Source organism: Amycolatopsis sp. NPDC039088 (assembly GCF_055598845.1).
In genome coordinates, this window is record NZ_JBVKAE010000032.1 from 1 (window position 1) to 56,643 (window position 56,643).

The following is a 56,643-nucleotide window of genomic DNA, read 5'->3' on the forward strand; positions in this document are numbered from 1 at the left end:
GGCAAGGAAGCCTTCACCACCAGGGAAACGCGTAGGCAGCAGCGACCACAGCCCGCGACACGACACGTTTGACTTACCCCTCAATAACCCGAATCCCCACTCACGACCAACTTGACCCAGCCCTCACCGCCTCCTCCTTCCCCCGTACCTGACGAAAGTAAGGGCCGCGCCTTCCCTTGGTGCGATGTCCGGGCAGCCGTGATTTCCTAACGTTCGCGGTATGAATCAGAGGCTGCTCTGGTGGCTGGGCACCGCGTTGCTCCTGCTCGCCGTCCACACCGACTGGAACGTTCCCCTCGCCGCCTGGGTGTTCCCGATCTTCTTGCTCAACTACGCCCGTCGGGCGCCCCTCCGGCGCGCGGTCCTGATGGTCGGACTGTCCCTGCTGATCGGGCAGGTCTTCTGGCTCGGTGTCACCGGACTGCTGTTCGTCCTGTCGGCGCTGCTCGCCTTCACCCTGCTCGTCCTGCTGCAGACGGCGGCGTTCGTGGCCGACCGCCTGTTCGCCGAACGCGCCGGAGCGCTGCGGACCTTGGTGTTCCCGGCGACCCTCGTGGCAGGCGAATACCTCTTCACGCTGATCACCGGGTTCGGGGACTTCGGCGCGCTCGGCAGCACCCAGTCCGGGAATCTGCCGCTGCTCCAGGTCGCGTCCGTGACCGGCGTGTACGGCCTGACCTTCGTCCTCGCGTGGTTCGCCTCGGTGGTGAACACCGGTTGGGTGGAAGGGTGGCCGCGCGTGAAGCGCACGGTCCTCGTCCACGTCTGCCTGCTCGGCCTGGTGTTCGCCGCGGGCGGCGCGCGGTTGCTGTTCGACGCTCCCACGACCCATACGGTGCGGATCGCGGGGATCAGCCCGGCCGCGGAGGCCGACAGAACGAGTTCCGACGCGCTGGAGCGGATCGGCGTGAAGTATTGGCGTGCCCAGGAAGTGAGCGCGGCCGACCCCGCCGCCGTCGGCGCCGCTTTCGCCCCGGTCACCGAAGATCTCGTCGGCAGGACGCGGCAGCAGGCGTCGGCGGGCGCGAAGATCGTGGTCTGGCCGGAAACCCATGCCCGCGTACTGGAACGTGATCAGGCCGCGCTGCTGGACCAGGTCGGCGCCGAAGCGAAGCGTGCGGGTATCCACGTCGCACTCGCCTACGCGCTCTACACGGCGCAGGCTCCCTACATCCGGAACGTGGCGGTGCTCGTCGGCCCCTCCGGCGAAGTGCTGTGGACCTACGACAAGACGCATCCGACGCCGATGGAGCCGATGACGCCCGGCCCCGGTGTCGTGCCGACCGCGGCTTCGCCGTACGGACGACTCGCGACGGTCATCTGCTACGACGCGGACTTCCCCGGCTTGGCGCGTCAGGCCGCCGACAAGGATACGGCGTTGCTGCTCGTCCCCGCGAACGACTGGGAGGGCTTCGCGTCCCTGCACGCGGAAAAGGTGACGTTCCGCGCGGTGGAAAACGGTTTCCCGGTGTTTCGTCAGTCCACCCACGGAATCTCCACGGCTGTGGACAGCCAAGGACGAGTGCTCGGGAAGGCGGACTATTTCCGCACCGACCAGCAGACCCTAGTCGCGGATCTACCGGTACAGCCGCGAACACACACCGTGTACAGCACGATCGGGGACGTGTTCGCCTGGCTGTGCCTCGCCGCGGCCGCACTCTGTCCTTTATGGACATATCGACGGAACCGTTAGCGCCCTGTTACAGAACGGGTGGCCTTCATAACGTCTTACCCGAAAAGAACAGTGTTCAACGGTTAAGCTCCGACGCATGCCGAAGCTGCTGGTGGTGGAAGACGACGACGCGATCGGCGGCGTCCTCGAATCGACCCTGCGCCTGCACGGTTACGAGGTTTCCTGGCAGCGTGACGGACGTACCGCGCTCGCGGCCGCGGCGGCCGGGGACATCGACTTCGTCCTGCTCGATCTGGGTCTGCCGGATCTGGACGGGGTGGAGGTCTGCCGACGGCTGCGCGCCGAACTCCCCGGCGCCGTCCTGGTGATCCTCACCGCCCGGCAGGAGGAGATGGACGTCGTCGTCGGCCTGGAGGCCGGCGCCGACGACTACCTCACCAAACCCATCCGCCTCGGCGAACTGCTCGCCAGGGTCCGGGCGCATCTGCGGCGCGGGACGGCGCCGCCGGAGAGCAGGCCCGCGATCGCCGTCGGTCATCTGCGGGTGGACACCGCCGGACGGCGGGTCAGCGTCGGGGGACGGGAGATCCCGTTGCGGGCCAAGGAGTTCGATCTGCTCGCCCGGCTGGCCGAACAGCCGGGGGTCGCGGTCAGCCGGGACACCCTGATGTCGGAGGTGTGGGACGCGCACTGGTACGGGTCCACGAAGACCCTCGACGTCCACATCGCCGCGCTTCGGCGGAAGCTGACCGAATCGGCGCCCACCCCCGAGCAGGCGCCGCGGATTTCGACGCTGCGCGGCCACGGCTACCGGCTCGAACAGCCCTTCGAAAGCTGAGCGGCGAAGGCGTCAGTAGTCGCGGAGGTCGGAGACCTCGTCGCGGGCGGCGAGTTGTGCGATCCGCGCCGACGCGGCCACGCACGACGCGATCACCACCGCAGCCAGCAACCCGAAATAGCCGTGGGGCGAAGGCGCCTCCTCCACTTGTGCGAAGAGGACGAACAGCACGCCGAGCAGATGCCCGGCGATCAGTCCTCCGCCGCCGACGATCAGCGCGTCGCCCGCGATGAAGGCGGCCACCTGACGGCGTTTCCCGCCGAGCGTGCTCACGATCAGCAGGTCGCGACGCCGTTCGTTGAGCGCCAGCCCGAACGACGGCCCCGCCGCGGCGGCCGCGAGCACGAGTGACGCCACCATGTCCACAGTGGCCGCTTTGCAGCCGTCCTTGGTGAAGATGGTGGAGATCGCGAACGCCACCGCCAGGGCGACCAGCACCACCGATCGCGCCAGCAACGCGCTGCGCCACGAAATGGACAAGGCGAGCACGCCCGCGAGTCCCGAGACGAGCGGCCTGAGCGCCCCGCCGATCGCCCGCTTTCCCTTGCGCAGTCCCAGCTCCACCAGCCGCCACAGCAGCATCGTGCCGCCTGCCCAGCCGAGCAGCGGCCAGAAGAACGCGAGCGCGAGCAGAAGGACGTCGAGCCCGTAGGGCGCCCACCAGGGCGGTCCGTCGTCGGCGGGGACGAAATACCACTCACGAAGCGCCGGGGGCAGGATGGCGAGTGCCGCGACGAGCGGCCCGGCGAGCAGCAGGAGAACGATTTCCCAGACAAGCGTCGTCCCGGATCCGGTATGGAGACCGCACGCCAGTGACAGCACCAGCCCGGCCACGCCACCGGCCAGCCCGGCGGCCACGGCTTCCGCCGACGCGAGTGCGAGTACCTGTCCGCCGGTCGCGCCACGGGCGCGCAGCAGGTCCTGATCCGAGCGCAGTGAACGCTCCGAAGGGGTGGCCAGCAGCACCACGAGCACCGTCGCGGGCATCCAGACCGGAGCCCCGGTCCAGCCGTGCACCGCGAGCAACGTGATCACGATCGCGACCCCGGCCGCGGACACGCCGAGCCTGGCGGGACGCACTCGCGCGATCCCGCCGACCCACAACGCCATCGCGGCGATCACAGGTCACGCACCAGCTTCCCGTCGACCATCGTCCAGGACTCGCCGAACAGCCCGGCCGGGGCGGGCTCGGCCGTGGCCACCAGCAGTCCGGCCGCCAGCCGGTCCGCCGCGCGCACGAGCCTGCCCAGCAGCCGCTCCCGAGCCTGCCGGTCCAGCCAGCCTGCCGGGTCGTCGGCGAGGATCAGTTTCGGCGCGGGCGCGAGTGCCCTGGCGAGCATCGCCAGCCGGATCTGCTCGCCGGTCAGGTCACGGGGCGCCTTCTTGGCGAATCCGGCCAGGCCGACCAGGTCGAGGGCACCGTCGACGGCGTCGCGGACCGCGGTGCCGGTGCGGCCCGCGAGGACCAGCGGCAAAGCGACGTTGAGCCGGACGTCGAGATCGCGGAGCAGGCCGCCGTCCTGCAGGACCAGCCCGATCAGGTCGGGACCCGGCGGGACCGGCTCGAACGACGGCCACTCGATCGTGCCGGCCGTCGGTTTCTTCATCCCGGCGAGCAGATGCAGCAGCGTGGTCTTCCCGGATCCCGCCCGGCCGGTCACCACGGCGCGGGTCTCCGCGCCGATCACGCAGCTGACGCCGTGCACGGCCACCACCGCGGTCAGCCCGGTGCCATAGGTGTGCGCCAGCTCGTCGGTGCGGACCAGCGGTGTCGTCACGCCACTCTCACGATCCGGTGCGCGGCCGCCGCGATGTCGGGATCGCGGGTCGCCACGACGACGGCCGTCCCGCGCCGCGCGACGGCGCACAGCAGGTCCATGAGTTCGAGCGCGGCAAGCCTGTCGAGTTCGCCCGCCGGTTCGTCGGCGAAGAGGACTTCGGGCCCGCCCGCCAAGGCGACGGCCACTCCGGCTCGCGCGCCTTCCAGCGCCGACAGCGCGCCAGGGTAGGCGTCACCTCGTCCGGCCATTCCGGCCAGTTCGAGCAGGACGGCGGCGTTCTCCGGAGCATGCCGGGCGACGAGCCTGCCGGCCAGCACGACGTTCTGCTCGACGGTGAGGTGGCCGAAGAGGTTCCCGCGCCTGAGCAGCACACCGACGCCGCGGCCACCGACGGGCGCTTCGCCTCCTCCGGCGGGCAGCACTGCCACACAATCGCCCGGGACGGCGAACCGGACGAGGGGGACGGATCCGGGCCCCGGGCCTGCCATGACGGCGGCACGTCGGCGCATGGCCCCAAGGTAAGGCGCGAGGGGTCAACATCGCCTTGATCTCAGGTCAACGGACGGCAAAATATCGCATCCGGCGGGTGATCCTCGCGAGCGTCGGCCACACTCTGTCCGTGCGCCGCCGGATCGTGACCCTCACCGTGCTGGCCGCGGTGCTGGCGATCACCCTGTTCGGAGTGCCGCTGGCCCTCGCGGTCGCCGAATTCCACGAGAGCATGTCCACGCACGATCTCGAACGCGCCGCCGACACCGTCGCCCTCGAAGTGACCGGCGACCTCGCCAACGGCCGGATCCCGGAGCTCAAACCCGTCGAACCCGAGCACGAAGCGGAAGCGGAAGACGAGGACCGGATCCAGGGCATCGAGATCGCGGTCTACAGCCCGACCGGCAGGCTCCTCGCCGGGAACGGCCCGGCGACCGCCGACGAGTTCGTCCGCGGCGCGCACCGCACCGACATGGTGCACGGAATACGCGGCGACGAAGTGGTCCTGGCCGTCCCCGCGCACAGCGGCTCGGCGCTGGTCGGGGTGATCCGCGCCGCCCATCCCCGGTCCGAACTGGACCAGATGATCCGGGTGACCTGGCTGAAGATGGCCGGACTCGGCGGTATCGCGATCGGGGCCAGCTGGCTGATCGGGCTCCGGATCTCCGCCCGGCTGGCCCGGCCACTGGAGGAGCTGGCCGTCACCGCCGAACGTCTCGGCGAAGGCGACTTCACCGTACGCGCCGACCGTACCGGGGTCCGCGAGATCGATCAGGTCGCCGAAGCACTCGACGTCACCTCGATGCGGATCGGCGAGACGCTGGAGCGGGAGCGGACGTTCTCCTCGGACGCCTCTCATCAGCTGCGGACCCCGCTGACCGGGCTGCGCCTGCAACTGGAGGCGGCGCTGGAAAGTCCCGATCGCGACCCCTACGCGACGATCCGCGACGGCATCGCGTCGGCCGACCGGCTGGAACGCACCATCGACGACCTGCTGGCACTGGCCAAACAGACCAGGGCTCCCCGCGCGCTGCTCGATCTGGGCAAACTGTTCGAAGAGGTCCGGCAGACCTGGCACGGCCTGCTCGCCGGACGCGGCAGGGCGCTCCGGATCAGCGGCCGCGAGGCACTGCCGGCGCGGGCGGCGGACGCGGCCGTGCGGCAGGTGCTCGCCGTGCTGCTGGACAACGCGGCGACGCACGGCACCGGCACGGTCACCGTCCTCGCCCGCGACGCCGGGGACGCGCTGGCCATCGACGTGAGCGACGAGGGCGCCATCCCGGACGGGAACGATCCGTTCGTGACCAGGGAAGAAACCGAGGAGCGGGAAGGCAACGGGATCGGGCTGCGGCTGGCGCGGAGCCTCGCCGAGGCGGAAGGCGGGCGGCTGCGGCTGACCAGCCCGTCGCCGACGACGTTCACGCTGCTCCTGCCCGCCGAACGCCCCGCACCGCGTGAAGAAGGCCCGGGCCTGGCGAGCTAGGGGGGGTTACTCGCCAGGCCGGGCCGGTAGGAGGCAAACGCGCCCCGACAGCGCGCACGGCATGCCACCTGAAAGAAGACGGTAAAGACCAACGGGCCAACAGACGGTACACGCCGGATTAACTGACACTTTGCTTTCCAATGTCACAGGTCAGAGGGTCGGCGCGCCCGTTATTCGCGCTGAATGAGCACCAGGTCGGCGTCAGTCATGGTGCCGGGAATCCGGCGACCGACCGGCCAGGCTGAATCGATCGTGGGAAGATATGACGTATGACCACGGAGCCGGCGCCGAGATGGCGGAGACTGGAACCGGACGAACGCAAGGAACAGATCTTCGTCTGCGCGGCCCGGCTTTTCGGTGATCGGCCCTACTCCGAAGTGTCCACTTCGGACATCGCGGCCGAGGCGGGGGTGGCGAGGGGTCTGATCAACCACTACTTCGGCACCAAACGCGAGCTGTACCTGGAGATCATCCGGCGGGCACTGACCGTGCCGCGGCTCGCGATCGAGATCCTGCCGGAAGGCCCGCTCGAACTACGCGCCGACGTCGCCATCGACTGGTTCCTGGACATGGTCACCAGGCAGGAGAAGATGTGGCTGGCCGCGATCGCGCCGGAGGGCATCGGCCGGGACCTCGAAGTCGAGCGGATCCTCGAAGAGGCCGATCGCGAATCGGCGGACCGGGTGCTCGAAGCGGTCGGCCTGTCCCGCGAAAGCAGGCACGGGCAGGAGCTGAACGCGCTGGTCCGCGCGTTCGGCGGAATGGTCAAGGCGGCCGGCCGGGAATGGCTCGTCCGCGGCGCGCTCAGCCGCGAGCAGGTGCACACGCTGCTCAGCAAGTCGCTGGTCACCCTGGTCGGCGAAGTCTTCCCCGAGATCCAGCGCGCCGCACCACGGAGCTGATCGAGCTGACGGGGAGAAGCCCCCGGCACCTCGAGGGGGAGGTTGGTGCCAGGGGCTTCGGGACCGGTGACGAGCACCGGTATTCCTCCACATTACGCCGATTTACTGTCAGGGCTCTGTCAAACTTTCGAGAGCCCGGAGCTGACTGAGCCGGTGTTCCAGCCCGTCGAGACAGCGCTCGACCGCGTAGGCGTAGAGACGGCCGTAGTAGCCCGCCGCGAGATCGGGGTCGGCGACCAGCGCCGCGATCGACTCGCCCAGCGCCGCCATCCCCGGCAGATCCTCCCGGTCGCGATACGCCGCGTAGCCCTCGGACCGGTCGAGCTGCAGCGCCATCGCGCTCTCGCGGTCGTCCTCCATCGCGACGAACTGACAGGCGGTGGCGAGCAGCAGGTTGTAGGCGAACGGCGCCTCGGCGCCGAACCCCGCCGCGAGCAGACGGCCGATGCCGGTGTCCATGGTCGGCACCGCGGCGGCGACCGACGGCCCGAACAGGGCCAGCCGCCGCGCCGACCCGGGATAGCGGCGCAGCACCGTCCGCACGGTCGGCAGGAATTCGTCGAACCAGGCCCGCCACGGCAGGGTCTTGTCGGGCAAGGTCAGTTCGCCGACCACACGGTCCAGTACCGCGACGACGACGGCGTCCCGGTCGCCGACGTGGTGGTAGACCACCGCGGGGTAGGCGTCGACCGCGGCCGCGAGCTGCCGCAACGTCCAGTTCTCCAGGCCTGACTCCGCCGAAAGCTCCAGCGCGGCGTCCACGATCCGGTCCCTGGTGACCGCCGGCCGCCCGGAAGCGGCGCGTGACCGGGGCCGGGAACCCACGTCTTCAGGGAAAGTCGGCATGCGGAACACCGTATCCGCCGCCCGCCGGTGGCACGGCGGGTGACATCCGGGCAGGATCGTGCCATGCCCCGCGCGCGTGTGAACGGCCTCGAACTCGAGTACGACACCTTCGGCTCCCCCGCGGATCCGCCGCTCGTGCTGGTGATGGGGCTCGGCGCCCAGATGGTCACCTGGGAGGTCGGCTTCTGCGAACTGCTCGCCGAGGGCGGATTCCACGTCGTCCGGTTCGACAACCGCGACATCGGCCTCTCCACCTATCTGGACGACCTTCCCGCGCCGGACCTCGCCGCGCTCGCGGCGGGCGACCTGACCACGGCCCCCTATCTGCTCTCGGATCTCGCGTCCGACGTCGCCGGGCTGTTCGACGCGCTCGGATTCGACCGCGCGCACGTCGTCGGCGCGTCGATGGGCGGGATGATCGTGCAGCAACTCGCGATCGACTCCCCGGAACGGCTGCTCAGCCTCACGTCGATCATGTCGACCACCGGGGATCCCTCGGTCGGGCATCCGGAGCCCGCCGCGCTCGCCGGGCTGACCCGCCCGCCCGCCGCCACCCGTGCGCAGGCGATCGAGGACGGCGTCGAATGGTTCAAACTCGTCGGTTCGCCAGGCCATCCCTCCGACGAGGAGTTCCTGCGGATGAAGGCCGCGCGCAACTACGACCGGGCGAACCACCCGGCGGGCGGACTGCGGCAGGCCGCCGCCGTCGTCGCTTCGGGCGACCGCACGGAGAAGCTGCGCGAGGTCCGCGTCCCGGCACTCGTCATCCACGGCGAGAGCGACCCGCTGATCAACGTCAGCGGCGGGAAGGCGACCGCGGAAGCGATCCCGGACGCCGAATTGGTGCTGTTCCCCGGAATGGGGCACGAATTGCCGCGGCAGCTGTGGCCGGCGATCGCCGAAGTGATCGTCGCTCACGCTCGCAAAGCCGGGTCGTGATTCCGTGAAGGCCTCCTTCCCTACCTTCAAGGCAGGGTCCCGGCAAAGTCGCATAATCGCTGTTCGGCTCCATTACTAGGGCGGGGTCAAGGCGAATGTGTCGTGGCGTGCCCCGGCGTGGGTCCGGGCCGGCTGACGGGAGCGGGGACGGCGACTGGTCTGTCCACAAAGGACCCTATTTGCACGGGTAAGTGTCCAACTTGGGCGGTATGCGTGGTTTCGCGAGCGGGTCGTGAGTGCGAAGTAGGGTTCTATTGAGGGGTAAGGCAAACATGGCGTGATCGCCTCGCTGACGTGAAGGTCCCCTTCCCTACCCTGAAGGCCAGGGTCCCGGCAAAGTCGCATAAGTGCTGGTCGGCTGCACCTCTATAGCGGGACATGACGAACGCGTCGTGGTGGACCCGGCGGGAGCGGGCCCACGCAAGGGGCCTTGCCTCACCCGGGTCCGGACTGTCCATAAGGGACACTTTTCGAGACAAATGTGCCCGATTTGGGCGTGTTGCGGGGTTTGGCGAGGGGGTCGTGAGTGCCGTTTCGTGTTCTAGCCCGAATCGCCACTCACGACCGGGGCCGAGTGGGTGGTTTCGCGTGGCTGGATGGATGGCGCGTGTGATCAGACGGAGGACACGTGTGACCGGATGGATGACACGCGGAAGCGGCAGATTTCGTCGCGTGTTCTCCGTTCACTCACGCGTGCCCTCCGCCGGATCACGCGTGTCGCCCGATGGCAGGCACCTAAGACACAAGTGGCCCTCACCCGAACCGCCACTCACACCATTCCTCCGAAACCGCACCTATAGCCCCGCGGCATCCAGAATCAGGCCCGCCCTACCTCGGCTCGACCTTGATCAACGGAAGATCAGAGACGTTGAGTGTCCCTGATCTGCCGTTGATCAAGCTCCGCCACCGGTGCGCGCGGCCCGTGACAGTGCAGGAATAGTCAACTGACCTGCAAGATCGCGACTCTGCCGGGACCCTGACTCTCAAAGTAGGGAAGGAGGCCTTCACGGACCGAGACTCGGATGCGCACGCAAGACCTGAGGACGTCAGGATTTCGTCACGATTCCCGGCAGCCGCGTAGGAAATCCGTTCACGCCGGTGCCACGCCAGACGCCGAGGAGTTCACTGTCCTGAATGAGGAATCCCGAGTGTTTCGGTTTCCCGTTCGGTTGTGTCTCCGTCGTCGCCGCGGCGTCGGTGGCCGGGCTGCTGGGTTCGGCGGAGAATCATGGTTTCTCCTTGGTGGCACTGGGTTTCGTCGTCCTGAGCACCGCGGTGGCGACAAGGGCGGCCGCCGCGTTCGGCACGACGGTGATCGCCTGGAGTGTCCATTCCGGATTCACCGTCGGCACGCTCGGCGAACTCGAGTTCACCGCCGAGACCGGCATCGCCGCGATCGCGCTTTCCGGTGCGACGGCGCTCGGTGCGGTCGCCAGAGCGGCTTGGCGCGGCCGGTGGGTTCAGCGGGCGACGACCATCGCGACCACAGTCGTGAAGGATCCGCCGATGTTCAAGGCCAGTACGTTCCGCGCGCCCTCGACCTGAAGCGGCCCGGCGGTTCCCGCCACCTGGCGCGCGGCGTCGTGCACCATCCGCACCCCGGTCGCGCCGACCGGGTGACCGAGGCCGAGCAGACCGCCGCCGGGGTTCACCGGGAGGACGCCGTCCCGAGCGATCGCGCCGGATTCGAGCAGCCGACCCGCGGCTCCCGGCGGAGCCGCGCCGAGGTGTTCCAGCGCCACCAGCGCGGTGATCGTGAAGCAGTCGTGCAGTTCGACGACGTCCATTTCCTCGGCGCCTGACACCTTCGCGCGCCGGTACGCGTCGAGCACGGCGCCGCGCAGGTGCGGGAACAGGTATTCCTGCCCTTCGGCACGATCCAGCTTGCCCCGCAACGACAAATGCGCCGTCCGGTGACCGAAACCGGTGATGCGCGGGACTTCCGCGAGGTCGTGGCCCGTTCGTTTCGCCCACTCGGCGGCGAACTCCGGCGAGGCCAGCACGATCGCGGCCGCACCGTCGGTGATGCGGCCGCAGTCGCTCTTGCGCAGCACGCCTTCCACGACCGGGTTCAGCCGATCGTCGTCCTGCCCGAACGAGCCGTCGGGAAAGGTCCAGTCGCGCGCCTGCGCCAGCGGGTTGAGCGCGGCGTTCGCGAACGCGTTCCGCGCGAACAGGCCGAGATGCGCGAGATCGAGTCCGTACCGCCAGTCGTAGACATCGGCGACGTCGGCGAACAAGGCAGGCCAAGGGAATTCGGCCGATTCCGCCTCGGCGCCGACCCAGGCCGCGGAGCCGAGGTGCCCGGCCGCGGCGCGCGCGTCGACGTTGCGCATGAGTTCGAGCCCGGTCACCAGCGCGACGTCGTACCGTCCGGATTCGAGGTCGGCGCTCGCGGCGAGCACCGCCGTCCCTCCGGAGGCGCACGCTGCCTCGTGCCGGACGCTCGCCACCCCGTCCAGATCCGGGACGGCCGCCACCAGCAGCCCGCCCAGCTGCGCCTGGCCGGTGAACAACTCCGCGGCCAGATTGGCCACGTGGGCGACCCCGACCTCGCCCGCCTCGATTTGCGCGTCCACCAAGGCGTCCGGCACCACCTCCGCGAACATCTCGAAGAGCCCGGCGCCCTCTTTCGCGAAGTTCCGCGCGAAATCGGTCTGTGCCCCACCCAAAACGAAGACCGTCATCGGCCTGGTTCCGCCCTTGGTGCCGTGCCCGAGTCGCCCCGCCCCCTCGATGGGGCGACTCGGCCGACGGCTTTCCGGATCACTCAACTACGGGAAGGTTCCAGCTGGTCCGCCCGGACCCAGGTCGCGTGAAAACCGAGCGGGACACGCTGGGGCAGCAGGACCCTGGCCACGGGTCCGGCAGCGAGATCGGCGGCGTCGAAGATGTCCAGCTCCGAGCGCCCCTCGCGCTCGTCCTGGACGAACGTCACCAGATAGCCGTCAGCGGAATCGGCGGCCGCGCCGTCGCGTGGTGCGAACGGCGCCTCACTGCCCCACCGGCCATCACCGAACCGATGTTCGGTCTTGGTGCCGGCACGATTGTCGTAGCGCACGAGGCCGTCGAACTTGAGGGTCGACTCCGGCGAGATGTGCACCGCGTACGAGAAGCGATTCCGGCCGCCGACCACCCTCGAGTCGACGGACGGAAACTCGGTGTTGTCGTCGTCGAGCTGCTCCTCGGCGCACCGCCCGGTCCGCAGGTCGAACCGGTAGCGGTGCGGCGAGGCGTCCAGCCGCAGGTACGACAGCATCTTGGCGAGCGGGGTGCGCGCGTCGGCCGCAGGCTCGGGACGCTGGACGCGACAGACGTCGAGGACGATCTCCTCGCCCTGCTCCCAGGCGTTGACGACGTGGTAGATGTAGCACGGGCCGGCCTCGAACCAACGGATCTGGCTACCGTTGCCGTAGCGAGGCATGACTCCGAAACGGCTCGGCAGCGACCGGTCGAAAAGCAGCTTGTGCCGTCCGTTGCGGGCCGCTTCCCTATCCTGGATCAGCGGCAGATCCATCAGCACGGCGTAGTTCTCGGTGATCGCCATGTCGTGCGGCAGACGCGGGCCGGGGAGTTCGATCTCCGTCGTGCGCACGACCCGCCCGTCCGCGCTGATCACGCCGTAGCGCAGGTACGGCGGCCGCGGCCCGTAGTCGAACCAGAACATCTCGCCGGTGCGCTCGTCGACCTTCGGATGGGCCATCATGTCGCCGACCAGCGTGCCGAGGAAGTTCTCGGCGCCGAGGGTCTCCAGTGAGAGCGGGTCGATCGCGTACGGCGTGCCGCACATGTACCAGGTGGAGAGCACCTGGCCTCGGTGGAAGATCAGGTCGGTGTTCGCGCTGTCCTTGACGTTCAGGCCGTGGGAGTTGCCGAACGGGTTGCCCTTCGGCGACTCCATGACGCCCTTCCACAACGCCTTCCCCGCTTCCGACTCGGCTTCGAAGGCCTTGGTGCGGATCCAGCGGTTGCGGTAGCGGGCCTTGCCGTTCTCCAGGTGGACCGCGTGGATCATGCCGTCGCCGTCGAACCAGTGGTAACGGCCTTCCGGCTCGAACCGGGGGTTGGGCCCGTTGCGCAGGTACACGCCGTTGAGGTCCGCGGGAATCTTGCCGATGACCTCGAGATCACTCGCGTCGATCTCTTCGCCGACCGGGGCGTAGACGCCCATCAGGTACGGGTTGACCTCGGGTTCCCCAGTGGCGGCTGCCACGAGGATCGGTTCCTCGGAGGTGCTCGTCATCGGCTTCCCTCCCCTGCGGGTGCGTTGACCGATTGCCGCGACACTATGATTTCTGTAGCCAGCTGTCAATAGGCTTCTATTGCTGTAGTCAGTAGTACGCTGACAGCGACATCTTCCGGAAGGACGTACGTGACAGAGGCGACGGCGCCCCGCGTCAGGCCGGCGGGTGATCCGCTCCGCCGGGCGCTCGAACTGCTCGGCGACCAGTGGACCCTGCTGATCTTGCAGAGCCTCTTCCTGCGCTTCCGCCGTTACGAGGAACTGAGGCTGCGTCTCGGCATCTCCCCCACCGCGCTCTCCGGGCGGCTGCGGGCGATGGTCGACGCCGACGTACTCGTCCGCACGCCCTACCGCGACGCCCGGCGCACCCGGCACGAGTACCGGCTCACCGAACGTGGCCTGGAGCTGTGGCCGCTGCTGATCTCGATCTGGGCCTGGGAACGGGAATGGGTCGAGGGACGGCGTGCCGTCCTGCCGACGCTGATCCACCTCGACTGCGAACTGGCCACCTCGGCGCCGCTCGGTTGCGCCGCCTGCGAACGCCGCGTCGACGCCCGCGACGTCCGCGCGCGACGGCTCGACGACACCGGCGTCGTCGAAGCGACGGCGACGAAACGCTTCCGCCGTAAGGACGCCGAGTCCTTGGCAGGCGATCCGCTGATGTTCTTCCCGGACACCATGGAACTGCTCGGCGACCGGTGGTCGACCGGGCTCGTGGTGAGCGCGCTGCTCGGGGCGCGGCACTTCTCGGAGTTCGAACGGGAACTCGGGATCGGCCCGAGCGTGCTGTCGGGGCGGCTCAGCAAACTCGTGGACGTCGGCGTCCTGCGGACGGGCGTCGCGAAGACCCGCACCGACGCACACGACTACCGGCTGACCGCGAAAGGGCTCGCGTTCTTCCCCGCGCTGGCCTTCATCGCCGAGTGGTCACGCGGTTTCGAGGTGCCGGGGCAGGTGCCGGACATCACGCTGGAGCACGTGGACTGCGGTAACCGGCTGAAGCCGATCCTGCTGTGCGACCACTGCTGGCGGCCGCTGCTGCGGGACCGGATCCAGTTCGGCGGGCCCGTCCCGCTGCCCGCACCGGCCAGGTGACGAAATCGACTCGCCAACCGTGGTGGTTCCTGACAGGCTGGGAACGTCACATGTCGTCACCTCGGAGGTAGCAATGACTGAACCGGCACCGTCCCCTGCGGATGGCGAAGAGGACGACACCAAGCGCAAGTTCCGCGAAGCACTGGAGCGCAAGCAGGCGCAGGCCCGCACCGGCTCGGCCCATGAGAACGCGGGCGGGAAGAACCTGCACGCGCACGGTCCGGCCGCGAACAAGCGCACCTTCCGTCGCAAGAGCGGCTGAGTCCGGGCCGCACTGGCCGAAAGTCCGTGAAGGCCTCCTTCCCTACCCTCAGGGTGATGAAGGAGGCCTTCACTACTTCGCTGGTCCGGCAGGACGCCCCCTGCCATGAAAGGACCTTTCATGGCGTTACGGGACGAGAGACCTACACCGTCAGGATCGACCGCAGTCCGCCGACCTCCGCCATCCGGCGCTCGGCCAGCCGGTCGGCCGCCGTCGCCGGCGGGACGCCATCGGCCTTGGCCAGCGCGAACACCGCCTTCGTGGTGTCGAAGATGGCCGTGGTCTTGCGCTTCGCCCGCGCGAAGTCGAAGCCGTGCCGCTCGTCGTCGACCTGGATCACGCCACCGGCGTTGACCAGGTAGTCCGGCGCGAAGAGGATGCCGCGGTCGTCGAGCTGCTTGCCGATGCCGGGATGCGCGAGCTGGTTGTTGGCCGCGCCGCAGACGATCTTGCCGCGCAGCAGCCCGACCGTCTCGTCGTTGAGCACGCCGCCCAGCGCGCACGGCGCGAAGACGTCGAGTTCGGTGCGGATCAGCGCGTCGAGGTCTTCGACCACCTCGACGCCGGGGTACGCCGCTCGGGTGCGCTCGATCGCCGCCGGGGAGACGTCGGTGATGACCACCTGCGCGCCCGCCTCGATCAGATGCCCGACCAGGATGTGCCCGACCTTGCCGACCCCGGCGACGCCGACCTTGCGGCCCGCGAGTTCCGGAACGCCCCAGACGGCGTCCGCGGAGGCACGCATGCCCTGGTAGGTGCCGAAGGCGGTGAGCACCGAGGAGTCGCCGGCGCCGCCGTTCTCCGGCGAGCGGCCCGTGACGAACTCCGATTCGCGGGCGACGATGTCCATGTCCTGCACGTAGGTGCCGACGTCGCAGGCGGTGATGTAGCGGCCGCCCAGTGACTGGACGAACCGGCCGAAGGCGCGCAGCAGCGCTTCGGTCTTGTGCTTCCGGGGGTCGCCGATGATAACGGCCTTGCCGCCGCCGAGGTCGAGCCCGGCGAGCGCGTTCTTGTAGGCCATGCCCTTCGACAGCGCGAGGACGTCCGCCAGCGCGGCTTCCTCGGACTCGTAGGGGTAGAACCGGGTTCCGCCGAGCGACGGCCCCAACGCCGTCGAGTAGATCCCGATGATGGCCTTCAGGCCGGTGGCCTGGTCCTGGCAGAAGACGACCTGTTCATGGCCGGTGCCTTGGCCGAACACTTCGGTCACTGTGGTGACTCCTTGTCATGGAGTGCACGCTGCTTGTGGCACACGTGCGAAGATCCTGGATCATCGGCACAGTCCCCGCACGAAGGTCATCCGGCGGCGACGGTGCCACATCGCAAACCTAGATCTCCCCGGGGCGTTCGCCAAGCCGGGGATGCGACGTTCTCGATACAGGTCAGCCCCGGACGACCTGGTAGAGGACGCGGAGCGCGGAGTCCAGCTGCTCGTCGGACAGATAGGGCGCGGGCCCGAACCTCAGATACGCGCCGCGGCTGTCGGTCCGGACGCCCCGGTCGGCGAGGGCGGCCTGCAGCGCACCGGCGTCGGCGCACTTCAGCGACAGGAAGCCGCCGATGCGGTCCAGCGGCGCCTCCCGGTCCCGCGTGATGACGTCGTCGGGCAGGCCGAGCTTGTCGAAGCCCTCGGCGAGGAAGCCGACCTGGTGCCGCGAAACCTCACGCAAGAACTCCGGCGTGAGCCCCTGTTCGGCGAAGAACCGGAAGACGCGCGCGCCCCGGTAGTGGCTCGTCGGGTCGTAGGTCGCGCCGGCGAACCTGTCCGATCCACTGGCGTAGGCGACCTGGCCGGGTCGGCGCTCGTCCGCGAGAGTGCCGAACTCGGCGTACCAGCCGGTGACGACCGGGCGCAGTTCCTGCGCGTGCGCCGGCATCCGCAGGAAGCAGTTGCCTTCGCCGAGCTGGAGGTACTTGTAGCCGCCGCCGAGCACCCAGGCGTTGGTGAGCCCGAGGTCGTGCAGCGCGAACGGGACGGCGCCGAGCGCGTGGTAGGCGTCGACGACGAGGTTCACCGACTTCGAGAGGCAGACGTCGGCGAGGTGGGCCAGTCCGGGCACGAGCCGGGAGGTCTCGAACAGCACGGCCGAGACGAGCACCGCGGCCGTGTCTTCGGTGACTTCGGCCGCGACGCGTTCGGCCAGCGTGTCGACCGGCGTCGCGGGGACGCGGACCACCTCCACGCCTTCCTCGGCCAGCCGGGTCAGTTGACGTCGCAGCGTGTGGAATTCACCGTCGGTCGTGATGATCCGGGGGTGCCGGCGCAGGTCCATCGCCGACAGAAAGCGGATCACCAGGTCATGGGTACTGGCGCCGAGCGCGATGGCGCCGTGCGGATCGCCGAGCAGCGCCCGGAACCCGGCCCGCATCTCGTCTGCCTTCGCGAAGGCGCGGTCCCACTTCGTGTCGACCTCTTCGGCCGCGTCGGCGAAGGCTTCGAGAAGACCTTCCTCCGCGACGTCCGGCCACGCCTGATGCGAATGCCCGGTCAGCAGGATCCGGTCCGCCACCCCGAATTTCGTGTAGTGCGCCGCGAGCGCGTTGGGGTCGCGGCGAAGTTCGTCGAGGGTCGTCAAAGTCGGCTCCGCACTGCCCAGAGGTCCGGGAACATAGGGTGGAAAAGCGTCGTACGCAGGTAATGCGCTCCCGACGAACCCCCCGTCCCGGTCTTGTCTCCGATGGTGCGCTCGACCATCTTCACGTGCCGATACCGCCACTCCTGCATCCCTTCGTCCAGGTCGACCAGGTGCTCCGCCACGACCGACGGCCCGGTGTCATCGCGATAAACCTGCAGCAGAACCTCTTGGAGCGCCGGAGAGGGTTCGAGTGGCTTGGTGACGTCGCGCCCGGTCGGAACTTCGTAGTCCTTCACCGCGAGGTACGTGACGAAGGAATCGAAGAGCGACGGCCGGGACATCGCGTCGGCGATCTGGGCGCGCTGTTCACCGCCTTCGGGGTAATGCGCGAACACCCGCTCGTCCCGGCGGCCGAGGACGGCCTCCAGAACACGGAATTGAGCCGACTGGAACCCGCTCGAAGCGTCGAGTCGCGCACGGAAACTGGTGAACTGGCTCGGAGTCATCGTCTCGAGCACATCGATCTGCGCGACCACCACCTTGAAGATAGTCAGAATCCGCCGCAGTGTGCGGACGGCGTGAGCGGTGTTACCCGCCTCGAGTTGCTCCTGCAGGTAAAGCGCCTCGTGGAGAACTTGTTTGAACCAAAGTTCATACACTTGGTGGATGACGATGAAGAGCAATTCATCGTGCTCGTCGGACCGGGGACGCTGGGCGTCCAGCAATTCGTCCAACGAAAGGTAGGACGTATAACTCAAGGCCGCCTGAGTGTCGTTCATTTTTCTGTCACCTCATCGAAATGGCGTTGCGCCGCCGGAGCCAAAACCTGGTAGAGATCGTGGAAGAGTTCGACCGCGGCGGCCCGGCTCGGCGGAGCCGGTACGAGTTCGACCGGGAGTTCCGGATCGAGCGAGGGAAAGGCGCGGAAGGTGTGCGTCAGCCAGGTTCGGACACGGAACGCCTCGGCGTCAGGCAACTCGCCTGAATATCCGCTGAAATCCCGGACGAACGCTGCGTAACGCGCCGCCAGGCCGTCGAGGTTCCAGGCACGTTCGGCGAACCGCCGCACGTCGAGCGCGAGCGACGGTCTGCCGAGCATCAGCCCGGCGTATTCGGAGACGTCGAGTTCGGCCAGCAGGGCGAGCACCTCGGCCTCGCGGTCGTGCGGGGCGATCCAGGTGCCGTCCTGCACCGGGCCGAAGCCGAGGAAGCGCAGGCGGCGGACCAGCCGTTCCCGCGCCTGACGACGGGTTTCCGGGATGCTCTGCCACAGCACGGTCCACTCCCCGACCGCGCGTTCGCGTCTGCCGAGGGAGAAGATCCGGCGGTCGCCGTCTTCCAGCAGCGCGATCGTGCGGCGGGTCAGCGAGTAGTGGACCAGCCGCCCCGCCTTGTGCCGGGCGAGCAGATCGCGGCGGGCGAGCCTGGCCAGCGCGATCCGCGCCGCGCCGTCGGAAAAGCCCAGCCCGGCCAGCACGCTGACGAGGCCACCGGACCAGACACGGCGGCTCTCCCGTGGCGACACGTAGGTGCCGAGCAGCGTCATCACCAGCTCTTGGGGAGCTGGATCGCCGTGGAGCGGGGACGATGCGGGCATGGGCGCAACTCTATACACCTCAGGCCGCTGCGGTGTAGCTTGATTCGGGTGACGTACTTCGCGGATTTGAGCTCACGTCAGGTCGCGGCGCTCGCGTCGCACGAGCGCGTTCCGGTGCTGCTGCTCCCGGTGGGCGCCGTCGAACCGCATGGACCGCACGCCCCGCTGAGCACCGACCCCCTGATCTCGCGAGGAATGTGTGAACGCGCCGCGGCGCGGCTGGCCGGTGATCCGGGTATCCGCGTGCTGATCCTCCCGGAGGTGCCCTACGGCGTGACCCGCTTCGCGGCGGGGTTCGCGGGCGGCATCTCGATCGGCGAGGAGACCTTGCACGCGCTGCTGACCGAGATCTGTGGCGCGCTCATCGAGCAGGGCCTTCCCCGCGTCCTGCTGGTCAACAACCATTTCGAGCCTGCCCATCTAATGGTGCTCCGGCGGGTGGTGAAGACCGTCGAAGCGGCGCACGGCGTCGGGATCGGTTTCGTCGACCTGGTCCGCCGCCGGTACGCGGCGCGGCTCACCGACGAGTTCCGCTCCGGCGAATGCCACGCCGGGCGCTACGAGACGTCGCTGGTGCTGGCGGACCGGCCCGACCTGGTCGACGTCACGATCCAACGCGAGCTGCGGCCCGTCCACGTCGATCTGGCGCGCGGCGATGCCACGGATTTCGTCTCGGCCGGGATGACCGACGCCTACTGCGGGGAACCCGCCTTGGCGACCGCCGAGGAAGGCGAAGAGACCTTCTCGGTGCTCACCGACATCCTGGTCGAGGCGATCCGGGAGCTGGTATGACCTTCAACCTGGCGACCCATTTCGTCGACCGGCTCCCCGGTGAGCGGACGGCGTTGCTGTGCGGCGACGAGGAAGTCACCTACGCGGAGCTGGCGGCGCTGGTGAACCGGGCAGGCAACGTGTTGCGGGACCTCGATGTCCGAAGTGGACAGCGGGTGCTGCTGGCGCTGAACGACAGCGTCGAATTCGTCGCCGTCTGGTACGCGGCGCAGAAGATCGGCGCGGTCACCGCCGAGGTCTATTCGTTCTTGCAGCCCAAGGATTACGCGTACTACCTGAACTACACCGAGGCCGTGGTGGTCGTCGCCGACGCGTCGACGCTGCCGGCGCTGCGCGAGGCCGGGGCGCGGAACCTGCTGGTCGTCGGCGATCTCGCCCTGGAACCCGGTGAGCATTCGTTCGACTCGCTGGTCGCCTCTGCTGCTCCTGAGCTCGAAGCCGCGCCGACCACACTGGACGACGTCGCGATCTGGAAGTTCACCACCGGCAGCACCGGCTCCCCCAAGGCCTGCGTGCACCCGGCACGGAGTGCGCTGGAGAGCTTCGAGCGGTACGCGCTCGGCGTGCTCGGCCTGCGCGAAGACGACCGCGTGCTGGCCGTGCCGAAGCTGTTCTTCGGCTACGCGCGCGATCTGACCGCGCTCTTCCCTTTCGGTGTCGGCGCGTCCGGGATCGTCTTCCCGCAGCGCAGCACCGCGAGCCTGCTGTTCTCCCTGATCGAGCGCTACCGTCCGACGATCCTGGTGAACGTGCCGACCATGATGAGCGCGATGATCGCCGATCCGGCGGCGTCTACTGTGGACATGAGTTCCCTCCGGCTCGCGACGTCGGCGGGCGAGGCACTGCCCTCGGAGCTGCATCGCAAGTGGGACAACCTGTTCGGTGTCCCGGTGATCGACGGCATCGGCTCCTCGGAGGCGTACCACATCTACCTCTCCAACAGGCCCGGCGATCAGCGGGTCGGCAGTCTTGGCCGTGAGGTGCCGGGCTACACCGCGCGGATCATCGACGAGACCGGTGAAGCCTTGCCGGACGGCGAGATCGGCACCCTGGAGGTCACCGGGCCGACCATCGCCCGCGGGTACCACGGCGATCCGGAGAAGACCGCGCGGACCTTCCACGGCGACACCTTGCGCACCGGGGACCTGTTCAGCCGCGACACCGACGGGTACTTCCACCACCACGGCCGCGCCGACGACCTGCTGAAGGTGTCCGGCGTGTTCGTCGCGCCGAGCGAGATCGAAGACTGCCTCATCGGTCATCCCGCCGTCGTCGACTGTGCGGTGCTGGGGGTGAGCGTCGACGGGCTGGTGGTCCCGCGGGCGTGCGTCGTACTGGCCGACGGCGCTTCCGTGACCGCCGACGAACTGAAGGACCACGCGCGGGCACAGCTGGCGAAACACAAATATCCGCGCGAGGTGGTGTTCGTGACCGAACTCCCCCGCACCGCCAACGGAAAACTCGATCGGCGCGCGCTGCGCCGGGTGGAGGCGCAGTGAGCAGGATCGTCGTCGTCACCGGCGGGACACGCGGGATCGGCGCGGCCGTCGCCGCCCGGTTCCAGGCCGCGGGCGACCAGGTGCACGCACCCGGCCGGGCCGACTGCGACGTCACCGACGAGGACGCCGTCGCCCGGTACTTCGAAGCGCTCGGCCCGGTGGACGTGCTGGTGAACAACGCCGGTGTCTCGTCGAGCGCTCCGCTGGCGAAGACGTCACTCGACCAGTGGCGCACCCAGATCGAGGTCAACGCGACCGGCGCTTTCCTTTGCACGCGGGCGGTTCTGCCCGGGATGCGGGCACGGGACACCGGCCGGATCGTCACGGTCGCCTCGACGGCGGCACATCTCGGCTACCGCTACACGGCCGGCTACACCGCGTCGAAGCACGCCGCAGTCGGGCTGATGCGGGCCACCGCCGCCGAGGTCACCGGCACCGGCGTCACCGCGAACGCCGTCTGCCCGGCCTTCGTGCGCACGGACATGACGGCCGCTTCCGTGGCCAGGATCCGGGAGCGGACCGGCCGGGACGAAGCCGGCGCGGAAGCCGCCCTCGCGGCCGCGTCCCCGCTCGGCCGCCTGCTCGAACCCGACGAGGTCGCCCACGCGGTGGCCTTCTTCGCGGCGCCCGAAGCCGCCGCGATCAACGGACAGACACTCGTCCTCGATGGAGGTGGGATCCAGTCATGAGCCCGTTCCGCGCCACGCCGCCGATCACCGCGAACTGGGAACATTTCGAGTTCACTGTGGACGATGGCGTCGCCACGGTCACCTTGGACCGCCCCGAAAAGCTGAACGCGCTCACCTTCGACGTCTACGCGGACCTCCGCGACCTGCTGGCCGAGTTGCCGCATCGCGGCGACGTCCGGGTGCTGGTCATCACCGGACGCGGACGCGGGTTCTGCTCCGGCGGCGACGTCGAGGAGATCATCGGCGAGCTGCAGAAAATGGAGACCGCGGAACTGCTGGAGTTCACCCGGATGACCGGTGCGGTGGTGAAGGCGCTGCGTGAGTGCCCCATCCCGGTGATCGCCGCGGTCAACGGCGTCGCGGCGGGCGCGGGTTCGGTGATCGCGCTGGCGAGTGACTTCCGGCTACTGGCGTCGTCGGCGAAATTCGCGTTCCTGTTCACGAAGGTCGGGCTGGCCGGGGCGGACATGGGCTCGGCGTATCTCCTGCCGCGGCTGGTGGGTTTGGGGCGGGCGACGGAGCTGCTGATGCTGGGCGACAAGATCGACGCGGCTCGCGCGGAGGCGATCGGACTGGCCTCGCAGGTCGTCGAGGATTCCGAACTGAGTGCCACGGCGTCGGCTCTGGCCCGTCGGCTGGCGGACGGTCCCGCGTTGGCCTACGGGACCACGAAGGTGCTGCTGACCCGCGAGCTGGACATGGACCTGGGCAGCTCCATCGAACTCGAGGCGATCACGCAGGCTTTGCTGATGACCGCGAAGGATCACGGGGAGTTCTACGCCGCCTGGACCGCTGGACGAACCCCCCGATGGACCGGACGCTGACCCTCTTCTCACCGTGAGGCCTCCTGCAACCGCTCCCCCAAAACCCGGCACCGTTCCCGCATCTCCGCCGGCTCGATCACCTCGAAAGCGTGGCCCAGCACCACCACGTGCATCAGCAGGAAGTCCAGATCCCCCGCCCCACTCAGGACCTCGCACCGCGCGTCCCCCTTCGGCCGCACTACCGCCGCCGACGCCGGGATCTGCGCCCGCACGACCTCGGCGGGCGCGTGCACCAGGAACCGCGCCTGATACTGATAGACCCGGCTGGCCACACTCTCCTGCACATAGGCCGCGGCGTCGGGCGCCGGACGCGGCCGGAACCGCCACGACCGCGCGGAAACCTCGGACATCCGGTCGACGCGGAAGGTGCGCCAGCCTTCGCGATCGAGGTCGTAAGCGAACAGATACCAACGCTTCCCGGAGGCGACGAGGCGGTAAGGCTCAACCCTTCGCCGTCCGGAAGACGGATAGTCGAAGCCCGCCTCGACCTCGTCCCGGCAGGCACGGGCCAGCGTCATGAGCACGTCGGCGTCGATCGAGGCGCGGCTGCCGTCGAAAGCGACCACCGAGCCGGACAGCGCGCGCACCTCGTGCCGCAGCCGGATCGGCAACACCCGGTCGAGTTTGGCGAGCGCCCGAAGCGCGGCATCGCCGTCACCCGCCCCGGCCAGCAGCGAGACCGCGGTGGCGATCGCCTCCTCGTCGTCGAGCAGCAGCGGCGGCATGTCCTGGCCAGGACCGAGCTGATACCCGCCGCCGACCCCGTTGCTGGCCTGCACCGGATACCCGAGCGCCCGCAGCCGCTCGACGTCGCGGCGAATCGTGCGCGGCGTGACCCCCAGCCGGTCGGCGAGTTCGGGGCCGGTCCAAACCTGGCGCTGCTGCAGCAGCCCGAGCAGGGTGAGTACCCGTTCCGTGGTCCCTCGCTCGTCCTCCATGGCACCCACTGTGTCAGAGATAGCGGACCGATCCTGTCCGCTAGGGGTGTCAAGATGCCCTCATGAGCCGAAAGAGCCGCGAAATCCAGATCACCTTCGACGCCCACGACCCGAAGGCCCTGTCGACCTTCTGGCGTGACGCCTTGAGCTACGTCCACCCCGCCCCGCCGGGTGTCGAGCTACCCGAGGGCGCGGACCCACTGGCGGCGTGGGAAGAGTTCCTGGAGCGGGTCGGTGTGCCCGAGGACCAGCGTAATTCCAGCTCGGCCGTCCAAGACCCGGAGGGAATCGGACCGCGGCTGTTCTTCCAGCAGGTCCCGGAGGACAAGGTCGCCAAGAACCGCGTCCACATCGACATCCGCGCGGCACCCGGGCTCCAGGGTGACGAGCGAATGGCGGTGCTCGAGGCGGAATGCGACAGGCTCGTCGCGCTCGGCGCGAAGCGGGTACGCCGTCACGAGCCCGGGCCCCCGATGAGCCACGGCTTCATCGTGATGACCGACCCGGAGGGCAACGAATTCTGCCTGGACTGAGGGCGCCCGGCCGTCCGGCGCGTGAAGGTCCCCTTCCCTCGGCTGAGCCCAGGGGCCCGGCAAAGTCGCATAAGTGCTGGTCGGCACTTGTTCTTGGTGGGCCGGATGTGGCATCGCTGATGCCTGTGGGGTGCGAGTGTGGAGGATTTGGGACGGTAAAGGTCCCAAATCCTCCACGCTCGAGGTGTACCGGGTTCAGGGGCATGCCCCTGAAGTTCTGTTGATCAAGCTTCGCAACCGGGTGCGACCCCGTGTCCATGAAGGAATTGGGACACTCAACGTCCCAATTCCTTCATGGACGTCGGCCTGCGCCATGACCAAGAGGTCCCCTTCCCTCGGCTGAGCCGAGGGAAGGGGAACTTCACGCGCCACCTCAGAGCGTCGTCACGGCGATCGCGTTGTCCTCAAGCGAGCCGAAATACAGGGTTCCGGCTCGTTCACGGACGCCGACGAGCACATGGAACCCGTCGATCTCCCCGCGCAGTTCGTGCACCTGCTTCCCGTCCGGCGTCACCCCGCGCACGCCGCACTCGCGCGCGGGTGCGGGCTGAAGCGCTGTCGGCAGCGCGCGGACGCCGGCCCGCAGCGGCGCGGGAAGCTTGCGTACCAAGGAAAGCGCGGGCACCTTCGGACTCGCCACGGTGATCCAGATCAGTCCATCGCTGCCGGTCGAGATGTTGTCGGGATAGCCCCACAGATCGTCGACCAGCACGTCACGGGTTCCGGCGCGGTCGCCGGTGAGCCAGAGGCGAGCGACCCGGCAGGCGCCGGTCTCCGCGACGGCCACATAGGACTCGTCGGGTGGCAGCGCGACGCCGTTGGCGAACTGGAAACCGTCGGCCAGCTGGTCGATCTTGCCATCCGGGGTCCGCCGCAGAAGACGTCCGCCGCCGGTCTGCTCGATGAGATCGTCGCGCCAGTTGTCGATGCCGAAGCGCCGGGACGAATCGGTGAAGTACACCGTCCCGTCCTTCGCCACGGCGGCGTTGTTGCAGAACACGAAATCGAGTCCGGCGGCGGCCGTCGCCAGGGTCGTCACGGAACCACCCGCGAGCGGCATGGTGAGCAGACCGGCCTTGGCGTCGCAGATCAGGAGATCGTCGCCGTAGAACTCCAGCCCGAGCGGACGCCCGCCGGTGTCGCCGAGGACGTCGATCCGCTTGCCGTCCGGTGTGACGCGGAGGATGCGGCCGTCGTCGACGCCGGTGTAGACGTGCCCCTGGTCGTCGACCACGACGTCTTCGGGACCGTGCCCGTTCACCGGGACGACCGTGACCTTGCCGAACGGCATCGCGTTCCTCCCTAGCGGTAGGTGAGCAGTTCCGCGGCTTCCGCCTCGAAATGCGGGTGTTCGTTGAACGACAGCATGGTCACTCCGCCACGACCGGACACCAGTTTGGTGATGCCGGCGTTCACGGTGACCCGGTTCAGTTTCAGCAGCCCGGCCTCGGGGGTGCCCAGGAGCGCGCCGCAGACCGTGGCGATGACCCCGCCGGAGCTGAAGACGACGGCGTGCTCACCCTTGCCCAGTGACGCCACGACATCGGCCAGCGCGCCCTTGACGCGCGCCAGGAAGGCGGGCCAGGTTTCGGCGCACGGGCTGGTCTCCCCCGCCTCGACCCACGCGTTCAACGCACCGTCCAAAGCGGCCTGATAGGCCCGTGAATCGGTCTGCCGCACCCCGGCGGCGTGGTACTTCGCGATGTCGACGTGGTCGTACTCGTTCCAGCGCTCGTCCTCGACGACGGCGATCCCGGAATGGAGCACCTTCAACGCCGTCGCGGCCGTGTCCCGTTGGCGGGCCAGGGATCCGGAGCGCGCCTGGGTGAACTCGACGCCGCGCCGCAACAGTTCCGCACCGACCACAGTGGACTGTTCGAATCCGCGCGGCGAGAGCTGGTCGTAGTTCTCCGCACCGAAGGACGCCTGACCGTGGCGGACCAGGTAGATCGCACCCATCTACGCGGCTCCCTTCGCGATGATCCGGCGGCAGCGCCCGTCGAGGTAGCCGACGAACTGCCACAGATCCTTGAAGGCCGGGTTGTCCGTCTGTCCCTGGTGGAAGCGGAAGTAGATCTGCTGTATCACCACCGCGAGCCGGAACAGGCCGTACACCTCGTAGAACGTCCAGTCGCCGATCTCGAGACCGGACCGCTCCGCGTACCGCCGCACGAACTCCTCGCGCGTGTACATCCCCGGCACGTGCGTCGGCTGGCGGCGGCTGAGCTTCATGACGTCGTCGTCATCGTCCTGTACCCAGTACGCGAGCGTGCTGCCCAGTTCCATCAGCGGATCGCCGAGGGTCGCCATCTCCCAGTCGAGGACGCCGATGATGCCGAGATCGTCGTCGAGCACCAGATTGTCGAGCCGGTAATCGTTGTGGATCAAGCAGATCTTGGCCTCGGCGGGCTGATTTCCGGCCAGCCACGCCATCACCTCGGCGCAGTCGGGGACGTTCTCCGTCCGCGCCTTGCGGAACCGCTCGGACCAGCCGCGCACCTGACGCTCGACGTAGCCCGCCCCCTTGCCGAGGTCGGCCAGCCCGGCGGCCTCGACGTCGACGGCGTGCAACTCGACCAGCCTGTCGACGACCTTGCCGCACAGTTCGCTTGCCTGATCCGGGGACAGCTCGAGTCCCGCGGGCAGATCTCCGCGCAAAATCAGGCCTTCCAGCCGCTCCATCACGTAGAAATCGCCGCCCAGCACGGTTTCGTCGTCGCAGAAGGCGAGCACCTCGGGCACGTAAGGGAAGACCGGCCGCAACGCGCGCTGGACCCGGAACTCGCGGCGCATGTCGTGCGCGGACGCGGCCTTGTGCCCGGCGGGCGGGCGCCGCAGGATCAGCTCCCGGCCGGGATAGCTCAACAGGTACGTCAGATTCGAGGCACCGCCCGGAAACTGGCGGACTTCGGGTGGCGCATCGCCGAGTTCTGACACCCGGTCGGCCAGCCAGGCGTGCACCGCGGCGGGATCGAACGAGTCCTCGCCCCGCACCTCGACGGTCTTGTCGGGGGCCAGCGTCATGCGAACTTCTTCAGCACCGACGCGGGGATGAACCGGAAGACCCTCGCGAGCACACCCCACGGCCACGACGGCACGAACGCCTTCGCCGCCTCGGATTCGATCGCCTTCACCATCGCCTGCGCGCCGGGTTCGGCCTTCGTACCGAGCGGGACCTTCGAGATGTCCTCGTTCATCTCCGATTCGATGAACCCGGGCAGCAACGTGGTGACCTTGATCGGCGTCTTCATCAGCTCGATCCGGGTGCCCTCGGCGAAAGCCCAGATGCCCGCCTTCGAAGCGGCGTACGCGGTCAGGTTTCCGGGGAAGGCGCGAAGCGCGGAGAACGAGGAGACGACCACGAGGTGGCCGTCCTTCTGCTTGCGGAAGATGCCGACGGCGGCCTCGATCTGGGCGGCCGCGGCGAGGAAGTTCGTCTGCAGGGTCTGGCGGTTGGCGTCGAACCGGCCCGAGCCGATCGGCTGCCCCTTGCCGAGCCCCGCGTTCACGATCACGCGGTCGAGGGAGCCGAGCTCCTCGCGGAACTCCTCGAAGACGGTGAAGACCTGGTCGTGATCGTTCACGTCCAGCTTCCGGGTGACCACGGTGATGCCCGGGTAAGCCTTCTTGAGCTCCGCGGCGAGGGCGTCGAGCCGGTCGAGGCGGCGGGCGGCCAGCGCCAGATTGCGGCCTCTGGCGGCGTACTGCCTTGCCATTCCCTCGCCGAGTCCGGAGCTCGCCCCGGTGATCAGGATGTTCTTCCGCAGGACCATGGGCTGGAGCTTACCCGTTGGTAACAAGTCTCGGGGACCCTCGGACAGGTGGCTGCCCCCGGCGCCTGGGGTTCGCCGGGGGCAGCCTGTCGAGAGGGCCTTACTTCACCTGGAGCAGCTTGTTCGCCGTGCCACCGGTCGGGTTGCTGATCTTGCCGTCGGCGGCCGCGGCGACCAGACCTTCGGCGACCTGTGCCGGGGTGGCGTCAGGGTGGGCCGAGAGGTAAAGCGCGGCAGCACCGGCGACGTGCGGCGAAGCCATCGAAGTGCCACTGATGGTGTTCGTGGCGTCGTCACCGGTTCCCCACGAAGAGGTGATGTCGACACCAGGGGCGTAGAGGTCGACGACCGAACCGTAGTTCGAGAAGCTGGCCTGCTTGTCGGTCTTGTCGCTGGCGGCCACCGTGATGGCCTCCTTCACCCGAGCGGGCGAAGTGGTGCCGGCGTCGGAGGACTCGTTGCCCGCCGCGAGCGCGAAGGTCACACCCTTGTCGATGGCACCCTTGACCGCCGCGTCCAGGGCGTCGTCGGCGCCGCCGCCCAGGCTCATGTTGGCGACCGACGGGCCCTTGGCGTTCGCCGCGACCCAGTCGACACCAGCGACGACGCCCTCGGTGGTGCCGCTGCCGTTGGCGTCGAGCACGCGGACGCCGACGATCTTCACGCCCTTGGCCAGGCCGTGCTCCGTGCCGCCGATGGTGCCGGCGACGTGCGTGCCATGGCCGTGCTCGTCGTTGGGGGTGTCGTCGTTGTCGACGAAGTCCTTGCCACCGGTCGCGCGGTCACCGAAGTCCTTGTGCGAGCCGCGGACACCGGTGTCGATGACGTAGGCGGTGACGTTGTCGGCCTTCGTCGGGTAGGTGTACTTGGTGTCGAGCGGCAGGTCCGCCTGGTCGACGCGGTCCAGGCCCCACGACGGCGGGTTGTCCTGGGTCTCGCTGATCTTGAACGTCTTGTTCTGGACGACGTAGGCGACCTGCGGGTCGGCGGCGAGGCGCTTCGCGGCGGCCTCGTCGGCCTTGATCGAGAAGCCGTTCAGCGCCGAACCGAACGTGCGGGAAAGCGTGGTGCCGTACTGACCGGTGAGGCCCTGCGCCTTGGCGGCGACGTTGGCGATGATCTCGCGCGCCGCGGCCACGCCCTGGCCGACCGCGGTGGGCTTGAGCACGACGATGTAGCTGCCGCCGACGGCGTTGGCCACACCCGCGTCGCGGATCTCGCCCTGCTGCTCGGCCTGGGCCGCACCCGCGCCGAACGTGGCGACCGCCGCGGTCACCCCGGCGAGGGCGACCCCCGCCATCAAGCCGCTCCGGGTCTTTCGGGACTTCAGGTTCTTCCGGGACTTGCTCACTGGTTCCCTTCCTGCCGCGCCAGGGGCGATCACCCGGGAGGATGATCGTTGCTGAGAGCCATGCAAGCCGGTGCCGTGGTGGGCGGGCAATGATTCACAGTTACCAGTACTAGGCCATTAGGACTAAGGTCGCTCGTCCGGAAAGTCGTTTTCGCCAGGCAGACAGCGCCACTGGAGCGTTACCGCAGACTGATAATGTTATTCGTGTTGTTATCAACCGGGTCGGAAACGGCAGACGGGGGCGGTCGGGCGGCATATGGTGGCGGGGAGCGCGATCACGGAAGATGACGACCAGCCGCCTACGGCATTCGCCGCGACCTTGCGATCGGCCATCGCCACGAGCGGGCTCAGCCTCGACCGTATCCAAGCCCGGCTCCTCGCGCGCGGCGCGTCGGTGAGCGTGACCGCGCTGAGCTACTGGCAATCGGGCAAACGTCAACCGGAACGGCAGAGCTCACTCTCCGCGGTCCGGGTACTCGAAGAGGTTCTGGCGGTACCCGCCGGTTCACTGCTCAGTCTGCTCCCGCCGCCACGGCCGCGCGGGGCGTCGTCACGGCGGAGCCGCGCCACCACCGACCAGCCGCTGACCTTCCCGCTCGAAGCACTCCAGGTCCTGCTGGAGAAGGTCGGCGCGCCCAACGCGCTCGAACAACACCATCAGCTGAAACTGGTCGGCCTGCACGACCTGTGCGAGATCGCCGAGGACGGCGGGCAACGCGCGGTGACCGCCAGGGCGGTGTTCCAGGCGGGCGCGGACGGACAGGACCGCTGGCTGCTGGTCTACGCCCAAGGTGACCCCGACGCCGGCCCACCGGTGCTGAACACGCTGCGCAACTGCCACGTCGGCCGCGCCGAAGTCGACGACGAGCACGGGCTCACGGTCGCCGAACTGCTTTTCGACCGGCCGATCGACCGCGGCGAGACTCACCTGATCGAGTACTCCCTGACCAACCCCGGGCCGCCGTATCCGGAATGCCGGAACACGCATTACCGCGAGTTCCGGCGTCCCGTGCGGGAGTACCTGCTGGAAGTCCGGTTCGATCCGGACACCCTTCCGGCCAAGTGCTGGCAGTACAGCGCGCACGGGCCCTCGGGTGTCGCACGGGGATCCGCGCCGCAGGACCGCCGGGACCTGAAGCTCGATCAGAACAACGGCGTCCACGCCGTCGCGCTCGACTTCGGCCCCGGCGTCTTCGGCATCGACTGGGAGTACTGAGCAGCCGTCAGTGCAGCTTGTTGCGCAACACCTTCCCGGTCGCGTTGCGCGGCAGTTCGTCGAGGAACTCGACGTCGCGCGGCACCTTGTACCGGGCGAGGTTGGCCTTGACGTACTCGCGCACTCCCTCGACGTCCAGGTCCGACTTCTCGGCCCGCACGACGAAAGCCTTCAGCCGCTGCCCGAACTCGGGATCGTCGACGCCGACGACCGCGGCCTCGATCACGTCTTCGCGCTCGACCAGGAGGTTCTCCACCTCGATCGGGAAGACGTTCTCGCCGCCGGAGACGATCATTTCGTCGTCACGGCCGTCGATGAACAGCAAGCCGTCCTCGTCGAAATGGCCGACGTCGCCGCTGGAAAGCAACCCGTCGATGATCTCCTTGTTCCGCCCGTCGGTGTAGCCCTGGAAGCTCAGCCCGCTGCCGACGAACACCCGGCCGGTGACGTGCGGCTCGGTGATCTTGCCGCCCTTCTCGTCGTACAGCGCGACCTTGCAGCCCACCGGCGCGCGGCCGACCGTGCCCGGCGCCTTGCGCCAGTCCTCGGGCGTCGCGACGGTGGCGACCGCGACCTCGGTCGAGCCGTAGAGGTTGTGCACGACGTCGCCGAACGCGGCGGTCGCGCGGTTCCCGAGATCCGGGGACAGCGCGGAGCCCGCCACGAAGATGATCCGCAGGCACGAGGTGTCGTACTTGGCGCGGACCTCTTCGGGCAGGTCGACGATCCGCTGCAGCATCGTCGGCACGAGGACCAGCGTGGTGCAGCGGTTCTCCGCGACCCCGCGCAGCGTCTCCTCCGGCACGAACTTGCGCCGCATGACGACCTTCGAGCCGAGCGCGAAGGACAGGATGAACTGCGACAACCCGGTGCCGTGGAACAGCGGCGCGCCCATGTAGGTCGCTTCGCCGGTCCGGAGCGGGATGCGGTCGAGGAACTGCGCCGAGGCGAGCGCGGAGGTGTGCGGTCGCGGGGCGCCCTTCGGCGTCCCGGTGGTGCCGCTGGTCAGGAGGATGAAACCGCCCGGTTTGGCGGGCGCCGGCCACGGGCGGTCGTCGGTGCTGGCGACCAGCTCGGTGACGATCGGGATCTTGTGCCCGGAAAGCTCGGCGTCCGAGTCGACCCACGCGAGGTAGTGGTCGACGTCGCCCTCGACCGCGTCCAGCAGTTCGGTGAACTCCTGGTCGTACACGAGCGCGGTGACGCCTTCGCGCTTCGCGACGTCCGCGAGCTGTGGTTTGGCGAACCCGGTGTTCATCAGCAGCAGCTTGGCACCGAGTTTGCCCGAAGCGAGCATCGTCAGCACGAGACCGCGGTGGTCCCGGCACAGCGCGGCGATCACCGAACCCGGGCCGAGGCCGCGTTCCGACCACGCCCTGGCCAGCGCGTTCGACTGGGTGTCGAGCTGCTTGAAGGTCAGCGGGCCGAGTTCGTCGATGATGCCCGTCGCGGTCGGGTCCCGGCGGGCGGCGATCATGTTCGCCCCGGCGAACGGACCCCACTTCCGCACCATGACCAGCGAACGCAGCCCCTCGTCGACCCGTGGGATCGGGAGCAGGCCCGCTTGGCGCATCACGTCGATGCTGCGCACGGTCTCGGTCACCTTGCCCGCCACCAAGGTGGCGAGGCCGGTGGGGTTTCTCATCCGGGCACCTCCGTTGCTGCTGCGGCGAGACGCCATGCCGCCGTCTTCGCGTACCGGCGGTATGGGTTTGCTACTCGACAGTAGCCGACCGTTAGTCCAGGCGCACTAGCCCTCTCGTGACAGAAATGTCGGTAGGAACTAGCACAATGGCAACGTGCAGGCGATCGCAGGTCAAGAGGAGGATGGCGACTTCGCGATCTCGATCTCCGGACAGCCGGCGCGCCGCGGCTTGACCCTGGCACGGTTCGTCGACGAAGTACGCGGACTGGAGGCGGAGCACTCGCCCCGTTGGGTGTTCCCGTCGGTCGAGCGGACCTACCCGGCCCTGATCAAGGCCGGTCTCCGGGTGCGGCGGTGTCACGACCTGGAGCTGGTCGAGGGCCTATTGCTGGCGCACGAAGGCCGGCCGCAAGAATCGCGGAGCCTGCGCGCGGCGCTGGCCAGGGCGAACGGGCAGGAGGCGCCCGCCGACGAGCCGCCGCTGTGGGCCGAGGACGACCAGCCGACCCTGTTCGAGACGCGCGGCCCCCGGCTGCCGTCCGGCGTCACCGTGGTCGACGCCGCCCGTCTCGTGCTGGCCGAGCAGGAGAAACGGGTCGCGCGCACCGAACATCCGGAGCGGCTTCGATTGCTCTTCGCGGCCGAGTCGGCGAGCGCGCTGGCGGCCGCGGAGATGTCGGCCGACGGGCTGCCGTGGCGGGCGGACCTGCACCTCGAACTGCTCGCCGACCAGCTCGGTCCGCGCGTCCCGGCCGGGCACCGGCCGAAGCGGCTGGTCGAGCTGGCGGCGAAGATCAGCGACGCGTTCGGCGGACGCCCGGTCAACCCGGACGCCCCGGCCAGCGTCGTCCGGGCGCTCGGCCGCGAGGGCATCGAGGTCACTTCGGCGAGGAAGTACCTGCTGCGCGACATCGACCACCCGGCCGTGCCACCCCTGCTGGAGTACAAGGAACTCGCGCGGCTGCATTCCGCCAACGGCTGGGCCTGGCTCGACGAGTGGGTGCACGACGGCCGGTTCCGCCCGCACTACGTCGTCGGCGGGGTCGTCTCGGGACGATGGGCGAGCCGGGGCGGTGGCGCGCTGCAGATCCCGAAGATCCTGCGGACCTGCGTCCGCGCCGATCCCGGCTGGAAACTGGTGGTCGCCGACGCCGCCCAGCTGGAGCCGCGGGTACTGACGGCGTTGTCCGGCGACCGCAAACTGGCCGAGGTCGCCGCGGCCACGGATCTGTACGCGAGTCTCGCCGAGGCGATGTTCTCCGGCGTGCGCCGCGTTCCGGTGCCCGCCTGGGACGAGAGGACCGACCGCGACCGCGCGAAGATCGCGATGCTTTCGGCGATGTACGGCGGCACCTCCGGCGAGGCGGGACCGCTGCTGGCCTTGCTGCGGACCAGGTTCCCGGACGCGGTGTCCTATGTGGAGCGTGCCGCGCAGGCAGGGGAGCGCGGCGAACGCGTCCGCTCCCGGCTCGGCCGGACGTCACCTGCGCCGTCGGAGGCCTGGCGCGCGCTGACCGGCGGTGTCGCCGAGGACGAGGCCGCCGAGACCAAGGCACGTCAGGCGTCGCGCGGCTGGGGCCGGTTCACCCGGAACTTCGTCGTACAGGCGAGCGCGGCGGACATGACCGCCGTTCTGCTGGCCACCCTGCGCGGCAAGCTCCCCTCCCCCGCCCATCTGGTGTTCTTCCAGCACGACGAGGTACTGGTGCACACCCCGGCCGAGTTCGCCGACGAGGTGTCGCAGTCCATTGTGGACAGCATGACCGAGGCGGCGCGGATGCTGTTCGGCGCCGCCTGCCCGGTCCGGTTCCCGCTGCACATCGCCGCCGTGGACACCTACGCCGACGCCAAGTGAGTTCTCCACCCAATCACGTGTGTTCTCCACTCAATCACGTGCTTTCCGCTTGAGCGGAGAACACGCGTGATCAGATGGAGAACACGCGTGATTGGGCGGAGAACTCGGGTCAGGAGGCGGCGTCGTCCAGTGCCTTGATGACGCGCTTCAGCGAGACGGGGTGCGCGGTACCGAGCGTCTGGGCGAAGAAGCTGACCCGCAGTTCCTCGATCATCCACCGGATCTCCCGCAGCGCGGGTGACGACGTCCCAGGCGGCACCGCGGCGAGCGCCGCCTGGTACTCGTTGCGGAGCCACGCGATGTCGCCGGTGCGCTGGATGTCGCGGGTCGGCTCGGTCGGGAGTTTCTCCAGCCGTCGTTCGATCCCGCGCAGGTACCGGACGACGTGCTTCAGCCTATCCTGCCCGGTTTCGGTCACGAAACCCTTGTGCACCAAGCCGTCCAGCTGCGCCCGGATATCGGCGAGCGAGTCGGCCGGGCCTCGGGTGTCCGCCAGCCGGGTCTCGACGTCGTTGGCCGCGCGCAGGATCTTCTCGACGTCGGTGAGCACGGCGAGCACTCCGGGGTTCAGCCCGGCGCGCACCTTCTCCAGCAGCGCGGCGAAACCGGCTTCGTCCCAGCGCGGGCCGCCGTTGTCGGCCACGAGTTTGTCCACGGCGCAGTCGACACAGTCTTCGAGCAGCGCCGCCACGGAGCCGTGCGGATTGCGGTTCAGCACGAGTTTCGACGAATTGCCGAGGTTGCGGGTGATGAACTTCATCGGCGACGGCAGGTTCAGCCGCAGCATCCGCCGCGTGCCCGCCCACATCGACTGTTCCTGCTGCCCCGGCGTGTCCAGCAGCCGCACCGCGACGCTGCCGCCTTCGTCGACCAGCGCCGGATACGCCTTGACGTCGTGGCCGCGCTGCTTACTCGCGAACACCTTCGGCAGCTCGCCGAACGCGGGTGTGGTGAGCCCCTCGCGCTCGATGCTGTCGGCGGCTTTGGAGATCGTCGCGCGCACCTGGCCGCTCAGGTCTCGTTTGAGCGCCTCGATGTCCTTGCCCTCGGACACCTTCTTGCCGCGGACGTCCACCACGCGGAACGTCATCTTCAGGTGTTCCGGCACCGCGGACAGCTGCCAGGCGTCGTCGGGGATCACCACCCCGCGCAGCGCCTCCAGTTCGTCCGCGACGGCGTGCAGCAGCGGGCCGTCGGCGGGGCCGACCCGCGACAGGACTAGCTTCGCGTGGTCGGGTGCCGGTACGAAGTTGCGCCGGATCGCCTTGGGCAGCGACTTGATCAGCTGGGTCACCAGTTCTTCGCGCAGGCCGGGGACCTGCCAGTCGAAACCGTCCGCGGTGACCTGGTTCAGCACCGGCAGCGGGATGTGCACGGTGACGCCGTCCGCGTCCGCGCCCGGTTCGAACTGGTACGTGAGCTTGAAGGTCTGACTGCCTTGAGTCCAGAAGTCGGGGTAGTCGGCCTCGCGCACGCCGCCCGCGGTCTCGTTGATGAGCATCGTCTTCTCGAAGCTCAACAGGTCGGGCTCGGTGTGGCGGGCCTTCTTCCACCAGCTGTCGAAATGCCGCGCCGAGACGACGTCGGCCGGGACGCGCTGGTCGTAGAACTCGAAGAGGGTCTCGTCGTCGACCAGGATGTCGCGGCGGCGCGCGCGGTTCTCCAGGTCCTCGACCTCTTCCAGCAGCGCGCGGTTCTCGGCGAAGAACTTGTGCCTGGTCTCCCAGTCGCCTTCCACCAGCGCGTGCCGGATGAACAGCTCGCGGCTCAGTTCCGGGTCGATCCGGCCGTAGTTGACGCGGCGGTCGGCGACCAGCGGGACCCCGTACAGGGTCACCTTTTCCAGGGCCATCACCGCGCCCTGCTTACGTTCCCAATGCGGCTCGGAGTAGTTCCGCTTCACGACGTGCCCGGCGAGCGGTTCGACCCATTCCGGCTCGATCCGCGCGTTGACCCGGCCCCACAGGCGCGACGTCTCGACCAGTTCGGCCGACATCACGAACCGCGGCTGCTTCTTGAACAGCGCCGAGCCCGGGAACACCGAGAACCGCGCCCCGCGCGCGCCGAGGTAGTCGCCCTTGGCCGGATCCTTGAGTCCGACATGCGACAGCAGCCCGGCGATCAGCGACGTGTGCACCCGTTGCGGATCGGCCGCGCCGCCCGCGTTGAGGGTGATACCGAGCGGTTTCGCCAGCTGACGCAGCTGGCTGAAGATGTCCTGCCACTCGCGGATGCGCAGGTAGTTCAGGTACTCGTTGCGGCACAACCGGCGGAACTGGTTGGTGGACAACGCCTTCTGCTGCTCGCTGACGTATTCCCACAGGTTCAGGTACGCCAGGAAGTCGGACGTCTTGTCGGCGAACCGCGCGTGCTGCTCGTCCGCCGCCTGCTGCTTCTCCGCCGGGCGCTCACGCGGGTCCTGAATGGACAGTGCGGCGGCGATGATCATCACTTCGCGGACGCAGCCGTTGCGTGCGGCCTCCAGCACCATCCGCGCCATCCGCGGGTCGACCGGGAGCAGGGCGAGCTTGCGGCCGGTTTCGGTGAGCTTCTTGCCGTCCGACATGTCGAAGGCGCCGAGTTCCTGCAGCAACTGGACACCGTCGGTGACCTGACGGCGATCCGGCGGCTCCACGAAGGGGAACGCCGCGATGTCGCCGAGGCCGAGTGAGGTCATCTGCAGGATGACCGACGCGAGGTTGGTCCGCAGGATCTCCGGATCGGTGAACTCGGGCCGGGCGTCGAAATCGTCTTCGGAGTACAGCCGGATGCAGATACCGTCGGAGGTACGACCACAGCGCCCCTTGCGCTGGTTCGCCGACGCCTGCGAGACCGGCTCGATCGGCAGGCGCTGGACCTTGGTGCGATGGCTGTAGCGCGAGATCCGCGCGGTGCCGGGGTCGATGACGTACTTGATGCCCGGCACGGTCAGCGACGTCTCGGCGACGTTCGTGGCGAGGACGACGCGGCGACCGGTGTGGCGCTGGAAGACCCGATGCTGGTCCGACGACGAGAGCCGCGCGTACAGCGGGAGGATCTCGGTGTTGCGGAGGTCTTGTTTGGACAGTGCGTCCGCGGTGTCGCGGATCTCGCGCTCGCCGGAGAGGAAGACCAGGATGTCGCCGGGCCCCTCGTGCTGGAGTTCGTCGACGGCGTCGCAGATGGCCTGCGTCTGATCCCGATCCTGGTCGGCGTCCGGATCGTCGGGGTCGATGATCGGCCGGTAGCGGACCTCGACCGGATACGTCCGGCCGGACACCTCGACGATCGGAGCATCGTCGAAGTGCTTGGAGAACCGCTCCGGATCGATCGTCGCCGAGGTGATGATCACCTTGAGATCGGGGCGGCGCGGCAGAAGCTGTTTGACGTAGCCGAGGATGAAGTCGATGTTGAGGCTGCGCTCGTGCGCCTCGTCGATGATCAGCGTGTCGTACTGCCGCAGCATCCGGTCGGTCTGGATCTCGGCGAGCAGGATGCCGTCGGTCATCAGCTTGACCAGGGTGTCCTGGCCGGAGTGGTCGGTGAACCGGACCTTGTAGCCGACGGCCTCGCCGAGTTCGGTGTTCAGCTCGGAGGCGATCCGGTCGGCGACCGTGCGCGCGGCCAGCCGCCTCGGCTGCGTATGCCCGATCTGGCCCCGGATGCCGCGACCGAGTTCGAGGCAGATCTTCGGCAGCTGGGTCGTCTTCCCGGAGCCGGTCTCCCCCGCGACGATCACCACCTGGTTCTCGCGGATGGCGTCGGCGATCTCGTCCTTGCGCTGGCTGACGGGCAGCTCTTCGGGGAACGTGATCTTCGGGACGTTGTCGCGCCGTCGGGTGATCCGCAGTTCGGCGGCCTCGATGTCGGCCTCGATCTGTGCGGCGAGCGACTCGGCGTTCCGCGCTTTCCGGGCACCGTCGAGCCGACGCCGGAGGCGGTGCTCGTCGCGCGACATCAGTTCGGGCAGGCGAGCGCGCAGGGCGCCGAGCGGGGAAGGTTGAGCAGCCATGACCGGCACCAGGATAGCCGTGCGTGACGATCAGGGCCTCCGAATATCCCGCACGTCACCACCCACCCCACGCGTTTCGTCCTCTGGATGCGGTAGTTGGCAACGCGAACTACCGCATTCAGAGGACGAAACGCGGGGTCAGGAGCGGGTGAGGGAACCCGGCGTGAGGTCGGCCAGGGTCCGGTGCCCGGACAGGCCCATGGTCAGGTCGAGGTCGGCGAGCAGGCTCCGCAGCACGTGCCGGACGCCTTCCTCCCCCGCGTGCGCGAGGCCGTACACCCACGGCCGTCCCACCAGCACGGCCTTCGCCCCGAGCGCGAGCGCCTTGGCGATGTCGGCGCCGGTCCGGATGCCGGAGTCGAACAGGACCTCGATCCGGTCGCCGACCGCGCTCACGACCTCGGGGAGCATGTCGAGCGAAGCGACGGCGCCGTCGACCTGGCGCCCGCCGTGGTTGGACACGACGATCCCGTCCATCCCGGCGTCGAGCGCGCGGCGCGCGTCGTCGGGATGCTGGACGCCCTTGAGCACGATCGGACCGTCCCAGTGCTCACGCAGGAACGGCAGCCGATCCCAGGTGCTGTCGGTGCCGGTGATCATCGAGATCCAGCGCAGGATCGCGGTGGGCGGGTCCTCCTCCGGCGTCTTCTCCAGCAGGCCGCGGAACACCGGGTCGCTGAGCGGGACGCCGAGCCCCTCACCCTTGATGAACGGCAGATACGCGTGGTCGAGGTCGTTCGGGCGCCACGCGAGGGTCCAGGTGTCGAGCGTGACCACGAGCGTGGTGAACCCCGCGGCCTTCGCCCGCGCCAGGATGCTCGCGCAGACGTCGTTGTCGGTGGGCCGGTACAGCTGGAACCACCGTGGCCCTTCCCCGCTCGCCTCGGCGACGTCCTCGATGCTGGTCGAGGACGCCGTCGACATGATGTAGGGCAGGCCGACCGACGCCGCGGCCCGCGCGGCCGCCGGTTCGGCACCCTCGTGCACGATCGACTGGACGCCGACCGGCGCCAGCAGCACCGGCGCCGGCATCGGAGTCCCCAGCACGGTCGTGGACAGATCGCGTTCGGTCGCGCCGGTGAGCATCCGGGGCACCAGCCGCCAGCGGTCGAACGCCTCCCGGTTGGCGCGCGCGGTGGCGCCCGAACCGGCCGAGCCCGCCACGTACCAGAACGGCCTCGGCTCCAGGATCTCCCGCGCCGACTCCTCCAGTTTCGTGGCGTCGGTGGAGCACGGAGGGAAGGTCCCGCCGAGCCCCTGCAGGTAGATCTCGTTCTGGTAGCCGCCGAACCGCTCCGTCACCCAGGCCTCCTCGTCACGTCGCCCGGGCCGGCTCTTCGCGGCCTCCGCGGGTCGAAGTCCCCCGGACAATACTCGCCGGTAGCAACCAGGTGAGTTTCTCGGAGCGGATGACCGCGACTGGACCGATCACGGCCAGCAACAGCACGTATCCCGCGACGAACGGCGCGACCCGCGAGTCCAGTCCGGCCGCCGTCGCCATCGCGGCGAGCACCAGGGAGAACTCGCCCCTGGTGAGCACGGTCAGCCCGATGTTGACCCCGGCCTGGCGGTCGAACCCGTGCAACCGCGCGGCCAGCGCGCCCGCGCCCAGATTCAGCACGATCGTCAGCGCCACCGCGATCAGCACCGGCACGGCCACCGAGCCGACCGCGTTCGGGTCGATGCTGAGCCCGAAGATGAAGAAGAACAGCGCGCCGAACGCGTCGCGCAACGGGAGCACCAGTTTGTGGATCCGCGGCGCGACCTTCGAGCCGCCGAGCATCATGCCGACCATGAACGCGCCGATGGCGTCGGACACCCCGACCTCCTCGGCGACGGCGGCACCCATGACGGCGACACCGACGAAGCAGACGGTCAGCAGTTCGTCGTCGGCCGAGCCGAACAGTTTCGACACCACGCGGCCACCCCAGCGGGCGAGCGCGGCCATCACGATCAGGAAGGCGAAGGCCTTGCCGAAGTCGGCCATGGCCGAGCCGAAACTCCCGGCTCCGGACAACACCGGCTGCAGCAACGCCAGATACAGCGCCAGGAACAGGTCCTCGATCACGATGATGCCCATGATCAGCCGGGATTCGGGGTTGTTCATCCGGCGCGATTCGAGCAGGAGCTTGGTGACGATCGCCGACGACGAGATACCGATGGCACCGGCGATGACCAGCGCTTCCCTGGTTCCCCAGCCCAGCAGGAAGCCGAAGGCGAGCCCGCCGCCGATGTTGAGAATGAGGTAGATCAGCCCGGACCAGACGAGTTTGCGCCCGCCCTTGGCGAGGTCGTCGAGCGAGAACTCGAGGCCGAGGTAGAACAGGAGGAAGACGAGACCGAGCCCGGCGAGTACACCGAGCTCACTCGGATCGTCCACAAGGGACAGTCCGGGGGTGTTGGGGCCGAAGACGAAACCGGCCAGCATGAACAGGGGGATGGTCGGCAGCCCGATGCGGGCGCCCGCTCTGGCGATCACGCCGGCGGCGAGGAACGCCCCGCCGACGGCCAGCAGGGCATGACCGGAACTCATGGAGACCTCCGATGGTGGCTGATTCGGGATGAGTGCCGGATCAGCGCGGAGGCGCCCGCGCGGCGGCACGGGGCAGCGCGCGGGTGACGACGACGGATTCGCCCTGCTCGGGAGCGGGCCCGGCGGCGGAGAGGTCGACGGTCGCCGTCTCGGCGGGCACGTCGACGACGGGAACGGCTTGACCGCCATGGAAGGCGGGCAGCGGATGGGTCGCGAAGACGGCGACCGGATCGTCCGCCGCGGCGACGGCGTGCCCAGGCGGAACGGTCGGCGTGACGAAGGCGAAGACCAGCAAGATCAAGAGAAAGAAGACGGAAGGGTGCCGTGGGGCGGGGGCACGGTTCGTCGTCATCTGACCGCTACTTTACCAGTCCTTTATAGACAAATCGACGAGGGATCCGTCACGGAGCGTGCCGCAGTGTCTATTTAGGACTGTGCCCAGGCGCCAGACCGGCGGGTTCGCGTTCGTCGTCCCCGTCTTCGAGCGGACCGCCGATCCCGGCGTAGGTGTCGGGATCGGTCGTCCGCAGCACTTCCGCACGCAGGAAACCCGCCAAGGCCGCGAGGACGACGAGTCCCGGCAGTCCCCAGCGCAGCAGGAACGTCCCGGCCGGGCCGAGCAGCAGGTCGAAGTTGAGCAGGATCAACGCGAGGACCGCCGACAGCGCCAGAATCGCCAGCCCAGGTGCGATCCAGCGGCGCCAGGCGTTTTCGGCGCCGCGGCGCCGTTTGAAAAAGCCGATCACCGAAAGCGAAACGGCGATCATGATCACCACGACACCCGTCGACGCCGTCGCGCCTAGCCAGGTGAACAGTTCGGTGACCGGATCTCGTTCGGCGAGCGCGAACGCGGCCACCACCACGAGGGCGAGCGCGGTCTGCGTGAACGAACCGGCCACCGGCGCGCCGGTCCGCTTGCTCGTCTTGGCGAGCGAGCGCGGCAGCAGCCCTTCCCGGCCCAGCGCGAAGAAGTACCGCGCGACGGCGTTGTGGAAACTCAGCAGCGCAGCGCACTGGCCGGTCACGAAGAGTGTGTAGGCGACGTCGGAGAACGTGTCACCGAGATGCCCGCCCGCCAGATTGAACAGCAGATCAGGCCCTTGCGCCGCCGCGGTGGTGACGATGACGTCCGGTCCGGCGCCCACGGCAAGCGCGAGCGACGACACGACGTAGAGCACCGCCGTGAGACCGATCGCCGCGAACGTCGCCCTGCCGACCGTGCGGCTGGGTTCGCGCGTCTCCTCGCCGTAGGTCGCCGCGCCTTCGAAGCCGATGAACGCGGCGGCGGAGAACGCGAACACCGCCCCGACCCCCGTGGTGAACAGGCTCGCCGGTTCGAGCGGCACCCAGGAGACGCTGCCACCGGCCGGATTCGCGAACAGCGTGACGTCGACGATCGTGAGGACGGCGACCTCCAGGCACAGTGCCACCCCGAGCACCTTGGCGTTGAGGTCGACCCGCAGCACGCCGAGCGCGCCGACGATCACCACCATCACCAGCGCGCACAGCCACCACGGCGGCGGTGAACCGGTGAGTGTCCCCAGCCAGGTCGACACCGACCAGCCGAAGAGGCCGTAGATGCAGATCTGGATGGCGTTGTAGGTGATCAGCGTCACGAACGCGATCCCGGCGCCGGTGGATTTGCCGACACCGTTGGCGACGTAGGGATAGAAGGCGCCGGCGTTGGTGATGTAGCGGCTCATCGCCGCGTAACCGACCGCGAACAGGGCCAGGATCGGGGCCAGCAGCAGGAACGACAGCGGCACGCCGACATTGCCGGTGACCGCGAAGTTCGTCGGGACGCCGCCCGCGATGGCGAACAGCGGTCCCGCCGCGGCCACCACGAAGAAGACGATCTGTGCGGCTCCGAGCCGTCGCCGACCGAGACCGCGCCGCGGTCTTTGCGTACCCATGAACCCGTCCCCCCGGACGTCGGTTTGGCGGCGAACGCGTCGATCCGCGTTCTTGATCTTGCGAGAGCCATCCCACCTTAGGGGCGGGGAACCCGGCGAGGTACGTCCGTTCAGGCTAAAAACGGACCTCGGGTCGCGACGGCCGGGCGGCTACCGCTACCTTGGCCGTCCGCACTACGACGCCGGAGGGCATGCCATTCATGCGTCGGCTGACTTTGGTCGATTCCCTGTTCTTCCTCGCCCACGACGAGTTCACCGGAAAACCCGCGCTCCGCCGCACCGGGCTCGGCATCGGAATGGCCGGTTCCGCGCTCTGCGATCTCCTGCTCGCCGAGCGGATCACCGTGGAAGGCAAGCGAATCCGGCCGCTGTCCCGCCGCGGCCTCGCCCATCCCGCGCTGGATCGGGTGTTCTCGGAAATCCGCGGCGAGCGGGAACCGCACACCGTGCGGGAATGGGTCGACCACCTCCGCCAGGATCTCGGGGAAACGGTCGCGGGCACCCTTCTCGCCGCGGGAGTGGTCACCCGCGAGACCGAGCGGGTGCTGATGCGGAAGATCCACCGGTACCCGCCGCGGGATCTGTTGATGTCGACCGCCGCGCGCAGCAAGGCCAGAGGCGCCGTACTCGGCACCGAACAGCCGGATCCGCATTCCGTGTGCCTGGCGCTGCTGGCCTGGACCGTCGGTCTCGACGACCTCTGCGAACCGCAACTCGACCGCGCCGGCCTGCGGACCTGGGCCGAGGCCACCCACCGGGAACTCCCCCGTGCGATGGCCGACCTGATCACAGGCGTCGACGCCGTCTGCGCCGCCGTCGTCTACACCGGCGACCGGCGCTGACCGGCGGTAGCCTTGGCCTCATGCCGACTGAACGTGACCACGACGTCGTGCTGTTCGGCGCGACCGGCTTCACCGGTGGCCTGACCGCGGAGTATCTCGCCAAGGCCGCGCCGCCCGGTCTGCGCCTTGCCCTGGCCGGGCGCGATCTCGGCAAGTTGGAAGCGTTGCGGGAAAAGCTGTTCTCGGTCAACGAGGAATTCGCCGAGTTACCGCTGCTGCGCGCCGACGTCTCCGACGTGGTCTCGCTCCGGGAGGTGGCGGAGTCCACGAAGGTCGTCGCCACCACTGTCGGCCCCTATGTCCACAATGGCGAGCCGCTGGTCGCCGCGTGCGCCGAAGCCGGGACCGACTACATCGATCTGTGTGGTGAGCCCGAGTTCGTCGACAAGATGTTCCTCGCCCACCACGCCAGGGCCACCGAGACCGGCGCCCGGCTGGTGCACGCCTGCGGTTTCGACTCGATTCCGTACGACCTCGGCGTCCTGTACACGATTTCCCAGCTGCCGCAAGGAAAACCGGTCCGGATCGACGGATACGCGCGCGCGGGCGGGATGCCGTCGGGCGGCACGTTCCTCTCGGCGCTGACGGCGTTTTCCCGGCTGCCCGCGAGTATCCGCGCCGCGCGGGACCGCGCCGCGGCCGAACCACGGCCGGCGGGCCGCCGTGCGCGCGCCTCACTCGGGGCACCGCATCGCAATCCCGACGGTTTCTGGGCGGTACCGATGCCGACCGTCGACCCGATGATCGTCGAACGCTCGGCCGCCGCGCTTCCCGCGTACGGTCCCGATTTCGGCTACCGGCAATTCGCGGCGATCAAACGGCTTCCCGTGGTGGCCGCGGGCGCGGCCGGAATGGGCCTGCTCTTCGCGGCGGCTCAGGTGCCACCGGCGCGACGGGCGCTGTCGAACCTGCTGAAACCCGGCGGCGGCCCGGACGAGGCCCGTCGGGCGCGGTCGTGGTTCTCCGTGCGGTTCCACGCCGAGAGCGACGGCGAACGTGTCGTGACCGAGGTGTCCGGCGGCGACCCGGGCTACGGCGAGACGGCGAAGATGTTCGGCGAGTCCGCCCTGTGCCTGGCACTGGACGAGCTGCCGGAGACGGCCGGGCAGGTCACCACGGCGACCGCGATGGGGCAGGCGCTGATCGACAGGTTGAGCGACGCCGGTCTGCGCTTCGCGACCCTGTAGCCGGTCTGTGAAGGCCTCCTTCCCTACTTTGAGGGTCAGGGTCCCGGCAAAGTCGAGGTAGAGCAGGCCTGATTCTGGATGCCGCGGGGCTACAGGTGCGGTTTCGGAGGAATGGTGTGAGTGAACGGAGAGCACCCGACGAAACCTGCCGCTTCCGCGTGTCATCCATCCAGTCACACGTGTCCTCCGTCTGATCACGCGCGCCATCCATCCAGCCACGCGAAACCACCGACTCGGCCCCGGTCGTAAGTGGCGATTCGGGCTAGAACACGAAACGCCACTCACGACCCCCTCGCGAAACCGTGCAAGATGCCTGACGCTCAAGGCAGGGAAGGAGGCCTTCACGGACCGCCGCCTTGCCGCGCCAGCCTCTTCGGTCGGCGATTTCCTCACCGCACCCCTTGCCCGAAACTGTCAACCGTGGTTATCGTGTGCGCACGCCGCAGTTACACCTGAGAAGAAAATGCCCATTCTCTGTGGAAAGGGACACCTTTCATGAGTAACGCCCTGCGGCCCGCGATGCGCCGCGCTCTCGGCGCGGTCTCCGTTCTCGCCCTCGCCGTTTCCGGCCCCGTCGCACTCTCCTCGCCGGCGTCAGCCGAGCCCGCCCTGGCGACAGCGTCGATCTTCGCCTCCGGCGGCGACCTCGCCTCGCCGGAGAAGAAGGAGATCGCGATGCAGATCGTCTCCAGCGCGGAAAACTCTTCCCTGGACTGGAAAGCGCAGTACTCCTACATCGAGGACATCGGTGACGGACGCGGGTACACCGCCGGCATCATCGGGTTCTGCTCGGGAACCGGCGACATGCTGGAACTCGTCGAGCGCTATACGAACTCGGTTCCGGACAACCCGCTCGCGGAATACCTCCCCGCCCTGCGCGAGGTCGACGGCAGCGATTCGCACGAAGGCCTCGGCAGCGGTTTCGAAAACGCATGGCGGGAAGCCGCCGGTCGTGAGGACTTCAAGGCGGCGCAGAACAGCGAACGCGATCGCGTCTATTTCGACCCGGCGGTGAATCAGGCGAAATCGGACGGTCTGGGCGCACTGGGACAATTCATCTATTACGACGCCATCGTGATGCACGGTCCGGGCACCAGCCAGGACAGCTTCGGCGGCATCCGCTTGGCCGCGCTCCAGCAGGCGAAGCCGCCCGCGCAGGGCGGTGACGAGACCGCGTATCTCAAGGCGTTCCTCGACGCGCGGCGCGTGGTCATGAAGCAGGAAGAGGCGCACGCGGACACCTCGCGGATCGACACCGCGCAGCTGGTGTGGCTCAACGACGGCAACCTCGACCTGCACACCCCGCTGAAGTGGGCGGTGTACGGGGACCCGTACGAGATCGACTAGCGAAACGTCTCGTGAGTGGTAATGACGGTTTTGGTCGTCATCACCACTCACGAGGCGAGCAAGTCCTCAGCGGTCCGCGTGTTGATCACCCGGTCCGGCTCGATCCCCAGCTCGTTGGCCCGCGCGCAGCCGTAGACGAGCCAGTCCAGCTGCCCCGGCGCGTGCGCGTCGCTGTCGATCGCGAAGTCGCAGCCCAGATCCACCGCCAGGTTCAGCAACCGGGTCGGCGGGTCCCGGCGTTCGGGACGGGAGTTGATCTCGACGGCGACGTCGTTGTCCCGGCAGGCGGTGAACACCGCTTCCGCGTCGAACTCCGACTCGGGCCGCTTTCCCCGGCCGCCCATCACCAGTCGTCCGGTGCAGTGCCCCAGCACCCGGACGTGCGGATTCTGCACGGCGGCGATCATCCGCGGGGTCATCTCCTTGGCCGGCATCCGCAGTTTCGAATGCACGCTCGCGACGACGAAGTCCAGCCGCGCCAGCAACTCTTCCTCCTGGTCCAGCGTGCCGTCGAGATGGATGTCGACCTCGATGCCGTGCAGGATCCGGAACGGCGACATCGTCTCGTTCAGTTCCGCGACGACGTCCATCTGCCGCCGCAGCCGCTCGGGCGAAAGACCGTTGGCGACGGTGAGCCGCGGCGAGTGGTCGGTCAGCACCATCCATTCGTGGCCGAGCGCGCGGGCGGCCTCGGCCATCTCCTCGATCGGGCTCCCGCCGTCGGACCAATCCGAATGGGTGTGGCAGTCGCCGCGCAGCGCGGCCCGCATCGGCCCGCCGTCGGGCAGCTTCGGCTCGCCGATCTTCTCGAAGTACGCGGGACGGCGTCCGGCGAGCACGTCTTCGACGACGGCCGCGGTCGCCTTGCCGATATTCGGCAACGCGGTCAGCGTGCCCGCCTTGGCGCGTTTGCGCAGTTCATCCGGTTCGACCTTGGCGATCACCGCGGCCGCCTGCCGGAAGGCCCGCACCCGGTAGGTCGGTTCGCCAGCGCGCTCCAGCCGGAACGCGATCTCCCTCAACGCCTGCGCCGGTTCCATGGCTACCTGTCTACCCCGTCAGCGGCGCGAGGGCAGCTCATGCAGCGCGACATCGCGCAACTCGCCGTCGCGGATCTCGGCGGTCTGGTAGGTGCAGAACGGCTGACGGCGCCGGTCCGTCGGCGAACCGGGATTCAGCAGCCGCAGTCCGTTCGGGGTGACCGTGTCCCACGGGATGTGGCTGTGCCCGAACACGAGGACGTCCGTGTCCGGGAAGAGTTCGTCGCAGCGGCGCTCGCGCCCCTGTTTGCCGCCGGTCTCGTGGACGACGGCCAGCCGGACACCGTCGAGTTCGGCTCTGGCGACCTCGGGAAGCCGCTCCCGCAGCTCCTCGCCGTCGTTGTTCCCGTAAACGCCGATCAGCCGTTTGCTGCGGACTTCGAGTTCGTCGAGCAGGGCGGCTTCGACCCAGTCACCCGCATGGACGACGACGTCCGCCGCTTCGACCTCGCGCCAGACCTGGGCCGGCAACGCTTTCGCACGCGACGGCAGATGGGTGTCGGCGATCAGCAACAGGCGCACGGCTACTCCCCGATGGACGCGAGGACGCGGTCCAGGAAGTCGCCGATATGGGCGCGCAGCAGCTCGGCCGCCCCCTCCGCGTCACCCTTCTTCGCCGCCGCCAGCACCGCCTTGTGCTCGGTCCATTCCTTGCGCCAGCTGGGGTTCGCCTCCCACCCGACCACGCTGATCAGCGCGGCCCGGTCCCTGAGGTCGTCCAGCATCGAGACCATCAGCGGATTGCCGCAACCGCTGTAGAGCGCGCGGTGGAACCGGCGGTTGAGCAGGCTGAGCGCGGCCTGGTCCTTGTCCGAGATCGCCGCCGACGACTCCTTCAGCGCCTCGGCGGCGTCTTCGAGCAGCTCCGGCGAGCGGCGTTCCACCGACCGGCGCACGGCCTCGGGCTCCAGCACCATGCGGACGTCGTAGACCGACTTCGCCAGTTCGGCGTCCACCACGCACACCGACGCGCCCTTGTACGGGCTGAAAGTGACCAGCCCCGAGTTCGACAGCACCTTGAGCGCCTCGCGGACCGGCGTCTTCGACACCCCGAGCCGGGCCGCCAGTTCGGCTTCGACCAGCGGCTGCCCCGGCTTCAACTCACGGGTGAGGATGCCGCGGCGGATCTCCTCGAGCACCACTTCGGTACGCGAGGCGGGCAGGCTGAAGGTCGATGACATGGGCGAATCATATATGAGATGTCATACTCGGGAGCATGAACCCTGAGGACCTCCGCAGCCACCGCTGGTTCGGCGGCGACGAACTACGCGGTTTCAGCCACCGGGCCCGGAGCAGGCAACTCGGCTACAACCCGGAGGAGCACCTCGGGAAGCCCGTCATCGCGATCCTCAACACCTGGAGCGATATCAATCCCTGCCACATGCACCTGCGCGAGCGCGCCGAACAGGTCAAGCGCGGGGTGTGGCAGGCGGGCGGTTTCCCGCTGGAGTTCCCGGTCGCGACGCTGTCGGAGACCTTCCAGAAACCGACGCCGATGCTGTACCGCAACCTGCTGTCGATGGAGACCGAAGAGATCCTGCGGTCCTATCCGATCGACGGCGCCGTCCTCATGGGCGGCTGCGACAAGACCACGCCCGCCTTGCTGATGGGCGCGGCGAGCGCGGGCCTTCCCGCCATCTTCGTGCCTGCCGGGCCGATGTTGCGCGGGCACTGGCGGAACGAGGTCCTCGGCAGCGGCACCGACATGTGGAAGTACTGGGACGACAAGCGGGCCGGGCTGATCGGCGACGAGGAACTGTCCGAATTGGAGCGTGGACTCGCCCGCTCCCCCGGCACCTGCATGACGATGGGCACCGCCTCGACGATGATGTCGGTCGCCGAAGTGCTCGGCCTGAGCCTGCCGGGCGCGGCGTCGATCCCGGCAGTCGATTCGGCGCACCACCGGATGGCCGCGGCGAGCGGCGCGCGCATCGTGGAGATGGTGTGGGAGGACCTCACCATCACGAAGATCCTCGACAAACGCGCGTACGCCGACGCGATCACCACCGTGCTGGCGCTCGGCGGGTCCACCAACGCCGTCATCCACCTGATCGCGATGGCGGGCCGAGGGCAGATTCCGCTGTCCATCGACGATTTCGACGCGATCGCGCGCCGGGTTCCCGTACTGGCCAACATCCGGCCCGGCGGCGACTGGCTGATGGAGGACTTCTACTACGCGGGCGGGCTGCCCGGTCTGCTCTCCCGGCTGACCGACCTGCTGCACACCGACCGCGTCACCGTCACCGGGCGAACCCTCGGCGAGACACTGGAAACGGCGCGCGTGCACAACGACGACGTCATCCGCCCTCGCGACAACCCGGTCGCCGCCGAAGGAGGCGTCGCGATGCTGCGCGGAAATCTGGCGCCGTCCGGAGCGGTGATCAAGCACATCGCCGCGGAGCCTCACCTCCTCGTCCACAGTGGACCCGCGGTGGTGTTCGAGGATTACAAGGATTTGAAGAAGCGCATCAACGATCCCGCGCTCGGCATCACCGAGGACTCCGTGCTGGTGCTGCGCGGATCCGGTCCGCTCGGCGGCCCCGGCATGCCCGAGTACGGGATGCTGCCGTTGCCCGATCACCTGCTGGCCAAAGGAGTGCGCGACATGGTCCGCGTTTCCGACGCCCGGATGAGCGGGACCAGCTACGGCGCCTGCGTCCTGCACGTCGCGCCGGAGTCCCACGCGGGCGGACCGCTCGCCTTGGTCCGCGACGGAGATCAGATCACTTTGGACGTCCCTTCGCGGCGGCTCAGCCTCGATGTCGACGACGAGGAACTCGAGCGCCGCCGGGCACAATGGACGCCACCCGCGCCGCGCTACGAACGGGGTTACGGCGCGTTGTACACCGAACACATCACGCAAGCCGACGAAGGATGCGACTTCGATTTCCTCGCACGAGTGGGTGACAACCGCGAGCCTGACGCCCAGTGATCAACGGGCCGAGGGGGCGCTCACCCGACCGGGCGAGTTGCAAGCCGACAAACGGCGCCCCGTATCTTGAACGATGTCCGGAACGCGGAGTAAGGCCCGGACGTTCGACGTGCCGTCCGGCGACCTCGCCGGCCGTGGAGGGTGGAGAGTTGCCGCAGGAACCGCGCTGGCCCGAGTCCCATGCCGAGCAGACGGACATTCTCCCGGTCGTCACGCCCGGGTTCGAGGAGTCTGCCACGCCGCCGGAGACCGCGCCACCGAAACGCCGTCGCGGCTATCGCAAGGCCGCCTTCATCGGCGGGGGCGTGTTCGGCCTCCTGGTCGTCGCGTACGCCCTCGACGTACTGGTCTCGCAGGGCAGCGTCCCCCGCGGCGTCACCGTCGCCGGGGTCGACGTCGGCGGGATGGACCGCACCGCGGCCGAGAAGGAGCTCCGGGGCGGCATCGAGCCACGGCTGACCCGTCCCGTGAAGGTCGTCGTGGGCGACGCCGAGGAGTCGCTGGCGCCGAACGCGGCGGGCCTTCGCCTCGACTGGCCCGCCACCCTCGACCAGGCGGGCGACCAGCCGCTGAACCCGTTCACGCGGATCGCGTCGTTCTTCTCGAGCACCGAGGTCGGCGTCGTCACGCAGACCGACGACGCCAAGCTCACCGGGGCGCTGGAAAACCTGCGTGACAAGGTCGATCGCGAGCCCGTCGAAGGCACCGTCAAGTTCGAGGACGCCAAGCCGGTCGCCGTCGAGCCGAAGACCGGGCAGAAGCTCGACGTCGAGGCCGCCAAGCAGACCATCATCGACCGGTGGGCCACCGGTGAGCCGCTCACGCTCGCGGTCACCCAGACCCCGGTCAAGGTCTCGCCGGAGGCCGTCCACGCCGCACTCGACCAGGTCGCGAAGCCCGCCGTGGCGGCGCCGATGGTCATCAAGGGCGAGGGCAAGGACGCGATCGTCAAGCCGGAGGCCATCGCGGGCGCGCTGACCTTCGAGCCCGCCGACGGCGGCGTGCTGAACCCGAAGGTGGACAACAACAAGATCATCGAAGCCGCGGGGCCGCAGCTGAAGTCCACCGAAAAAGAGGGCAAGGACGCGGAGATCGTCTTCGAAGGCGGCAAGCCGACCGTCGAGCCGTCCGAGGACGCCAACGTCGTCGACTGGGAGCCGAGCCTCAAGCCGGTGCTCGACGTCCTCAAGCGCACCGGAACCCGCGAGCTGCCGGTGACCTACAAGAAGACCCCGGCCAAGGTGACCACCGAGCAGGCGAACCAGCTCGGCATCAAGGAGGTCGTCAGCGAGTTCAAGACCGGCGGGTTCGCCCCGGACTCGGGGACGAACATCCGGGTGGTGGCGCAGAAGGTCAACGGCGCCATCGTGAAGCCGGGCGAGACGTTCAGCCTCAACGGCTACACCGGACCGCGCGGCGCGGCACAGGGTTACGTCGAAGCGGGCGTCATCAAGGACGGCGCTCCCGGCCGCGAGGTCGGCGGCGGGATCTCCCAGTTCGCGACCACGCTGTACAACGCCTCGTACTTCGCCGGCATGAAGGACACCGAGCACAAGGAACACAGCTACTACATCAGCCGCTACCCCGCCGCGCGCGAGGCGACGGTGTTCCAGAACCACAACGGCGGCAGCGTGATCGACCTGAAGTTCACCAACGACGGTGACACCGGGGTCGCGATCCAGGCCATCTGGACGCCCTCGGACATCACGATCCGCCTGTGGGGCACGAAGAAGTACACGGTCGAGTCGATACCGGGCGGCCGCAGCAACCCGGCCGACCCGCCGACGAAACCCGGCCCCGCCGAGAACTGCAAGCCCAGCAACGGCGCTCCCGGCTTCACCACGTCGGACACCCGGGTCATCAAGGACGCGGCGACCGGCCGCGAGATCCGGCGCCACACCCGGAGCGTGCACTACAACCCGCAGCCGAAGATCACCTGCGGCACGGAGTAATTCCCACCCGGACGCGTTCACCGAACGCGTCCGGGGCGGTACGCTCAGTGGCTCACCCGACCCGAACGGGGGTGGCCACCTCGTGACCTCGACGGCGACCTTCCGGCAGATCTTCGCGGTCGGTGAACTGCGGGCGATCTGGTTCGCGGAACTCCAGTCGATCCTCGGCGACCAGGTGGCCAGGGTCGCCCTGTCGGTACTGGTGTTCCAACGAACCCATTCGGCGACCTGGCCCGCGCTGACCTACGCGCTCACCTATCTGCCCGACCTGATCGGCGGACCGCTGCTCGGCGGGCTGGCCGACCGGTTCCCCCGGCGCGCGGTGATGGTCTGCTCCGACGTCGTCCGGGCGATCCTGGTCGCCGTACTCGCGATTCCCGGGATCCCGCTGCCTGTGCTCGCCGCCGTGCTCGTGGTGGTGCAACTGGCCAACGCCCCGTTCACGGCCGCGCAGGCCGCCGTCCTGCCGTCGGTGCTGAGCGGCGACCAGTACGTACTCGGCCAGTCGCTGCTGAAGATCACCAACCAGATAGGCCAGCTCGCCGGATTCGCCTTGGGTGGCGCGGTGATCGCCGCGATCGGACCGGGCCGCGGACTCGCCATCGACGCGGTGACGTTCGGCGTCTCGGCGATCGTCCTGCGGCTCGGTGTCCGCGCCCGGCCCGCTTCGGGTTCCGGCGGACCGGCGACGTCGACGGTGCGACGGCTTTCCGCCGGTGCCCGCACGATCTGGCGTGACCGGCGGTTGCGCGCACTGGTCGGCCTGGCGTGGCTGGCGGGATTCGTGATCGTGCCGGAAGGACTGGCCGTGCCCTACGCCGCGGAGATCGGCGGCGGGGCGGTGACGGCCGGGCTGCTGCTCGCGGCGCATCCGGCCGGGATCGTGCTCGGGGTGTTCGTACTCGGGCGCCTGGTGCGGCCCGAAAGGCGCCTGCGGCTGGTCGGGACGCTGGCACTCGGCGCGATCGTGCCACTGGCGGCGTTCTGGTTCCGGCCCTCGCTCCCCTACGCCGCCGGACTGCTCGTGCTGTCCGGGATGTGCGCGGCCTACCAGGTCACCGCCAGCACCACGTTCATGCGGTTGGTACCCGACACCGAACGAGGCCAGGCCTTCGGCCTCGCCGGGTCGGGACTCATCGCCGTGCAGGGAATCGGGCTGATCGCCGGCGGCCTGCTCGTCGGCGTACTCGGTTCACCAGCGACGACGGTCTCGGTCATCGCACTCGCCGGTCTCGTAGTGGCTGTTCCGGCCACCCGGGCATGGCGCCACGTGGCCCCTCTTCACCCCCTTTGACCGGAACCGGGTAATCACCAGTTCTGCCCGCGCATGGAGCTCACCCCCTCGATTTTCCCGATCCGGTCACGCGTGGTGCACCCACGCCTACCCATACAGCGTAGTGACACCCGGTATCCAACCGATTACGTTCGTCTCCGTGGCGCTAACGAATTGGGCGCTGTGGCGGCTACCCAACCGCGGCTTGATCGGCTTCGTCCTCCTGGCGGACGTCGCGGCGATCGCCGGATCGGTCTGGACTTTTCTCCGCGTCCCGGTCACCCCCGGCGACGCGGTCCCCTTCGCAGTCCTGATCGCCAGCGTCGTGCTGTACACGGAGTTGTCGCGTCCGGTCGAACGGGTGCGGGAACGGTTCGCGGGCACGCCGCACATCTCGCTCGACAGCGTCTGGACCTTCGCCGCCGTACTGCTGCTGCACCCGGGTCTCGCCGCGCTGGTCATCGCCGTGTCGTTCTTCTACCGCTGGTTCCGCGGGCAGCCGAACCCGCTGTTCCGGCGCACTTTCTCCATGTCGGCGACCGTGCTGTCGGGCTTCGCGGCCGCCGCCTTCCTCGCCCGGTACGCCGTCCCGTTCGACGTTCTCCCCCGCGACATCAGGTCGTTCGGGGTGGTGATCATGGCAGGCGGGGTGTTCCTGCTGATGAACACCGTGCTGATGACCGTCGCGGTGTACTACGGCACCCCGCACGACAGGCTGCGCGACGCGGTGGCGAAGCCGTTCGAGTACGCGCTCGAAGCGGCGACGATCGCGCTCGGCGTCATCGTGGCGTGGGCACTGCGGGACTGGCCGGTCGTGCTGCTGCTGATCGTCGGGATCACGCTGGTGCTGCACCGCGGCGTACTGCTGCGGCAACTGAAACGCCAGGCACGCAGTGACGCGAAGACCGGGCTGCTCAACGCGAAGGCGTGGCGCGACGCCGCGTCCGACGAACTCGACCGCGCGCGGCGCGCGGGGCGGCACACCAGCCTGCTGATGCTCGACGTCGACCGGTTCAAACTGATCAACGACCGGCACGGACATCTGGTCGGCGACCGGTATCTCGCCGCCATCGCGGAAACCCTGCGCAGCGAGGTGCGCGCCACGGATCTGGTCGGGCGGTTCGGCGGCGAGGAGTTCGTCGTCCTGCTGCCCGGTACGGCCGCCGTGCACGCGCACGCGATCGCGGAGCGGATCCGGTCGAGCATCGCGAACCGGGGTGGTCTGCCGGAGCACGTCACCGTGTCGATCGGCCTCGCCGACCGGCCGGGTATGACCGACGTCGACGCCCTGATCGCTGTCGCGGACCGGGCGCTCTACGAGGCGAAGCACACCGGCCGGAACCGGACTTCGGGCTACCAGGTGACCGGCTGACCCCCGCCCCCGCGCATTTCGTCCTCTGGATGCGTTCTTTGCATCGCGCAAATACCGCATCCAGAGGACGAAATGCGATCAGGGAAGGCCGGCGAGGGACTTCTCGAGGGCGGAGTCGGGCAGCGCGTTGTCCACCATGTCGCCCGCGAGGTAGGCGCCGTACGCGGGCAGGTCGAGGTGCGCGTGCCCGCACAGCGCGGTCAATATCACCTTCTCCTCACCGGTTTCCTTGCACCGCAACGCTTCCTCAATGCACGCGGCGAGCGCGTGCGTCGGCTCGGGCGCCGGGATGATGCCCTCCGCGCGGGCGAAGCGCACTCCGGCGGCGAAGCAGTCTTCCTGGCCGATGGCGATCGCGTCGATCAGCCCGAGTTCGTAGATGTGCGAGATCAGCGGCGACATCCCGTGATAGCGAAGACCACCGGCATGGATGGGGTCGGGGATGAAGTCGTGACCGAGGGTGTGCATTTTCAGCAACGGTGTCAGCCCGGCGGTGTCCCCGAAGTCGTACGCGTACTTCCCACGGGTGAGCGAGGGGCAGGCGGCCGGTTCGACCGCGCGGATCACCGGGTCCATCCGCCCGGCGAGTTTCTCCCGCAGGAACGGGAAGGCGAGCCCGCCGAAGTTCGAGCCGCCGCCGGTGCAGCCGACGAGCAGGTCCGGGGTGTCCCCCGCGAGTTCGAACTGCTTGAGCGCTTCTTCGCCGATGATCGTCTGGTGCAGCAGTACGTGGTTGAGCACGCTGCCCAGCGCGTACCGGGTGTTCTCCGCCTGCGCGGCCTGTTCGACCGCCTCGCTGATCGCGATGCCGAGACTCCCGGTCGAATTCGGGTCGGCGGCCAGGATCGCGCGGCCGGACGCGGTCAGTTCGGACGGGCTCGGATGCACCGTCGCGCCGAAGGTCTCCATCATCAGCTTGCGGTACGGCTTCTGGTCGTACGAGGCGCGGACCTGCCACACCTCGCATTCGAGCCCGAAGGTGGCGCAGGCGAACGCGAGCGCGCTCCCCCACTGACCGGCGCCGGTCTCCGTGGTCAGCCTGGTGACGCCCTCCGCCGCGTTGTAGAAAGCCTGCGGCACGGCGGTGTTGGGTTTGTGGGAGCCGACCGGGCTGACCCCCTCGTACTTGTAGTAGATGCGGGCGGGCGTGCCGAGCGCCTTCTCCAGCCGCCTCGCGCGGAACAGCGGCGACGGCCGCCAGAGCCGGTAGACGTCCAGGACTTCTTCGGGGATGTCGACGTAACGGTCGGTGGTGACCTCTTGGGCGATGAGCGCCTGCGGGAACAACGGCGCGAGATCGTCCGGGCCGACCGGCTCGCGGGTGCCCGGATGCAGGGGCGGGGGTGGCGGCTCCGGGAGGTCCGGGATGACGTTGTACCACCGGGTCGGCATGTCCGCTTCGTCGAGGATGTACTTCGTCCGCTCCACCATGGCGCCTCCTGGAGATCGAGCCTTCCAACCTAAAGGGACGGACGAAACGACACCAGGCGTGACTACTACGGTGTGGGCATGGGGAATTTCGTACTGCTCGACGCGCCGTCCAATCTCGGACTGCGTCCGCCCGCCGAAGGAGTGGTTCCGGGCTGTTACAAGGCTCCGGGCGCCCTGCGTGACCACGGCCTGCTCACCCGTTTGGACGCGACCGACGGTGGTGTGGTCACCCCGCCGCGTTATCTGCCCGACTGGTCGCCGGACAGCGGCGTCCGTAACGCCGCCGGTATCGCGGACTACACGGTCGCCCTCGCCGGTCGCCTCGCGAAGATCCGCGCGGACGGCGGTTTCCCGGTGGTACTCGGCGGCGACTGTTCGATCGCGCTCGCCGCCATGCTCACTCTGCGCCGCGAAGGTCGCTTCGGCATCGTCTACTTCGACGGGCACGACGACTTCCGCCACCTCGGTAACTCCGAGCAGGTCTCGTCCGTCGGTGGCGAAGCGCTCGCCGTCGTGACCGGCCGCGGCGCTCCGGAACTGGCCGATGTGGACGGTTTGGCGCCCTATGTCCGCGACGAGGACGTCCTCGTGCTCGGCGTACGCGAAGAGGAGTCCGCCGAAGCCCGCGAGGCGGGACTTCGCACGATCACCAGCCAAGAGATCATGGCCCACGGAACCGACGGCGCGCTCACGGCCGCACGCGAGATTTTCGCGCCACTGGACGGTTTCTGGATCCACATCGACATCGACACCCTCGACCCGTCGTACGTGTCCGCTGTGGACAGTCCAGACCCCGGCGGGCTCAGTTCCGACAAGCTCGTCGAGCTTCTCCGCGGTCTGCTCGCGATTCCCGGCGCGGCCGGGCTGGAGCTGACCATCTTCGATCCCGACCTCGACCCCGACGGCACGCAGGCCGCACTGGTGGCAGACTCGCTCGTCCGTGCTCTGGAAGGAATCCGATGACCGAAGTGACCGTCGCCGACGGTTCGTTCGACGCCCCGCTCTGGCTGCCCGAATCGGGCTCCGGC

The 56,643-nt window shown here is 68.8% G+C and carries 49 protein-coding genes and 1 pseudogene (1 of these 50 only partly in view); 24 read left to right on the top strand and 26 right to left on the bottom strand.

The features are described 5' to 3' along the window. The first annotated feature begins 220 nt into the window (after positions 1-220). Together ACZ7KI_RS32510 and ACZ7KI_RS32515 are read left to right on the top strand one after the other, a co-directional pair. The gene (locus ACZ7KI_RS32510) at positions 221-1,693 is read left to right on the top strand and encodes a nitrilase-related carbon-nitrogen hydrolase (RefSeq protein WP_470276859.1); all 1,473 of its coding nucleotides are present in this window, start codon (positions 221-223) and stop codon (positions 1,691-1,693) included. Positions 1,694-1,769: 76 nt separating this feature from the next. Then, positions 1,770-2,471: a response regulator transcription factor gene (locus tag ACZ7KI_RS32515; RefSeq protein ID WP_465464102.1), complete on the top strand. Its 702-nt coding sequence runs from the start codon at positions 1,770-1,772 to the stop codon at positions 2,469-2,471. 12 nt (positions 2,472-2,483) lie between these two features. Here the strand turns inward: ACZ7KI_RS32515 and ACZ7KI_RS32520 are convergent, their stop codons facing one another. The 3 genes from ACZ7KI_RS32520 to ACZ7KI_RS32530 are packed head-to-tail and all read right to left on the bottom strand — an operon-like array spanning position 2,484 to position 4,761. After that, the gene (locus ACZ7KI_RS32520; RefSeq protein ID WP_470276860.1) at positions 2,484-3,593 is read right to left on the bottom strand and encodes an FtsX-like permease family protein; all 1,110 of its coding nucleotides are present in this window, start codon (positions 3,591-3,593) and stop codon (positions 2,484-2,486) included. Next, the gene (locus ACZ7KI_RS32525) at positions 3,590-4,249 is read right to left on the bottom strand and encodes an ATP-binding cassette domain-containing protein (protein ID WP_470276861.1); all 660 of its coding nucleotides are present in this window, start codon (positions 4,247-4,249) and stop codon (positions 3,590-3,592) included. The genes ACZ7KI_RS32520 and ACZ7KI_RS32525 overlap by 4 nt, the downstream gene beginning before the upstream one ends. Then, complete coding sequence (locus ACZ7KI_RS32530) at positions 4,246-4,761, bottom strand: P-loop NTPase family protein (RefSeq protein WP_470276862.1); 516 nt, start codon at positions 4,759-4,761, stop codon at positions 4,246-4,248. Before ACZ7KI_RS32530 ends, ACZ7KI_RS32525 begins: the two co-directional genes overlap by 4 nt. A 77-nt stretch (positions 4,762-4,838) precedes the next feature. Between ACZ7KI_RS32530 and ACZ7KI_RS32535 the strand changes: the two genes are divergently transcribed. Together ACZ7KI_RS32535 and ACZ7KI_RS32540 are read left to right on the top strand one after the other, a co-directional pair. Then, complete coding sequence (locus ACZ7KI_RS32535; protein WP_470276863.1) at positions 4,839-6,224, top strand: sensor histidine kinase; 1,386 nt, start codon at positions 4,839-4,841, stop codon at positions 6,222-6,224. 269 nt (positions 6,225-6,493) lie between these two features. Continuing rightward, the gene (locus ACZ7KI_RS32540; RefSeq protein WP_470276864.1) at positions 6,494-7,126 is read left to right on the top strand and encodes a TetR/AcrR family transcriptional regulator; all 633 of its coding nucleotides are present in this window, start codon (positions 6,494-6,496) and stop codon (positions 7,124-7,126) included. 108 nt (positions 7,127-7,234) lie between these two features. Here ACZ7KI_RS32540 and ACZ7KI_RS32545 read toward each other — a convergent pair whose 3' ends face one another. Continuing rightward, a complete protein-coding gene (locus ACZ7KI_RS32545) occupies positions 7,235-7,972 on the bottom strand; it encodes a TetR/AcrR family transcriptional regulator (protein ID WP_470276865.1) in 738 nt (245 codons plus the stop codon). Between the two features lie 63 nt (positions 7,973-8,035). Here ACZ7KI_RS32545 and ACZ7KI_RS32550 point away from each other — a divergent pair, with 63 nt between their 5' ends. Beyond that, on the top strand, positions 8,036-8,911 hold the full coding sequence (locus tag ACZ7KI_RS32550; RefSeq protein WP_470276866.1) for an alpha/beta fold hydrolase: 876 nt from the start codon (positions 8,036-8,038) through the stop codon (positions 8,909-8,911). A gap of 1,134 nt (positions 8,912-10,045) precedes the next feature. Then, complete coding sequence (locus ACZ7KI_RS32555) at positions 10,046-10,456, top strand: hypothetical protein (RefSeq protein ID WP_470276867.1); 411 nt, start codon at positions 10,046-10,048, stop codon at positions 10,454-10,456. Here the strand turns inward: ACZ7KI_RS32555 and ACZ7KI_RS32560 are convergent. Together ACZ7KI_RS32560 and ACZ7KI_RS32565 are read right to left on the bottom strand one after the other, a co-directional pair. After that, on the bottom strand, positions 10,372-11,598 hold the full coding sequence (locus ACZ7KI_RS32560) for an acetyl-CoA acetyltransferase (RefSeq protein WP_470276868.1): 1,227 nt from the start codon (positions 11,596-11,598) through the stop codon (positions 10,372-10,374). The two genes, ACZ7KI_RS32555 and ACZ7KI_RS32560, sit on opposite strands and share 85 nt — an antisense overlap. An 83-nt stretch (positions 11,599-11,681) precedes the next feature. Next, a complete protein-coding gene (locus ACZ7KI_RS32565) occupies positions 11,682-13,154 on the bottom strand; it encodes a carotenoid oxygenase family protein (protein WP_470276869.1) in 1,473 nt (490 codons plus the stop codon). 129 nt (positions 13,155-13,283) lie between these two features. On the opposite strand from ACZ7KI_RS32565, the gene ACZ7KI_RS32570 reads away from it, so the two are divergent. Further along, a complete protein-coding gene (locus ACZ7KI_RS32570) occupies positions 13,284-14,249 on the top strand; it encodes a winged helix-turn-helix transcriptional regulator (protein ID WP_470276870.1) in 966 nt (321 codons plus the stop codon). Between the two features lie 73 nt (positions 14,250-14,322). Beyond that, positions 14,323-14,511 carry a DUF5302 domain-containing protein gene (locus ACZ7KI_RS32575; protein ID WP_126735540.1) on the top strand — a complete coding sequence of 63 codons (189 nt, stop codon included), beginning with the start codon at positions 14,323-14,325 and terminating at the stop codon, positions 14,509-14,511. 142 nt (positions 14,512-14,653) lie between these two features. Here the strand turns inward: ACZ7KI_RS32575 and ACZ7KI_RS32580 are convergent, their stop codons facing one another. The 4 genes from ACZ7KI_RS32580 to ACZ7KI_RS32595 form a co-directional block, all read right to left on the bottom strand. Beyond that, on the bottom strand, positions 14,654-15,724 hold the full coding sequence (locus ACZ7KI_RS32580) for a Glu/Leu/Phe/Val family dehydrogenase (RefSeq protein WP_470276871.1): 1,071 nt from the start codon (positions 15,722-15,724) through the stop codon (positions 14,654-14,656). Positions 15,725-15,896: 172 nt separating this feature from the next. Further along, complete coding sequence (locus tag ACZ7KI_RS32585; protein ID WP_470276872.1) at positions 15,897-17,090, bottom strand: DegT/DnrJ/EryC1/StrS family aminotransferase; 1,194 nt, start codon at positions 17,088-17,090, stop codon at positions 15,897-15,899. Then, entirely contained in the window at positions 17,087-17,869 is a 783-nt protein-coding gene (locus tag ACZ7KI_RS32590; RefSeq protein WP_470276873.1) for a tryptophan 2,3-dioxygenase, read from the bottom strand. Before ACZ7KI_RS32590 ends, ACZ7KI_RS32585 begins: the two co-directional genes overlap by 4 nt. Further along, positions 17,866-18,687, bottom strand: a complete 822-nt coding sequence (locus ACZ7KI_RS32595) for a PaaX family transcriptional regulator (RefSeq protein ID WP_470276874.1) — start codon at positions 18,685-18,687, stop codon at positions 17,866-17,868. The genes ACZ7KI_RS32590 and ACZ7KI_RS32595 overlap by 4 nt, the downstream gene beginning before the upstream one ends. A gap of 48 nt (positions 18,688-18,735) precedes the next feature. Between ACZ7KI_RS32595 and ACZ7KI_RS32600 the strand changes: the two genes are divergently transcribed. Genes ACZ7KI_RS32600 through ACZ7KI_RS32615 form a run of 4 tightly spaced genes read left to right on the top strand, consistent with a single transcriptional unit; the run spans position 18,736 to position 22,491 of the window. Beyond that, positions 18,736-19,479 (top strand): creatininase family protein, encoded by a 744-nt coding sequence (locus ACZ7KI_RS32600; protein ID WP_470276875.1) that lies wholly within the window; start codon positions 18,736-18,738, stop codon positions 19,477-19,479. Beyond that, positions 19,476-20,978: a benzoate-CoA ligase family protein gene (locus ACZ7KI_RS32605; RefSeq protein WP_470276876.1), complete on the top strand. Its 1,503-nt coding sequence runs from the start codon at positions 19,476-19,478 to the stop codon at positions 20,976-20,978. The genes ACZ7KI_RS32600 and ACZ7KI_RS32605 overlap by 4 nt, the downstream gene beginning before the upstream one ends. Further along, on the top strand, positions 20,975-21,667 hold the full coding sequence (locus tag ACZ7KI_RS32610; protein WP_470276877.1) for an SDR family NAD(P)-dependent oxidoreductase: 693 nt from the start codon (positions 20,975-20,977) through the stop codon (positions 21,665-21,667). Before ACZ7KI_RS32605 ends, ACZ7KI_RS32610 begins: the two co-directional genes overlap by 4 nt. After that, entirely contained in the window at positions 21,664-22,491 is an 828-nt protein-coding gene (locus ACZ7KI_RS32615; protein WP_470276878.1) for an enoyl-CoA hydratase family protein, read from the top strand. Before ACZ7KI_RS32610 ends, ACZ7KI_RS32615 begins: the two co-directional genes overlap by 4 nt. An 8-nt stretch (positions 22,492-22,499) precedes the next feature. Here the strand turns inward: ACZ7KI_RS32615 and ACZ7KI_RS32620 are convergent, their stop codons facing one another. After that, positions 22,500-23,429, bottom strand: coding sequence for a helix-turn-helix transcriptional regulator (locus ACZ7KI_RS32620; RefSeq protein WP_470276879.1), 930 nt, complete (start codon positions 23,427-23,429; stop codon positions 22,500-22,502). Between the two features lie 62 nt (positions 23,430-23,491). On the opposite strand from ACZ7KI_RS32620, the gene ACZ7KI_RS32625 reads away from it, so the two are divergent. Then, positions 23,492-23,962 (top strand): VOC family protein, encoded by a 471-nt coding sequence (locus ACZ7KI_RS32625; RefSeq protein ID WP_470276880.1) that lies wholly within the window; start codon positions 23,492-23,494, stop codon positions 23,960-23,962. Positions 23,963-24,335: 373 nt separating this feature from the next. On the opposite strand, the gene ACZ7KI_RS32630 is transcribed toward ACZ7KI_RS32625, so the two are convergent. The 5 genes from ACZ7KI_RS32630 to ACZ7KI_RS32650 form a co-directional block, all read right to left on the bottom strand. Beyond that, on the bottom strand, positions 24,336-25,253 hold the full coding sequence (locus ACZ7KI_RS32630; RefSeq protein ID WP_470276881.1) for an SMP-30/gluconolactonase/LRE family protein: 918 nt from the start codon (positions 25,251-25,253) through the stop codon (positions 24,336-24,338). A gap of 11 nt (positions 25,254-25,264) precedes the next feature. Continuing rightward, on the bottom strand, positions 25,265-25,921 hold the full coding sequence (locus tag ACZ7KI_RS32635) for a histidine phosphatase family protein (protein ID WP_470276882.1): 657 nt from the start codon (positions 25,919-25,921) through the stop codon (positions 25,265-25,267). Next, a complete protein-coding gene (locus ACZ7KI_RS32640; protein WP_470276883.1) occupies positions 25,922-26,986 on the bottom strand; it encodes a phosphotransferase family protein in 1,065 nt (354 codons plus the stop codon). Continuing rightward, on the bottom strand, positions 26,983-27,735 hold the full coding sequence (locus ACZ7KI_RS32645) for an SDR family oxidoreductase (RefSeq protein WP_470276884.1): 753 nt from the start codon (positions 27,733-27,735) through the stop codon (positions 26,983-26,985). Before ACZ7KI_RS32645 ends, ACZ7KI_RS32640 begins: the two co-directional genes overlap by 4 nt. Before the next feature lie 100 nt (positions 27,736-27,835). After that, on the bottom strand, positions 27,836-29,086 hold the full coding sequence (locus tag ACZ7KI_RS32650; RefSeq protein WP_470276885.1) for a S8 family peptidase: 1,251 nt from the start codon (positions 29,084-29,086) through the stop codon (positions 27,836-27,838). Positions 29,087-29,342: 256 nt separating this feature from the next. Here ACZ7KI_RS32650 and ACZ7KI_RS32655 point away from each other — a divergent pair, with 256 nt between their 5' ends. After that, a complete protein-coding gene (locus ACZ7KI_RS32655; RefSeq protein WP_470276886.1) occupies positions 29,343-30,302 on the top strand; it encodes a hypothetical protein in 960 nt (319 codons plus the stop codon). Between the two features lie 7 nt (positions 30,303-30,309). On the opposite strand, the gene ACZ7KI_RS32660 is transcribed toward ACZ7KI_RS32655, so the two are convergent. Further along, positions 30,310-31,947: an acyl-CoA synthetase gene (locus ACZ7KI_RS32660; RefSeq protein WP_470276887.1), complete on the bottom strand. Its 1,638-nt coding sequence runs from the start codon at positions 31,945-31,947 to the stop codon at positions 30,310-30,312. A 154-nt stretch (positions 31,948-32,101) separates the two neighbouring features. On the opposite strand from ACZ7KI_RS32660, the gene ACZ7KI_RS32665 reads away from it, so the two are divergent. Then, complete coding sequence (locus ACZ7KI_RS32665; protein ID WP_470276888.1) at positions 32,102-33,802, top strand: bifunctional 3'-5' exonuclease/DNA polymerase; 1,701 nt, start codon at positions 32,102-32,104, stop codon at positions 33,800-33,802. A 109-nt stretch (positions 33,803-33,911) separates the two neighbouring features. Here the strand turns inward: ACZ7KI_RS32665 and hrpA are convergent, their stop codons facing one another. The 5 genes from hrpA to ACZ7KI_RS32690 form a co-directional block, all read right to left on the bottom strand. Then, positions 33,912-37,793 carry an ATP-dependent RNA helicase HrpA gene (gene hrpA / locus ACZ7KI_RS32670; protein WP_470276889.1) on the bottom strand — a complete coding sequence of 1,294 codons (3,882 nt, stop codon included), beginning with the start codon at positions 37,791-37,793 and terminating at the stop codon, positions 33,912-33,914. Positions 37,794-37,931: 138 nt separating this feature from the next. Continuing rightward, positions 37,932-39,095 (bottom strand): lactate 2-monooxygenase, encoded by a 1,164-nt coding sequence (locus ACZ7KI_RS32675; protein WP_470276890.1) that lies wholly within the window; start codon positions 39,093-39,095, stop codon positions 37,932-37,934. A gap of 13 nt (positions 39,096-39,108) precedes the next feature. Continuing rightward, entirely contained in the window at positions 39,109-40,326 is a 1,218-nt protein-coding gene (locus ACZ7KI_RS32680) for a cation:proton antiporter (protein ID WP_470276891.1), read from the bottom strand. Between the two features lie 40 nt (positions 40,327-40,366). Continuing rightward, a complete protein-coding gene (locus ACZ7KI_RS32685) occupies positions 40,367-40,678 on the bottom strand; it encodes a hypothetical protein (protein WP_470276892.1) in 312 nt (103 codons plus the stop codon). Between the two features lie 70 nt (positions 40,679-40,748). Then, positions 40,749-42,239, bottom strand: a complete 1,491-nt coding sequence (locus ACZ7KI_RS32690; protein ID WP_470276893.1) for an APC family permease — start codon at positions 42,237-42,239, stop codon at positions 40,749-40,751. 191 nt (positions 42,240-42,430) lie between these two features. Between ACZ7KI_RS32690 and ACZ7KI_RS32695 the strand changes: the two genes are divergently transcribed. From ACZ7KI_RS32695 to ACZ7KI_RS32705, 3 genes are all read left to right on the top strand, one after another. After that, positions 42,431-43,081: a GOLPH3/VPS74 family protein gene (locus ACZ7KI_RS32695; protein WP_470276894.1), complete on the top strand. Its 651-nt coding sequence runs from the start codon at positions 42,431-42,433 to the stop codon at positions 43,079-43,081. A gap of 20 nt (positions 43,082-43,101) precedes the next feature. Next, on the top strand, positions 43,102-44,268 hold the full coding sequence (locus tag ACZ7KI_RS32700) for a saccharopine dehydrogenase family protein (protein WP_470276895.1): 1,167 nt from the start codon (positions 43,102-43,104) through the stop codon (positions 44,266-44,268). A 495-nt stretch (positions 44,269-44,763) separates the two neighbouring features. Next, positions 44,764-45,615: a chitosanase gene (locus ACZ7KI_RS32705; protein ID WP_470276896.1), complete on the top strand. Its 852-nt coding sequence runs from the start codon at positions 44,764-44,766 to the stop codon at positions 45,613-45,615. A gap of 47 nt (positions 45,616-45,662) precedes the next feature. On the opposite strand, the gene ACZ7KI_RS32710 is transcribed toward ACZ7KI_RS32705, so the two are convergent. Genes ACZ7KI_RS32710 through ACZ7KI_RS32720 form a run of 3 tightly spaced genes read right to left on the bottom strand, consistent with a single transcriptional unit; the run spans position 45,663 to position 47,836 of the window. Next, entirely contained in the window at positions 45,663-46,655 is a 993-nt protein-coding gene (locus ACZ7KI_RS32710) for a PHP domain-containing protein (RefSeq protein ID WP_470276897.1), read from the bottom strand. 18 nt (positions 46,656-46,673) lie between these two features. Beyond that, complete coding sequence (locus tag ACZ7KI_RS32715; RefSeq protein ID WP_470276898.1) at positions 46,674-47,177, bottom strand: metallophosphoesterase family protein; 504 nt, start codon at positions 47,175-47,177, stop codon at positions 46,674-46,676. 2 nt (positions 47,178-47,179) lie between these two features. Continuing rightward, positions 47,180-47,836 (bottom strand): GntR family transcriptional regulator, encoded by a 657-nt coding sequence (locus ACZ7KI_RS32720; RefSeq protein WP_470276899.1) that lies wholly within the window; start codon positions 47,834-47,836, stop codon positions 47,180-47,182. Between the two features lie 35 nt (positions 47,837-47,871). Here ACZ7KI_RS32720 and araD point away from each other — a divergent pair, with 35 nt between their 5' ends. From araD to ACZ7KI_RS32740, 4 genes are all read left to right on the top strand, one after another. After that, positions 47,872-49,587, top strand: coding sequence for an L-arabinonate dehydratase (gene araD, locus ACZ7KI_RS32725; protein ID WP_470276900.1), 1,716 nt, complete (start codon positions 47,872-47,874; stop codon positions 49,585-49,587). 149 nt (positions 49,588-49,736) lie between these two features. Next, the gene (locus ACZ7KI_RS32730; RefSeq protein WP_470276901.1) at positions 49,737-51,539 is read left to right on the top strand and encodes a VanW family protein; all 1,803 of its coding nucleotides are present in this window, start codon (positions 49,737-49,739) and stop codon (positions 51,537-51,539) included. Positions 51,540-51,621: 82 nt separating this feature from the next. Next, a complete protein-coding gene (locus ACZ7KI_RS32735; RefSeq protein ID WP_470276902.1) occupies positions 51,622-52,833 on the top strand; it encodes an MFS transporter in 1,212 nt (403 codons plus the stop codon). A gap of 139 nt (positions 52,834-52,972) precedes the next feature. Next, positions 52,973-54,184, top strand: a complete 1,212-nt coding sequence (locus tag ACZ7KI_RS32740) for a GGDEF domain-containing protein (RefSeq protein WP_470276903.1) — start codon at positions 52,973-52,975, stop codon at positions 54,182-54,184. Between the two features lie 78 nt (positions 54,185-54,262). On the opposite strand, the gene ACZ7KI_RS32745 is transcribed toward ACZ7KI_RS32740, so the two are convergent. Continuing rightward, positions 54,263-55,615, bottom strand: coding sequence for a TrpB-like pyridoxal phosphate-dependent enzyme (locus ACZ7KI_RS32745; RefSeq protein ID WP_470276904.1), 1,353 nt, complete (start codon positions 55,613-55,615; stop codon positions 54,263-54,265). 78 nt (positions 55,616-55,693) lie between these two features. Here ACZ7KI_RS32745 and ACZ7KI_RS32750 point away from each other — a divergent pair, with 78 nt between their 5' ends. Together ACZ7KI_RS32750 and ACZ7KI_RS32755 are read left to right on the top strand one after the other, a co-directional pair. Next, a complete protein-coding gene (locus ACZ7KI_RS32750) occupies positions 55,694-56,578 on the top strand; it encodes an arginase family protein (protein WP_470276905.1) in 885 nt (294 codons plus the stop codon). Beyond that, a pseudogene (locus tag ACZ7KI_RS32755) lies at positions 56,575-56,643 on the top strand (dienelactone hydrolase family protein); it runs 620 nt beyond the window's last position. Before ACZ7KI_RS32750 ends, ACZ7KI_RS32755 begins: the two are co-directional and overlap by 4 nt.

What these genes read in the sequence shown, in the direction of transcription:
- ACZ7KI_RS32750 (WP_470276905.1), top strand. Translation starts at nt 55,694, where the DNA reads ATGGGGAATTTCGTACTGCTCGACGCGCCGTCCAATCTCGGACTGCGT.
- araD (WP_470276900.1), top strand. Translation starts at nt 47,872, where the DNA reads ATGAACCCTGAGGACCTCCGCAGCCACCGCTGGTTCGGCGGCGACGAA.
- ACZ7KI_RS32510 (WP_470276859.1), top strand. Translation starts at nt 221, where the DNA reads ATGAATCAGAGGCTGCTCTGGTGGCTGGGCACCGCGTTGCTCCTGCTC.
- ACZ7KI_RS32620 (WP_470276879.1), bottom strand. Translation starts at nt 23,429, where the DNA reads ATGGAGGACGAGCGAGGGACCACGGAACGGGTACTCACCCTGCTCGGG.
- ACZ7KI_RS32700 (WP_470276895.1), top strand. Translation starts at nt 43,102, where the DNA reads ATGCCGACTGAACGTGACCACGACGTCGTGCTGTTCGGCGCGACCGGC.
- ACZ7KI_RS32575 (WP_126735540.1), top strand. Translation starts at nt 14,323, where the DNA reads ATGACTGAACCGGCACCGTCCCCTGCGGATGGCGAAGAGGACGACACC.
- ACZ7KI_RS32545 (WP_470276865.1), bottom strand. Translation starts at nt 7,972, where the DNA reads ATGCCGACTTTCCCTGAAGACGTGGGTTCCCGGCCCCGGTCACGCGCC.
- ACZ7KI_RS32565 (WP_470276869.1), bottom strand. Translation starts at nt 13,154, where the DNA reads ATGACGAGCACCTCCGAGGAACCGATCCTCGTGGCAGCCGCCACTGGG.
- ACZ7KI_RS32645 (WP_470276884.1), bottom strand. Translation starts at nt 27,735, where the DNA reads ATGGTCCTGCGGAAGAACATCCTGATCACCGGGGCGAGCTCCGGACTC.
- ACZ7KI_RS32560 (WP_470276868.1), bottom strand. Translation starts at nt 11,598, where the DNA reads ATGACGGTCTTCGTTTTGGGTGGGGCACAGACCGATTTCGCGCGGAAC.
- ACZ7KI_RS32720 (WP_470276899.1), bottom strand. Translation starts at nt 47,836, where the DNA reads ATGTCATCGACCTTCAGCCTGCCCGCCTCGCGTACCGAAGTGGTGCTC.
- ACZ7KI_RS32555 (WP_470276867.1), top strand. Translation starts at nt 10,046, where the DNA reads ATGAGGAATCCCGAGTGTTTCGGTTTCCCGTTCGGTTGTGTCTCCGTC.
- ACZ7KI_RS32615 (WP_470276878.1), top strand. Translation starts at nt 21,664, where the DNA reads ATGAGCCCGTTCCGCGCCACGCCGCCGATCACCGCGAACTGGGAACAT.
- ACZ7KI_RS32705 (WP_470276896.1), top strand. Translation starts at nt 44,764, where the DNA reads ATGAGTAACGCCCTGCGGCCCGCGATGCGCCGCGCTCTCGGCGCGGTC.
- ACZ7KI_RS32515 (WP_465464102.1), top strand. Translation starts at nt 1,770, where the DNA reads ATGCCGAAGCTGCTGGTGGTGGAAGACGACGACGCGATCGGCGGCGTC.
- ACZ7KI_RS32595 (WP_470276874.1), bottom strand. Translation starts at nt 18,687, where the DNA reads ATGCCCGCATCGTCCCCGCTCCACGGCGATCCAGCTCCCCAAGAGCTG.
- ACZ7KI_RS32630 (WP_470276881.1), bottom strand. Translation starts at nt 25,253, where the DNA reads ATGCCGTTCGGCAAGGTCACGGTCGTCCCGGTGAACGGGCACGGTCCC.
- ACZ7KI_RS32590 (WP_470276873.1), bottom strand. Translation starts at nt 17,869, where the DNA reads ATGAACGACACTCAGGCGGCCTTGAGTTATACGTCCTACCTTTCGTTG.
- ACZ7KI_RS32695 (WP_470276894.1), top strand. Translation starts at nt 42,431, where the DNA reads ATGCCATTCATGCGTCGGCTGACTTTGGTCGATTCCCTGTTCTTCCTC.
- ACZ7KI_RS32660 (WP_470276887.1), bottom strand. Translation starts at nt 31,947, where the DNA reads ATGAGAAACCCCACCGGCCTCGCCACCTTGGTGGCGGGCAAGGTGACC.
- ACZ7KI_RS32530 (WP_470276862.1), bottom strand. Translation starts at nt 4,761, where the DNA reads ATGCGCCGACGTGCCGCCGTCATGGCAGGCCCGGGGCCCGGATCCGTC.
- ACZ7KI_RS32640 (WP_470276883.1), bottom strand. Translation starts at nt 26,986, where the DNA reads ATGACGCTGGCCCCCGACAAGACCGTCGAGGTGCGGGGCGAGGACTCG.
- hrpA (WP_470276889.1), bottom strand. Translation starts at nt 37,793, where the DNA reads ATGGCTGCTCAACCTTCCCCGCTCGGCGCCCTGCGCGCTCGCCTGCCC.
- ACZ7KI_RS32680 (WP_470276891.1), bottom strand. Translation starts at nt 40,326, where the DNA reads ATGAGTTCCGGTCATGCCCTGCTGGCCGTCGGCGGGGCGTTCCTCGCC.
- ACZ7KI_RS32655 (WP_470276886.1), top strand. Translation starts at nt 29,343, where the DNA reads ATGGTGGCGGGGAGCGCGATCACGGAAGATGACGACCAGCCGCCTACG.
- ACZ7KI_RS32635 (WP_470276882.1), bottom strand. Translation starts at nt 25,921, where the DNA reads ATGGGTGCGATCTACCTGGTCCGCCACGGTCAGGCGTCCTTCGGTGCG.
- ACZ7KI_RS32605 (WP_470276876.1), top strand. Translation starts at nt 19,476, where the DNA reads ATGACCTTCAACCTGGCGACCCATTTCGTCGACCGGCTCCCCGGTGAG.
- ACZ7KI_RS32745 (WP_470276904.1), bottom strand. Translation starts at nt 55,615, where the DNA reads ATGGTGGAGCGGACGAAGTACATCCTCGACGAAGCGGACATGCCGACC.
- ACZ7KI_RS32540 (WP_470276864.1), top strand. Translation starts at nt 6,494, where the DNA reads ATGACCACGGAGCCGGCGCCGAGATGGCGGAGACTGGAACCGGACGAA.
- ACZ7KI_RS32625 (WP_470276880.1), top strand. Translation starts at nt 23,492, where the DNA reads ATGAGCCGAAAGAGCCGCGAAATCCAGATCACCTTCGACGCCCACGAC.
- ACZ7KI_RS32710 (WP_470276897.1), bottom strand. Translation starts at nt 46,655, where the DNA reads ATGGAACCGGCGCAGGCGTTGAGGGAGATCGCGTTCCGGCTGGAGCGC.
- ACZ7KI_RS32550 (WP_470276866.1), top strand. Translation starts at nt 8,036, where the DNA reads ATGCCCCGCGCGCGTGTGAACGGCCTCGAACTCGAGTACGACACCTTC.
- ACZ7KI_RS32685 (WP_470276892.1), bottom strand. Translation starts at nt 40,678, where the DNA reads ATGACGACGAACCGTGCCCCCGCCCCACGGCACCCTTCCGTCTTCTTT.
- ACZ7KI_RS32690 (WP_470276893.1), bottom strand. Translation starts at nt 42,239, where the DNA reads ATGGGTACGCAAAGACCGCGGCGCGGTCTCGGTCGGCGACGGCTCGGA.